This window comes from Anaeromonas frigoriresistens, from assembly GCF_016820655.1.
In the GTDB taxonomy this organism is placed as follows: Bacteria; Bacillota; Clostridia; order Tissierellales; family SIT17; genus Anaeromonas; species Anaeromonas frigoriresistens.
Genome location: NZ_WSFT01000022.1, coordinates 1 through 57671, shown reverse-complemented (window position 1 = coordinate 57671; position 57671 = coordinate 1). Strand labels below are relative to the sequence as shown.

The window sequence follows — 57671 nt, the reverse complement described above, 5'->3', positions numbered from 1 at the left end:
AACAGAAGACCCCTCTTATGTGGATGGGATAGGAAGATCGGTAGATATAAAGAGGGCATCACAAAACTTAATGTCTAAAAAGGATATTATATATTCCAAATTTGAATATTATAGAGAATATGATAAAGAGACTCAAGACTTCTTTATATCACAACTACAGGAAGGAATAAAGAGAGCAAAGTTAGATCAATTTGATGATAGATTATCCCAAGAAAGAACAATTGAAACAATCAATGTAAATAAAATAGAAGATAAACTTTCTTCAAAGGATAAAAGAGATTTAGATAAAATTATAGATAAACTAGGTCCAATAAACGGCCTAAAACTAATGAAAATATTTAACAATGGTATAACCCCTAAAGAACAACAGGATATGCAAGAGCTTCTGAAAGGCAAATTAACCGATGAAGAGATAATATTATTAAATGATATATTAGGTAGATATATGGATAAATAAAAACGGAGACTTTTGCCTCCGTTTTTCTATTTCACCATATTCATGATATCCTGTACTATGTCCTTTTCCATACCTATAAGGTTTGAGTCTACTTCTTCTCTACTTTCTCCATTAGCTGAGAAGTATATTTTAAGCTTTGGTTCTGTACCGGAAGGTCTTAGGACAAACCAACTATCATCTTCTAGGATAAATTTAAGTACATTTGAACTTGGCAAGTCTATTTTTTCTTCTTTACCTTCTTCTATATCAATAGTCTTACTTTCTTTATAGTCATTTACCTTCACTACTTTTTTCCCATTTATATCAACAGGATAAGTTTGTCTATAGGTATCCATTACATTTTTGATTTTTTCTGTACCCTCTATTCCTTCAAGCTTTATAGCATGTAGGGATTCTTTAAAATATCCATATCTATCATATAGATCCATAAGGGCATCATATAAGCTTATACCTCTCTTTTTATAGAAGGCTGCCATTTCTACTATAAGCATAGATGCTACTACTGCATCCTTATCTCTAGCGTAGGTTCCCTTCAAATAGCCAAAGCTTTCTTCATATCCAAATAGGAACTCTTTATCTCCATTCCTTTCAAACTCACCTATTTTCTCACCGATAAATTTAAATCCTGTCAATGTATCAATAGTTTCTAGTCCATGATTTTGGGCTATAACTCTACCTAATTCACTAGTAACTACAGTTTTTATTATTACACCATTTTCTGACAACTTACTATTTGTCATTATATAGTCTAAAAGTAATGCTCCTGTTTGATTACCATTTAAAACTATAAAATCACCATCATTATTCCTTACTACAGCCCCTACTCTATCACAGTCTGGATCTGTACCTAGAAGTAAATCAGCATCAATCTCTTCTCCTATTCCCTTAGCAATCTCAAACACCGCAGGTTCCTCTGGGTTTGGATACTCTACTGTAGAGAAGTTCGGATCTGGCTTCTCCTGAGCATTTACCACATGGATATTCTTATATCCTAGTTCCTTTAGTACCCTTCTAATAGGTATGTTTCCTGTACCATGAAGTGGAGTATATACTACCTTTATTGCCTTATCTATATCATTGCTAACTCTTTCCTTTTTAACCTGGCTAACAAATACATTATCTACTTCTTCTCCTATTATCTCAAGAAGTCCTGCTCTCTTAGCCTCTTTCTCATCCATCATCCCTATATCTTCAAAACTATCTATATCTCTAATACAGGATATTACCTCATTAGCTAAAGAAGGTATTAATTGACATCCATCTTCTCCATATACCTTATATCCATTATATTCTGGAGGATTATGACTTGCAGTTATCACTATACCTCCAGCTGCATGAAGATATCTTACAGCAAAAGATAATTCAGGAGTGGATCTTAAACTATCAAATAAATATGCTTTTATTCCATTATCAGCCAATACTAATGCAGCAGTCTTAGCAAATTCCTCAGATTTATGTCTTGAGTCATATGCAATGACTATACCTTTATCTTTCTTTCCATTATTTATTATGTAATCCCCGAATCCTTGAGTAGCTTTAGATACAGTATATCTATTTATTCTATTAGTTCCAGCCCCTATTTTTCCTCTAAGGCCTCCTGTACCAAACTCTAATTCTTTATAGAATCTATCTTGAATTTCTTCTGTATTTTTTTCTATATTTCTTAATTCTTCTTTAGTATCATCATCGAAGGATCCCTGAATCCAACTTCTATACTTATCCATATATTCCACTTTACTCACCTCTAATAAATATTTTTCAAATGTAGTCTAATACCTTAAATTATATCACAAAAAAAATAAAAAATAAGGGATGATAATCATCCCTTTAATTAGCCGCTCTCTTTTTAACTATATCTTCCCTAATATTCTTAATATTATTATATATTTCTCTTTTCTTACTTGTACTTCTCATCCTTATAATTATAGGAATATCCATTATTTTATCATACATATTAGTCAATACATTTTGAAGAATAAAATAATCTATATCAAAGGTAATATTAATCACTTCTACATAATCTATTATCTTTTGTAATTCTTTTTCAAAGTCCATATCATTTTCAAAAATATACCTATAAAATCTATTTATATCTAGAGACAATCTCACATCAGTCTTATTTATTATATTTATAAGTCTTGTAGAGTCTCCAAATAGACTATAGTCTTCTATTTGAATAACGATATGCGCATCATATCTATGGGATAAATCATTTAAATCATAGATGGTATCAAATATTAAAGATTTATCTATTTCTTGACTAGGGTCAGGAGCAAGATTCACAACTACATGCTCTGTGGGCAGACTTTTAGCCATCCTTAGATTTACTTCTAATATCTCCATAGTGGCATCCCTTAGCCTTTTTATAGGACTTAAGAAAAATACCATATTAGGGTCATTTTGATGAAATACCGGAGAAACATAGCTTATTTTTATCGGATGCTTTTTAGTTAGTCTCAAAAGTGATGCTATATCGCTGGCACCGGAAAACTTACTAGATAGTTGTATCCAGTGTATATTGTTATTTATTATAAAATCCAAATCCATATTATCAACAGAAATACCAAGGTGTCTGTTCATTTGTATCCCCCTTGCACTACTTTCCTAGTATTATAGTATGCGGTTAATAAAAACTTGTCATCTTCTTAAAATATACTTAACTAATCTATATTATATAATGTATTTACCCCTTTTGTATACAATATAATATAAATTTATGTAAACTTTCTTTCAACATAAATCGACAATTATAAAGCTTGGTTATTTTATATTACCATTTCTTAAAAAAATTCATTGTTTAAATTTATATTATTCATCCCATATACATCTTTATTTATGATATTATTTAAATAATGTAATTAAGGCTATAATATAAGTAATATTAACAATTAGGAGGTAACAGAGTTGAAAAAATTGACTATACTTATATCCATATTATCAATTACACTGCTGTTTGGCTGCAAAAGCAAAGATGAAGAAATCAGTGTTAAAGATGATGAACAGCCAATAATAGAATCTAATATAGTAGAAAATGAAGATAATCTAGATAAAATAAACCCTTTATTTGATACATCAGAACTCCAACCTAGTGATAAAGAAATATTTTTTAATGATGAATTGAATAAATTTGAAAACACTATATCAAAGGCCCCCCTAAGAAATGACTCCAGTGGCATCCTTGTCGATTTTCATTCTTCCTATGAGGCCTTAGGATTCGATAGTGAAGTAGTAAGAACTGATGAAGATATAAAAGCTATAGCTTCTGATGGAAATAGAAGTATCTATATAGCCATAAATATTGAGAATAACATTAAATCGATATCAATAAATGGTGAATCTTTAGATGACGATAGTTATAAAATGTATATTTTATCAAATGAAGATGTAGATCCAGACAGAGCTGATCTATTAGTTCCCTTAGATTTCATAGCTAAAAGTATAGACAGCCCGATAGTAGAAGGCAAAACAAAGGGTTCCCTTTTATTAAATGATAAGCTAAGAACTAAAAATGAAGAAGACAAAAAAGATGATAGTAAAACAAAAAGTACTGAAAATATATTTTCAGATCTAGGAGTTAAAATAGGAGACTCTCTAAAACAAGCAGTAAATACATTTGGAAAATATGGTGAATCAGGAGAATATCAAGGATCCACTTATTACTCCTTTGATCATGTAACAGTTTTTGCAGATCCTGACACCAGTGTGATAGAGTCAATAGGTATCTTTGACAATAAATACTCTATAGATGGTATAAAGGTTGGAGATAGCATAGAGAAAGTATACGAAAAAGCAGAAGAAAAGGAATCTTTAGAAGAATTTGAAGGATCTTGGATTGTATTTTACCAAGATTATAAAGGATACAAGGCAGAATTTACTTTAGATTCAGATAAGACCACTATAACTGCGATAACTATATATCAGCAATAATAAAATCCCTCAGATTAATCTGAGGGATTCTTTATTACATTATTTCTTTAACTGTCTTAACAACATTTTCTACATTAAATCCGAATTTCTCCATTAGTTCCGGTCCTGGAGCTGATGCTCCGAAGGTATCTATACCGATAGCCTTACCTTCACTACCTATATATTTCTGCCACCCAAAAGTACTTCCTGCTTCTGCAGAAACTCTCTTAGTGATGTGTGGAGGAAGAACAGATTTCTTGTAGTTATCATCTTGCTGATCAAATAATTCCCAAGATAATATACTTACTACTCTTGCATCTATATTGTCTTTCTTAAGTTCTTTTTTAGCATCTATTAATAATGAAACCTCAGAACCTGTTCCAATAAGTATAACATCAGGAGTCTCTCCCTCTTCCTTATCAATAACATATCCCCCTTGATGAGCTCCTTCTACATTGTCTAATGTAGGTAATCCTTGACGAGTAAGAGCTAATACACTAGGTCCATCAATATTATTTAAAGCTTCAATCCATGCCACTGCTGTTTCTTTAGCATCTGCTGGTCTAAAGACCTTTACATTTGGCATAGCTCTCAATGCAGCTAATTGCTCAATAGGTTGATGTGTAGGCCCATCTTCTCCTAATGCTATACTGTCATGAGTAAGAACATAAACTACTGGTTGGTTCATTAAAGCTGACATTCTTATAGCTGGTCTCATATAGTTTGCAAATATAAGGAATGTAGCACCAAATCCTCTTAATCCACCATGTAGTGATATACCATTAAGTACTGCACCCATACCATGCTCTCTAACTCCAAAGTTAATATTGTTTCCATCTGGAGTGTCTGCTTGGAAATCACCTTTATCCTTCATAGTAGTCTTGTTTGATCCTGCTAAGTCAGCAGATCCACCAAATAGATTATCCATATGCTTAGCTAAAGTGTTTATAACCTTACCACTAGCTGCACGGGTTGCAACCTTAGAATCAAAGCTGAATAATTCTTCATCTTCCATCAATCCTTCTGGCAGCTCCATAGAATGCCATCTATCCCACTTTTGAGCTAACTCAGGATATTTAGTTCTATATTCTTCAAATTTCTTTTCCCATTCTTTTCTCTTTTTATCTTTTTGATCAACTATTTTTTCCATATGAGTATATACATCTTCTGGTACAAAGAATGGTTCATGCTCCCATTTCATTCCTTCTCTGGTAAGTCTGATCTCATCGTCACCTAGTGGAGCACCATGGGCAGCTGATTTACCAGCTTTATTTGGACTACCAAATCCTATTGTAGTAGGTACCATGATAAGACTTGGTTTATCTATGTTTTGTTTAGCCTTTTCTATAGCATCAGTGATGTCTTGGACACCTTCACTATCATCAAGCTTTATTACTTCCCATCCGTAAGCTTCAAATCTTTTTCCTACATCTTCAGTAAAAGTAATCTCAGTAGTACCATCTATAGTAATCTTATTATCATCATATAATACTATAAGCTTACCTAATTTTTGATGTCCTGCTAAAGAGCATGCTTCACTGGCGACACCCTCCATCAAGTCTCCATCTCCAACTATTGAATAAGTATGGTGATCTACTATCTCCATATCTTCAGTATTGAACTCAGCAGCAAGTCTTCTCTCTGCCATAGCCATACCAACAGCATTAGCAATACCTTGACCTAATGGTCCTGTAGTTGTCTCTACTCCTGGAGTATGACCATACTCAGGATGTCCTGGAGTCTTACTTCCCCATTGACGGAAGTTTTTAAGATCTTCCATTGATACATCGTATCCAAATAAATGTAATAGAGAATATTGTAGCATTGATCCATGACCTGCAGATAATACAAATCTATCTCTATCTGGCCATTCAGTATTTTTCCCACTAGCATTTAGATGATTAGCCCATAATGCATAAGCCATTGTTGCAGTACCCATAGGTAAACCCGGGTGACCAGAATTAGCTTTCTGTACAGCATCCACTGACAGAAACCTAATACTGTTAATTACTTTTTGATCCATTGAATTCACAATAAATTCCTCCTTTGATATGTATATAAAATTTTATCTTCTATTCCCTACCCAATTTAACAAACTTCCATATGATATTATAATGTTTATTCTATAATATGTCTAATTAATAATATACCCTATAATATAAAAATTAATAATCCTATGGTATAGAAGGTTTTCTAGACTTTTAATTATATTATATAGTTGAATTATCTAATTCTAATTCTGCACTTACTACCCCATGAATATTTCTTAGTTGATTTAATAACTTTGAACTTAATACAGTCCCAGGGACCTTTATCATGAACTTCATTTTCATAGATATATTCTCACTTTCATCTTCCTCATCATCAGATATTATTCTAATATCTTTTATAGTTATGCTATGTTGTCCTAATAAGACCCCAATCTCTCCTACAAGGCCAGCCCTTTCTATACAATTAATATATAATACCTTATATTTTCTTTTCAGTAGTTTTTGCTCCACATGACCAAGGCTCATCAAGGTAAATAGTACTATAGCTGATGTGATAAGTCCTCCAATATAATATCCATTTCCAATAGCTAACCCAATACCTCCACAAACCCAGAGACTTGCTGCGGTGGTTAGACCTTTTATACTGGTATCAGTCCTCATGATAGTACCGGCTCCTAAAAATCCGATCCCACTAACTACTTGAGCTGCTAATCGTGCAGGCTCTCCCCCGGTACCACTCTCACCCATTCCTTCAAATCCATACATGGATATAAGCATGATTAAAGCTGAACCTAATGTAACCAATACATGGGTCCTAAGTCCAGCGGGTCTATTATTTACTTCCCTTTCCATTCCAATAAAGGCACCTAATATAGCAGACAATACTAATCTTAATGCTACTTCCCCATAACCAATCATATAAGTTTACTCCTTTTTATCAATTATATCTTTTTTCTCACTAAGTTTATTCCCATTATAAGTCATACTTTAACTTTCTATTCATCATATCAATATTGAATTCTTTATATCCTTGCATAATTCCCCAACTCTTCATCTCACTATGATTGGGATGATTTTCATCAGAAATTATTGACAGAAACTCTCTATATCCTGGATATCCCCCTACATCTTCTGGAGGAGCCTCCCCACTTCCTTCTATACAAACTGGATGATTATTATTAAAATCATCTATTACTTCCTCTACTTCAATATAGTGTTCCCACTCATCTCCATAGTCATATATGTATTTAATTCTTTTATATTTATCTATATAATCTGATAAATTCTCATACTTATCTAGCTTTACTGGCATACCTACAGGTACGTCTAACTCATCTTCATCTGAAACTATGTTAATAAGTGGTTCATATCCATCAAAGATTAAAAACTCATAGTTATGATAATCTTCCCATTCAAAAATAGTTTGTAGAATTTTATGAAACTGTCTAAAAGTCATATCTAAAGGCATAATTATTCTTCTTATAGCAGATAATTCTTCTAAATCTAGAGTTACTTTTAGCTTTACAGCCCTAATAGAAAATAGTTCTTTACCCGTTAATTCATTTAAGTTCTTATATAACTCTTCATTAGGAACTATATATTTCTTCTTTTTATCACTAACTATATCTCTACTTAATCTTTTACTTAGGTCTTTTTGATATATTGAATTATTATCTAATAGATCTTCAAAATATTTTGCATTATAACATACTTCATTCAGTCGTCCTACAAATGTTCTTCCACTTGTCTTAGAGTATGATATACCCTTTGACCTCTCAATATATTCCTCAATAACGTCATCTTTGATATATTCATTTTTAAAGGCATCTCTAATAGCCTGTAAAAATATATCATCAAAATTCTTAAAGTCCTTTGCCTTTAGTCCATGTAGTACTATAACATACCTACTTTTATCATTTACAAGAACTACTGTCTTTCTACGATTAAGGGTTAATATATTTCCATGCCATGAGAATATAGGATCATTTTCATTATTTAACTTTGGTTTCACCTTTAATTCATCTAAAAGTTTCTTTGTACATTGGATTAACATTTGTCCATCCTCCTGTCATTAGACTTACAATCATTATATCACTATATATCTAAAATTTTTCTCATAAATATTTATACCAATTCTTTACCCTAGCAGTCGATCTCTTATTCTCACAATTTCTATTAGTTCTAAGATTTTTAGGTTTGTCATCCTGAACAAAGTGAAGGATCTTATATTACTCCCCGACTAGATAAAAAGGGGAATTCCTCTCTCCATTCTTCCAAAGTATTGTATGTCCAATACCTTCCCTCGTGAAAATTATTATTATTCTTTTTATTTAACTCTAACCAATAATTTATCTGTTGAAGAACTAATACTTCATTTAGTCCAAAAATTTTAGCCAAATTTTTATCTACCACCAAAGGATGTCTCTTAAAAAATTTATCCAAAATAAAACCCCCAAATTTTCTTTTTACTATATATATAGAAAGTTTGGGGACAAGTTACTATTATTTATTTAATTTTTTTCATCAAAATAATATTAATAATAATTTATTTTGAACTCACCTAGTCCCATATCTATATTTATTTCATATTTAGATAAGGCATCATCGAAATTCTCAGAGACTAAAACATCTTCATCTTCTTTTATCAAACCTAACTTTTTAATATTGGTAGAATTTAAACCTCCATCTAAATCAATTCTGAGACCAGATTCCTTAGGAATATTTAATACTACCTTTGATACTCCAGAATTTATATCTATACTTCCCACACTAGATTTATCTCCTAAAGTAATTTCAATATTTCCAGCCCCCATATCCAAATCTAATGTCTCTATATCTACTTCTTTTAAATTTAATTCTCCATCTATAGCACCACAATCAATCTCTATTCCCCATGGAATTGATTCATTGATTTCCACATTTAAAAAAGGACTTCCATTCTTCCCAATACTATTTAAGAAATATTTTTTATTATGATTAGAAATATCTATGTATTGTGTGGAATTCTTTCTATTTTTCTTATATTCAAATTTATGACTACTATTAATTGTAGTCATATTCTCACTACTAGAATTGACTTCAAATTTTGTACCACCAATATCAAGATCAAGTTGGCCCTTTTCAATTCCATCATCCATCTTTATTGAATAAGTCTTACTAACAGAGGATCTATCATAACTATCCCCTACTCTATAATCTATTACAAAAACACTATAGACTATTATAATAATTATGAACAATATCCAAACTACTAATTTCACAATTCTATTATTAATAATAATATTAATTCCAATTACCACTAATATCAAAGGCCACAAGTCCATCATTCCAAAAATAAAACTTACAATGTTAAAATTAATTAAATCTAAATTACCTATAATCCAGAGACTACCCAAAGCAATTAATATAAGACCAAAAACCACTCTACTATTTTTCATTTTTAGCCCCCTTATTTTTAAATAGTATAAATCCACCAAGTACTATCAATAATATAGGCAAAAAATATTCTTCATCAAATATCACTAAAAATCTTTTTAAAGTTAAGATGATACCAACTACAATAAGGATTATTCCCATTAGTTTCTTATTATCTTTATTGTTTTTAGGAGTATTATTATAATCTTTATTTTCTATGTATCTTTTATTCCCTCCTACTACTTCATCCTCTCTAGGCAATATAATGGCTGCTATAATATATAGTAATATTCCTGTACCACCTACAAATACTGCCAATGCCCATAATATCCGGACAATAGATGAGTCAACTCCAATATAATCAGCAAGGCCACCACAAACTCCATCAATCACATTATCATCATTTGATTTATATAGCTTATCACTCAATTTATTCACTCCTCCCCTTAAATATATCCTTATATTTCCTATGTTATTATTATATCTTATATTCTATATTAATGTTTTTTTAACCTTTATTTTTTTAATAAAAACTCCCCAATTCCCTTTAAATTTAGAAATTGAAGAGTATTATAATATTACTATTTTAAATATTACGGCAATCGTCAATATACAAAGCAAAGATGTAATTATACTTTTGATTTTTTTACCTTCCTTATAATAGTCTACACTAGCAAAAATTTGAGATATTACAACACAAGTAAGCATATAGGGCATTATAGCTTCACTCCTACTATAACTATCAGTTCTTAATATCATTATTGCTAGTATACCTCCAACTACAATGGCTGCTACTCTAATTATATTACCTATATAAGATAAATACATATTGATTACTCCCACGTCTTTCCTCCTATCTGCAATAAAGATAATCTTTACTTTTTACTACATCCTTATATTACCATATCCTATACCTTATCTTTGTCAAAAATTGTCACAGTGTTTTATATTCTATTAAAAAAGAAGCAAAAGGAACCGTCCCCTCTGCTTCTATAGTTCTGTCATTCAGAGCGTAGCGAAGAATCTTATCTTTTCTATATTTCCTCTCCTTTAATACTGCCAAAAGTTCCTATAAGATATAAAGGGCGAACTTGGATATAATTTGTCTCGTAATTCCTTTCTGAAATGAAAATTAACAGTTTTCCCTGTTTCAATATAGTAAAAGAAAATCCCAATAATTATAGGTGCCATCATAGTAAAGACTAATCCAAATCTATCAAAATCAAAATGGAAATATACCATTTGAACCAAATAGATATGAAGAGAAGCTTTACTTATTATTTTAGCTATATTGATAAATATATTGTCCTTTATATAATTTAAATATTTAAATCCTAGAACTACAATTCCAAAGGCCCAAAATACTGTAGGTAATGATGTAGAATTCCATTTTGTAAATATAAATGGCTTGTACCCATAATAGGTACACATCCAAATATAAGCTCCAGATAATATAGCTAATACTATTAATTCTTTTCCTTTTTTCTTAACCTTCCTTGGGTAGTGATATAGCATTATTCCCATCATTATAAAAGCCAAATATCTAAAAATCAACAATCTATAAATTTTAGTTTCTATTGGTAACATATTTGAATAAATATCAAAGGCTAAATGAATACTAAAAGCCAAGATCATCGTAGATTTTGGATATTTATTAAAGGATATAAATAGTAGAGGAAATATCACCATTAGCTGTAAGAGTATAGGTATATAATAACTCCCTGGTCCCCATCCCCCAGTAGTTACCTTATATAGCAATTTCCCAAAAGATTGAGGATCTATAATTGTATATGCCCCTACCTCTATCGAAATTATTACAGCATAGGGAATTAATACCCTAGTTAATTTTTTCTTTAGATTATCCCATATAAACCATTCACTAAATTTATTAATATCTTTTCTTTTAGCTGAAAGGGAATATGTGAGTCCACTAATAATCATGAAGATAGGTACAGCCATATCTATCCAAAAGGGACCCAGGATTCTATCATTGAACTTCGCTGATATAGCATGGGTAAATATCACCAGTAATATTGAAATAGTCTTTAAATAATCAATAGCAATCAATCTATTTTTTTTCTTGTTTTTTTCATTAATTAGTTCATTTCCAAACATTCTTTATCTACCTTTCTAAAGTTTAGTTAAAATAGAATTCTTCTTTAAATTCTCTATTACCCTCTCAAAAATAAAAATAACACAATGAAAAAAGTACCATCCTTAGTCCTATGATATTAACTTTTGCCATATTAAATTTGAAATAATATAAGATATTGATTCTATTGAAATTGTGATATAACAGTTAGTATAGAGGTATATATAAAGTAATAACAAAATTAAACATTATTAAATTTTGCCACATTCTTAATGAAAAGAGGTGAATTTATGTTAGATGAGAGAAAAAAAGAAATTATAAACATATTGATTGGAAAAAGAGACTTTATAACTATTAATGAGTTATCAACAAAATTAAGTGTAAGTAGTAGAACCACAAGATATGACTTAGATGCAGTTGATATATGGTTAGAATCTACTGGATTTCCGACCTTAATAAGAATTCCAAGAAAGGGTATTAAACTAGATTTTGGAGGGGGTGAACTTAAGGAAATACGAAAGCACTTTACATCTTCAGACTATTACAACTATGTATTATCCCCTGAAGAAAGAATGAATGTAGTATTACTAGAATTATTAAAATCAAGTAAACCACTGACCCTATCTATTCTAGCTGATAAAACCTATGTAAGTACCACTACAATATATAACGATCTAAAAAATGCAGAAGAATGGTTAGAAAAATTTGATATTAAAGTAATCAGCAAAACAGGATATGGATTATATATAAAAGGTAAAGAAGTTAATCAAAGACAGGCTATATCTAAATTACTAAAGTCATTAGCTACTTCATCTGATCCAAATACCCTAGAACAATATATATCAATATTAAAAAAATGGTTCCCTAATCTTGATATTGCTTATGTGAAAGATACTTTATTAGAAGCTCAAGAACTTCTTCAAATCAAATTTAGCTATGAAGGACTTAGTAATCTTATATTTCATATAGTCTTATCCATTGAAAGGATATCCTCCCATCAACCAATATCAATGGAACCTATAAAGCTACAAGAAATGATGGAGAAAGAGGAGTATAAAATAGCTAAAAGAATATCTACAAATATCTCTAGTCACTTCAATATAGAAGTACCAATAGATGAAATGGCTTATATCACCCTACATCTTATAGGGGCCAAACTAAGTACCGTGGAGAATCAAGATGAGTATCTTCAAAAAAACAGACTATTATCATCAGTTATAGATCAAATGATAATAGTTGTAGAAAGAGGACTCAATTTAAAAATCAAAAATCATGAACAATTAAAAAAAGATTTATATATACATCTAAACCCAACACTGAACAGGCTATTATTTAATAAAACTTTGCAGAATCCTCTACTAGATGAAATAAAAACTAAATATAAAGAGATTTTTTTAGCCTCCACTAAGGCCTGTGAAATATTAGAAGAAAATTTTAATGTGAAAATCACAGACCATGAAATAGCCTATATAACAATGCATTTTGGAGCAGCCATAGAAGCTCAATATATTCATAAGGAGAATATTACAAAGGTCTTATTAGTTTGTGCAAGTAGAATAGGTACCTCTAAGCTATTATCAATAAAATTAAAATCATATTTCAGAAATTTTAAAATAGTAGACATACTTTCCCATGAAAATATTGATAATCACAAGAATAATTTAGATTTTGATCTGATTATATCTACTATTCCAATAAAAAATATAGATAAGCCTATAGCATTAGTAAGTCCATTATTAAACCAAAAGGATATAGAGACTCTTTCATCATATCTAAATTACAAAGGAAGTCATAGTAGCTTAAACTATAAGAACCCATCTATCGTGGTAGATTTGATTAATATCATTTCTGAACATTGTGATATAAACAATCTCCCAGGATTACAATCAGATATCACTGGACTATTAAACAATATAAATAAATTTATGGAAGAAAATGATACCTATTTAGATACTTCTTCAGAAATACTTCCTAGAAAATTAATTCAAGTTAATGTAGATGCAAAGGATTGGAAAGATGCCATAGTCAAATCCTCATTACCATTTCTTGATCATGAGTATATCAAGGAAGAATACGTTGATAGCATTATCAAAAGAATTGATAAGTATGGTCCTTATATGGTTATTGCCCCTGGAATAGCAATGCCCCACTCCTCCTCTGAGGAAGGTGCATTAAAGACTGGATTATCTATAACCACATTAAAAAATCCAGTTAAATTTAATCACAAAACTAATGACCCTATCCACACAATAATCATGCTTAGTGCAACCAATAACTATACTCATATAGAAGCCTTGACGGAAGTATTAGAAGTTATATCTGAAAAGTCAAATTTAGAGCTTTTAAAGAATTCTAAAAATTTAGACACAATATATAAATTATTCACAAAGGAGGATGAAAAATGATAGAAAACCTTATTAATATCAATACTATCTCATCCAATGTTAATGCTAGTAATTGGAAAGACGCGGTTAAAAAAGCAGGAAATTTATTATTAGAGGAGGGATTTATTGAAGAAAGATATATCGAAGCTATGATTGATAAAGTAGAAGAATTAGGACCCTATATTGTTATAGCTCCCGGGATAGCAATGCCCCACTCAAGGCCAGAGGATGGTGTAAATAAAACTGGTGTTGCTCTTATCACTCTAGAAGAAGGAATAAATTTTGGACATGAAAAAAATGATCCAGTAAATTTAGTAATAGCTCTGGCTGCTAAGGATAATAAGTCTCATATTAAATCATTGTCAGAATTGATGGAAGTCTTAGGAAATGAAGAACTATTAGAAAAAATCCTAAACAGTAACTCATCAAGAGAAATATATGAATGTGTAAATAATAAATAAAAATATAGAGGAGAGATTGTTATGATTAAAATATTAACAGTATGTGGAGCCGGTGTAGGAAGTAGTATGATGCTTAAGGTATACACCCAACAAATAATAAAGAGCGAGAATCTAGATGCAACAGTGGATGCTACAGATATTGGATCTATTGACCCTAATTCAGCAGATATCATAGTCACTACATCAGATTTTGCTAATGTACTGAGAAATACAACAGCAAAAGTAATAAAGATAGATAATTTAACAGACAAAGAAAGCTTAAGAACTCAATTATTAGAAGCAATTAAATAAATTAATAAAAAATTTTAAGGGGGAAGAAAAAATGAAAGAATTTTTTATGTATCTTATTGCTAATGTTTTAAGTGAACCTGCTTTTTTAATAGGTATAGTAGCACTAATTGGTCTTTTAGTACAAAAGAAAAACTTTAGTGAAGTTGTAGCAGGAACAGTAAAAACTATGGTAGGATTTCTCTTGATCACTACCGGTGCTCAAAGTATGGGTATGACACTATTACCTATCCAACCAATGCTACAAAATATATTTGGAATGGAGGCTAATGTTGCAGATATAAACAATGCTATAGGAGCTAGTATGACAGCATTTGGTGCATCTGCCACATTGATATTTGCCTTTGGATTTTTAGTAAATGTATTATTAGCAAGATTCACCAAGTTTAAATTCATCCATCTTTCAGCCCATGTATCATTTTTCTATGCAGGACTGATAGCAGCCTTATTATCAGTAGGAACTAATCTATCTTCTTTATGGATAACAATAATAGGATCTATCTTATTAGGTCTATATTTAACCCTAAGCTGTGCTTATCTATATCCTTTAATGAAAAACATCCCTGGAGCTGAAGGTTATACAATAGGTCACTCAAGCTCTATAGGCTGTTTTATATCAGCAAAGATTGGTAAATTGGTAGGAAATAAAGATAATAACCTTGAAGATATAAAGCTTCCAAAGTATCTAGGATTCTTAAGAGAAACCACTATAGCCCTAAGTGTTATAATGACTCTAATATTCTTTATAGTATCCCTTATATCCGGACCAAGGTTTGTTATGGAAAATGTAAGTGAAGGTAAAGACATATTCATTTTCTCCATACTAAATGGTTTGAAGTTCGGTCTATGGATAACAGTAATAATCACCGGAGTACGTATGATGCTATCTGAGATAGTACCAGCTTTCCACGGTATATCAGATAAATTAGTACCAAATGCAGTTCCTGGATTAGATATACCATTACTATTCCCAAATCATCCCACATCAGTTATAGTTGGATTTATCACAAGTCTTATAGCAAGTTTAATAGGTATGGCTATATTAGGAGCAATTAAATATCCTGTAATAGTATTCCCAGCATTAATTCCTACATTCTTTACAGGAGCTGTAACAGCTATATTTGGTAACTCTACTGGAGGTAGAAGAGGTGCAATTGTAGGTTCTTTTGTAAACGGACTTATATTGATTTGGGGTCAAGCTCTATTATTACCTTATATAGGAGCTTATGAACCTATTATGAGAGTATTAGCAGAAACAGACTATGCTTTCTATGGTCCAATAGTAGGCTGGATTCTAGGATTGTTCTAAATGAATAATCTAAAAAATATATTAACTAATAAATCAAACCTATTGACTCTATATCTTACACTGGGATATCCTGATTCAGATAAATTCTTTAATGCTTTGGATATCATGGTAATAAACGGAATGGATATACTAGAAATAGGTATACCAGTAGAAAATCCTATATTAGATGGAGCTACAATATCTAATACCCACAGGAAGGTAATCTCCAAAGGTTTAGATAGGCACATCATAATAACATATTTAAAAAAGATAAAATTCCAATATCCTGATCTACCTATAGTTATAATGAGCTATAAAGATGGGATAGATAAATATAATCTGCTAGACATTGATCTATATGATGCTATCCTATGTCCTGATGAAACAATAATCACTGAAAAGAAAGATACTATCCAGATCTACAATGAAGAAATGGATATGAACACAATAAAAGAAACTCTTGATATCACCCAAGGCTTTGCCTATGTGATGTCAGGAGTAGGCAAAACTGGAGGTAAAGGCTCCCTTCCAGAAGGATATATACAAACCATGGAAAACATAAGAAAAGTATCAAACATACCCCTTCAAATAGGCTTCGGCATCCATAGCCCTACACAGATAAAAAAAGTAATTTCAAAAGGAGCAAATGGAGTTATTATCGGAAGTGAAATCATCCGAAAATTAGATGAGGGAATGAGAAGTTTAGAATTATATATGAAGGAAATATCAAAGGCTAGGGGTTAAACCCCTAGCCTTTGGTGTTTTATTCTATCTATACAATTGATGCTATATCATATCTCCTGAAGAACTAATGCTTCATTTAATCCTAAAATAATATCTACTACCAAATTATATATCTTAAAAAATTTATCTATAATAAAATCCCCAAATTTTCTTTTTACCATACATATAAAAAAATACCCTAAATTCTCAATAGGATACTTTTTTATTGTGTTTCTATTTTATATGATAGGGGAATATCAAATAAAGAAATAATTATTCAATAGGTCTTGCTGTTTTAGCTAATATTTCACTTAATTCTTCAATATTCTTTTTACCTTGAGTGCTAAGCCATTTTGCTGCTGCTTCTTCTCCTTCATTTACAAATACGTCTACACTTTCCTTCCAAGTGGCTCTACCACATAATATTCCATTATAATTAGAGCCAGCTTCTCCAGCAAAAGATAAAGTCTTTTGGAATAGCTCTGACGATACTCCTGCACTTAAAAATATAAATGGAATATCTGTTACTTCATTTTGACGTTTAAACCATTCCATGGCATCCTCTTTTGTATGAAGTACTTCTCCATCACTAAAGCCTTCCACATAATTCATATTTACTGGCACCTCTACTTTAAGTACATCTACTCCATATCTTTCATCAGAGAATTCTCTCATAGCCTCTATTACTTTTCCAGGCTTTATCTTAGCATATTCTTTTCCTTTTTTATCTTCTATAGTTTGATCATAGGTTACAATTTCAAAGAAAAATGGAATATCTTCTGATTTACATTCAGAGCCAATTCTTTCTACAAATCTCTTCTTTCTATCATTTATAGAATCTGGTTCAGATACATCATAATATAGTAGGAATTTAATTGCATCTGCTCCCTCTTCCTTCAACTTTCTAACTGACCATTTCTCTAATAAATCTGGGAATCTCCCTGGCTGGGTGGCATCATAACCAGTCTTTTCATAAGCCATAATAAGCCCTGCATTCTTATCCCTTTCATTAGCTCCTTTCCACCCATATTTAGGATCTAATAAAATTGACGAAGTATAAGGAGTTAACTTCTTTGATATATGATATTTAAAAGTACTTAATACTTCATCAATATTTTCAGTATCTGCTTCTCCTAGCATTCTCTTTAAAGAACCCCTTTGGTCAATAGCTAGGGCATTAATTATTCCATTATCATCGGTTAATTTATCTAAGTAATTCTTCTTACCCTCTGTTAGATTACTCATCCATTCTACCTCCTTAGTATAATTCCTTATATACTTCCTCTAATTCTTCTAACGTAGTATTTCCTTCCATAGGCCCTTTCTTAGTAACAGCCTTAGCTCCAGCAATAGTAGCTAATCTTGTAGCCTTTTCTACTTCTATCTCCTGATTTATACAACTAATAAAGGTTCCACCAAAGCAATCTCCAGCTCCGGTAGGGTCAACTTCTTCAACTTTATAAGGAGAAATATCTACAGTTTTGTTATGAGTATAGAGGGTCACCCCTTTACTACCTCTTTTAATTATGACTATCTCTGCATTCTTATTAAATAAATTCTCCACATTACTTTTTTCATCTTTGTTTTCTGTTAAATAATATAGTTCATCTTCTCCCGCTAAAACAATATTTGCTTCATATAATATATTAAGTAAAAGTTCTTTTTTCTCTTTGTCATTAACTATTTCTTTTCTTATATTAGGATCAAAGGAAATTTTGCATCCATACTTCTTAGCTAATCTTCTGCCTTTATTTATAGTTTCTCTAATACCTTCATTATAAATAGCCGAGCCCATTATATGAAAATAACTACAATCCTCAAAATCTTCTTTACTTATATAATTTTTATTGATTCTTCCACAAGCAGCATTTGAAATATGATATATGAAGTCTCTATCTCCATCTTCTTTATAGGTTACAAAAGCTACTCCTGTTGTTTCATCCTCTAGAACTTTAATGTTGGAAACATCTACACCATTACTTTCTAATCTGTTTAAATTCACTTCTCCAAACCCATCCTTGCCTACAGCCGATATTATCTTTGCAGGGCTTCCACTTTTAGCTACTTGATCTATGAAAATAGCTGGAGCTCCACTAGGAAATGGGCCCCTATAATCCCCTGCATGTAGAAATGTCTGACCGATTTCTTTTGCCATAATTTCAACTAATATTTCACCAATAGTTATAACCTTTCCCATATTAAAAACTCCTTTATTTCTCTAATGACTTTCTTTTATTCCTTACATCAATATATACAGCAATTATTATAATAAGACCTTTAACTATTTGTTGATAGAAATACTCTAATCCAATTAGATTCATACCATTATTGATAACACCAATGATTAGTGCTCCAATAAATGTACCGAATATAGTACCATATCCACCAGTTAAGCTTGTACCACCTAAAACAGCAGAAGCTATGGCATCTAATTCATAGGCTTGGGCAGTATTTGGTTGAGCTGAGTATAGTCTAGAAGCCATTAATATACCACTTATAGCAGCAGTTATAGCTGCAATAGCAAAAACAGATACTTGTAGCTTATTTATTTTCACTCCAACATATTTTGCTGCAACCTTATTTCCACCTATCATTTTCAATTGTCTACCATATTTCGTTTTAGCCATTACAATATGGGCAATTATCGCTAATACAATTAATATTACTACCGGTACAGGAATAATATTAAATATCTTTCCATTTCCTATATATAATATAAAATCATTAGTTATACTAATAGGTTTTGCATCCGTAATAGCATATCCGATACCCCTAAATAACTGCATAGTTGCAACCGTTACAATGAAGGTAGGTATCCCAAAATACGCTCCAATAATTCCATTAAATAATCCTGCTAATATACCAGCTAATATAGTTACCAAAATAGCTAAGAAAGGATTAAATCCATTATTTAGCATTACACCCAATACTACACCACTTAAGGCTAGGGTAGAAGCTACCGATAGATCTATTTCTCCTATCATCAGAACAAAGGTCATTCCTAGAGCTAATATTGCAATAATAGATACCTGTAATAATATATTCAATAAATTTGAAGTATTTAAAAAGTATGGACTAGTAAAGGAAAATAGTACTATTAATATGACTAGAGCAATAGTAGTACCTCCATAAGTTTTAAATAATTGATTTCCTGTTATTTTTTTAAGATTCATTTTGATTCTTTACCCCCTTTGTAATGATTCCCATAATTTCTTCCTGGGTAGTTTCTTTTGGATTTAATTCTTCAACTATAGTGTTATTATTAACCACTAATAATCTGTCTGATATATTTAATATCTCTGGTAATTCAGAGGATATTAGAATTATTCCTACACCAGATCTTGCTAATTCTATCATTAATTCATATATTTCATATTTAGAACCTACATCTATTCCTCTTGTGGGCTCATCTAGTATTAATATTTTTGGTTCTATCTCAAACCACTTAGAAAGCACAATTTTCTGTTGATTTCCTCCACTAAGATTATTTACTGTCTGGTAAATATGGGGAGTTTTTATTCTTAAATTTTCAACATGCTTATTTGCGGTATTGATTTCTTCTTTATAGTCTATAAATTTAAATTTATTTAGAATCTTATCAATATTAGCCATTATAATATTCTCTTTTACATCAGTAGATAAAATAAGCCCTTCTCTTTTTCTATCCTCAGTTACAAAGGCTATCTTATTTTCTAAAGCCTTTGAGGGGCTGTTGATATTTACCTTTTCATTATTTATAAACATTTCTCCACTATCTTTTTGTAATATTCCAAATATTCCTTGAGCTATTTCTGTTCTTCCAGCTCCCATTAATCCATATAAACCTACTATTTCTCCTGGTCTTACAAAGAAATTAATATCTCTATAAAAATTCTTTTTATTATAATTTTTAACCTCTAATAATTTTTCATCTGTAACATATTTAAAATCCTTATCTGGATAAATATTATCCATACTTCTTCCAACCATCATTTTGATTAATTCATCAACTGTTACTTCTTCAGTCTTAACTGTATCAATATATACTCCATCCCTAAGGACTGTAACGTGGTCAGTAATTTTAAATAATTCTTCCATTCTATGGGATATATATATTATCGATATATCCTCCTTTAATAATTTATCTATTATTTCAAATAGTTTATCTGTTTCTCTATTACTTAAAGCCGATGTTGGCTCGTCCATTATTAAAATATCTGGAGTAGTAGATAAGGCCTTAGCAATCTCTACCATTTGCTGCTGAGAAATAGACAAATCACTTACAATATCTGTTGGATCTAAGTCCACTCCTAAATTATCTAATAGTTTTTTTGTTTCCTCTATCATTTTTTTATCATTTATTATTCCAAATTTCGTAGGCTCTTCTAAAGCAAATATATTTTCTGCTACAGATAGATTGGGACTTAAACTTAATTCTTGATGAATCATTCCTATACCTAATTCTTTAGCATGGATAGCATCCTTTATATCCACTCTATTACCTTTAAGGAATATCTCTCCCTTATCTGGATGATAAGTACCAGATAAAATTTTCATCAATGTGGACTTCCCAGCTCCATTTTCTCCTAAAAGGGCTAATACTTCTCCCTTTTTAAGTTCTAAATTAACTTTATCGAGGGCCACAACTCCTGGAAATTCTTTTCTAATATTCTTCATTTTTAATATTGTATCCATAAGATTCACTCTCGCTTTTTAAGATTAATTTATTATTAAATTTTCGAGGTAAGACTAGGTCTTACCTCGAATTTAAATTATTGTCCTAAATCTACATTAACATTTCCATCTTCAACAGATGCGTCAACAAATTCTTGTCCTTCTACGAAAAGCCCGGGTGTAATTGGAATTTCTTTTTCTACTTCTTCACCATTTGCTAATTTAATAGCAGTTTGAATTCCTATAGAGCCCATTTCTTCAGGATATTGGACAACTACTGCATCAAAAGCATTATCTTCACTAACTTTATTTCTAGCTTCTTCTAATCCGTCAAATCCAACAACTACTGCATCAGAATCTTTCTCTGACACTGCATTTGTAGCTGCTATTGCCATATCATCACCAAATCCAAATATACCAACTAAATCTGGATTGCTTGTTAGCATATCTTGAGATGCTGTAAGAGCTTCTTCTCTAGTTCTTCCTGGTAATTCTACCACAATATTCATATTAGGATATTTTGCTGCTACTTCTTTAAATCCATCTATTCTATCTCTAACAGACTGTACTTCAGGGTAAGTAATTAATCCTACGTTTCCTTCTTCACCAACTAATTGAGCCATTGCTTCCGCAGCTATCATACCACCAGCATAGTTATCAGTTGCTATATGGGAAGCTACCTCTACATCGTTAGCTTTAACATCTACTGTAACTACTGGAATATTGGCATCATTAGCTTTTCTAATAGCTCCTTGGATACCATCAGAATCCACTGGAGTAAGAACTATAACATCTACTCCTCTATTGATAAAGTCTTCAATATCGGATATTTGTCTATTAAGGTCTTGGTCTGCTATTGCTACAGTTAGATCAACATTTTGATCTTCTGCTTCCTGCTCCATTGCATCTTTAATAGCTACTTGGAATGGATGGGACTGTGTTAATAAAGAAGCACCAATAGTAATTTTTTCTTCACCACTACTTCCTGTGTCTGAAGCATCGTCAGAACACCCTACTGTTACTCCTACTAACATCATTAATATAAGCGCTAAACTTACTATCTTTTTCATAACAAATTTTCTCCCCTTCACTCTTTAATTTAATATTCAATACTTATGACTATAGTATTTCTGCTCTTAATAATTCTTTTATCTTCTACGTACTTCACCTCCTAAAAAATTTTCTTTACAGATGATCCAAGTAATAATCTTGTTTTTAATCTTTGAATGATAGGATGAATAGTAAAATTCCCTTCAATCCTACTTAATAAAAGCTTTGCAGCCTCTTCACCAATTTCATTCATAGGTTGTACTACTGTTGAAATTGATGGAGTTAACATCTGGAATATATCGGTATTGTCATATCCAAAAAAGGATATATCTTCACCAATCTTAATTCCTCTTTCCATAAAGTACTTTATTCCTGTCATAGTAGTTTCATAGTTAGTTGCAAATATGGCTGTTGGTGGATTAGAAAGATTCATTAGATTCTCATAACCTTCTAATCCTCCATTTTTTTCATATTTAGCATATTGTATAAGTTCTTCATCAATAGAGATTTGATAATCATTTAAAGATCTTTTGTATCCGTTTAAACGTTCCCTAGCTGTGTATACGTTTTCCGGACCAGCAATAATACCTATCCTTCTATGACCGTATCTAATTAGTTCTTCCATAGCATGATAAGAACCATTTACATTGTCACAAACAACACCGTCACATTTTACTTCTTCCAATAGACGGTCAATAAGTATTAAAGGAATATCTTCCTCAATAAATTCATTAACATGCTTACTCTCATCAGAAACTGGCATCATAACTATACCATCTACTCTTTTTTCCTTTAGGAATGAAAGCTTCTCCTTTTCAGTCTTCAGTCTATTTCTAGAACTGCAGATAATTATGCTATAATTTTCTCTTTCTAATATATCTTCTACCCCTTCAATAACCTGATTGGCGAAAACATCAGTGATACTAGGTACTATAATTCCTATGGTAAAAGATTTATTAGTCTTTAATCCTCTGGCTATAGGATTTACTCTATAATTTAATTCCTCTATAGCCTTTTCGATTTTTTCCTGATTTTCTGGCTTTACATTATATCCGTTTAAATATCGGGATATTGTACCAACGGAAATTCCAGATACTTGTGCTACATCTTTTATCGTGGACATCTTATCACCATTTCCTTTATTGAATCGTTTCAAGTATGTTAAAATAAAAAATTGAAACGTTTATATTTTAAATATATAATATTCAGATTATTTTGTCAAGCCGGAATATTTAACTTAATATTTATTGATATATTTTTTAAAAAAATATATCAATAGTCTATATCTTATAAACTACTTATTTCAATTTTCTCTGTTAAATCCTTAACTACAACAGGGTCTATAAATCCAGTATTTTTCTCCATTGCATTAGAAATACCACAGGCATTAGCCAACTTTAATACTCCCTCTATATCTAGTCCTTGAGAGAACCCTACAGCAAATCCTGCTACGGAACTATCTCCTGATCCTACGGCATTTACTAATTCTATTTTAGGTATATTCACCTTAAATCTTCCTTCAACTCCTATAAAATACATTCCTTCTGCCCCTAGAGAGATAGCTACATTTTTTGCCCCTAATTCCAATATTTTCTCCGCCGCAGTAATTATATTTTCTTCACTACACATACTAATTCCAGTTATACTTTCTACTTCTTCCTTATTTGGTTTCACTATATAAGGAGATGCTTTTAAATTTTCTATAAAGGCACCTTTACTAGTATCTAAAATAGTCTTTATATTATTCTTATTAGCAATATGTATTAATTCTCCATAGATATTATCCTTTACTCCTAAGGGTATACTACCAGATATAGTTATAATATCAAATTTAGTAATTGCCTTTTTAAACTTTGATAAAAGACTATTTACTTCTTCTTCCTCAATAATAGGACCTTTCTCTAAAATCTCAATATTATCTCCTATCTCATCTATTATATTAAGACAAGTTCTGGTGGTACCCTGTATTTTGGTGAAGTATGACTTCACTTCTAGTTTCTCTAATTCATTTAATATATAGTCCCCTGTACTTCCACCTAAAAAACCAAAGGCCCCTACTTCTTCCCCTAGCATACGAACTACTCTACTAACATTTAATCCCTTTCCTCCTGCACTGGCAGAGTAATTCTTAGTCCTTTTAACTGATCCAATCTCAAACTTATCAATATTGTATCTCCTATCCACCGCTGGATTTAAAGTTACTGTTCCTATCATCTATATCACTCCTTATTTTCAGAAAATATTGTCTTTTATTATATTATAATAATTTAAAATTATCAATTTTAATAACGATTCAATTCCTTCATATCATCCCTGTCAGCTCTCACACTGACAGACTTGTATACTTAAGGACCAACAAGGATAAAGCCGAAACAAAACTCTTCCACAAGCCCTGAGTGGCAATCCATAGTACCGTCACCCTGAACGTAGTGAAGGTAATACCCTTCGACTCCGCTCAGGGTGACAAATTTCAATCTGAGGATCAACAAGTATGATCATACCTATCCTTTTGAAGCCAGCAAATTCTACACTATAAAGGAGAGATTCATTTGAATCCCTCCTTTATATATAAAACTTTATAATTGATCCCAATTAGCTGGATATACTACATACATGAATCTTGAATATTCAGGAGCACTGAACTTTATTGAAGTGTTTTTAGGTATGAATATTATATCTCCTTCTTTTCCTACTATTCTCCTATCATCTATTACTATTTCTAGGGTTCCATCTATTATATAGTCTACTTCATCATACTTTAGTGTCCAGTCAAAGGTGGATTCCTCCATCTCCATTACTCCACATCCTATTCTAGGACTTTCTTCAAGGGTCAATATATCCTTTAAGTATACTTTATCCCCTTCTTTTCCTGTATCAAACTTTTCAGGTTTTACTGTATTTGTCTTTATGACTGCTACTCCACTTTCATCAATCTTTTTTATAAATTTACTTTCTTTTTCTTTAAATTGTTTCATCAAAACCTTCTGAATTATTTCTGCTACTAATTCTTCATCTATATTATTCATTACTCTCAACCTTTGCTTTTTTACCAAGAGTTTTATTTGCAATAACCATCGCTACCATAACTGCTGTTATACCTGCAACTAGTTTTCCAACTACCATTGGGAATATCATTTCTTTTGCAACCCCTGCTGTAAATCCAAGGTGGTCACCAAATACGAAGGCTGCACTTACTGCAAAAGCTACGTTTAGTATTTTACCTCTATCATCCATATCCTTCATTAAACCAAACATTGGTATATTATTTGCTAAAGTAGCTACCATACCTGCTGCAGCCACATCTCCCATACCTAAAACTTTACCCATTCTAAGTAAAGGCTTCTTAAATACTTTAGTAATAAAATGTACCATTGGGAATGCTCCTGCAAGCATCAATGCTATAGAACCAACTATCTCTATTCCATCCCAAACTGGTGCCATTCCTGGTATTATAACTATACCTGTAAGAGTCTCAACTATTATAGCTGCTGTACCAGCAGTTATAACTATAACTACACCTTTACCAAATACAGTGAATCCCTTTATCATCTTGTTTGGTATTTTCCACAGACCTAGTGCTATAAGTACAGATACTATAATTATAGGAAGTAGATTACTAAATATCATAGATAATTCAAAGCCTGCTACGATTCCACCCACTAAACAACCTATAGGAATAGTTATTATACCTGCTAATATACCTGTTGCTAAAAATTTATGATCTTTCTTATCAATTATACCTAGAGCTACTGGTATAGTAAATACTATTGTAGGTCCCATCATTGCTCCAAGGATAAGTCCTGCAAATAGTCCTGCCTCTGGACTTTGAGCCATCTCTATAGCTAGGGGATATCCACCCATATCATTAGCTAGAAGAGTTGTAGCAAACATAGCTGGATCTGCACCTAATGCGCTATATATAGGTGTTATAATTGGAGTAAGTATCTTAGCTAGTACTGGAGCTAAGGATACAACCCCTACCATTGCTATAGCTAAAGAACCCATTGCCATAAATCCTTCATCAAACTTCTCGCCCAATCCAAATCTATTGCCGAATATCTTATCTAATGCACCCAGTACCATAAAACCTACCATTATATATACAATAATCTCGTTAATACTCATTAAAATTCCCCCTCTTACAATATATTTAGAAGCCCTCTACTTCCCTTATTCAATTCTTGTCTTCGGTAAGATATGCTCTACTTCATCATGGGGTCTAGGTATAACATGTACAGAGACTAACTCTCCAATTCTTTCTGCAGCTGCTGCCCCTGCATCAGTAGCAGCCTTCACAGCTCCTACATCTCCTCTAACCATTACGGTAACAAAACCACCTCCAATATGTTCTTTTCCTACTAATGTAACATTTGCTGCTTTTATCATAGCATCGGCTGCTTCTATAGAACCTACTAATCCTTTTGTTTCTACCATTCCTAATGCATTTTTTATAGCCATAAATTATTCCTCCTTTATTTTTTGTTACTTATAATAACTTTTCAAATAATTCTTTTCTAGGGGATGGAATAACAACTTTACTTATAAGCATTCCATTATCCTTACCCCTCATAGAGCCTGCTTCAACAGCCTCATTCACTGCACTTACGTCTCCACTTAATGTAACAAAGGACTTTCCTCCTATGGCAAAACCTAATCTTATTTCAATAAGGTTTACTTGTGCAGCCTTTGCTGCTGAATCTGCAGCTACTATTGCTGTGGCTATACTAAAAAACTCCATAACTCCTATTGCATTCACTTCTCCTACCTGGGTAACTCCATTTATAGCATTAATTAATTGAGGATGGACACTAGGTAGGACTAATTCATCAACTATATACTGTTTCCCCACATCTCTTCCTGCATCAACAGCAGATTTCACTGCTCCTACATCTCCTGATATAAGTACTATATATTTTCCTGGACAAATGGAATTTGAAAGTATCAAGTTCACTTCTGCCGCCTTAAGCATAGCATCAGCTGACTCTATCCCTTTAGCTATACTATTTAATTCTATAAGCCCTATGGTTCTTATCATGAAATCACCCCATTATCTTCCTTTAAAATAACTATTTTATCCGACACCTCTATTACCTTTCCATCTATAGTGGCATGTATATTTGCACCCATATCATTTCTTTCTATTTGCCCTATCAGCTGATCTTTAGCTACATTATCTCCAACCGATACTATAGCCTTGGCAGGCTTACCTATATGTTGACTTAAAGGTATGCTAACTTTTTTAGGAAGAAGTTCCTTAACATCATCTAATTTTTGATCATAGTATTTAAGTATATCTAGTCTTGCCATTAATCTTGTTGTAGGAATCTTTCTATATTCAATCATCTCTCTACTTTCAATATCCTTACTTCCCTTTTCTGGTCTTATACCTCCCTTTCGTAATTCCCCTTTTATATAGGTATTTACCAGTCTCGGGGAAAGCCCCATGGGGCATGAATAAAGCTCACATATTCCACATTCACAACAGATTAAAGCTTCCTTCATTATTTCTGCATCATGCTCTGACATACCTATATTTCTCATTATTTTATGGGGTCTTAATTTATGACCTATAAGATATCTATGACATAAATCTGTACAGTATCTACATTGAATACATGCGGATCTAGTCTCATTTATTATAGTTTTAAGGGGTTTTCTCTTCCTTTCAACTATATAGTGATCCTTAGGTAATACTATCAATGAACCATCGGTCTTTTTAATATAGTTTTCATCGGATTCATCATCATCTATGATAGTGCCCATCATAGGACCACCTATTATAATGGCATAATCCTTTATAGTACTACCTCCTGCAGCCTCGATACACTCTTTTATAGAAATCCCCACTGGTACCTTGATCATTATAGGATTCTTTACTTCTCCTACTACAGTTATATATTTTTCAGTTACTGGTTTATCCTTCATTGCATCATGAATATTTACTAATGTACCAACATTTGATACCACTGCTCCAACATCTAAAGGAATTCCAGCCTCAGGAATTGATCTACCGGTCACTTCATATACCATCATCTGTTCATCCCCTGCAGGATAATAATTATCTAAATAGAATAATTGGACTTTTGAATTTAGCCTTTCAATTGCATCCTTTAAAATACCTATTTCTTTGTTATATTTCTTCTTAATAGCTATGATAAGGTGTTTAGCTCCTATATGTTTACTTACTTCTTCTATAGCCTTTATCATTTCTTCACTTTTAGTAGCCATTAGATATTTATCCGTATTTAATAAAGGTTCACATTCAGCTGCATTTATAATAAAGTATTCTACTTGGCAATTTAACTTTATATGGGTTGGAAAGCCTGCACCCCCTGCTCCTACCACTCCAGCCTCATATATTTTCTGTAGTAAATCCATAACTTACCACCTCTTTTCCTTAATCCTGTATATCCACCACATCTATTATTCCAACAATTGTTGCATCAATAGGAATATCTCCTCTATCTAAAGCTTTTCTAGCGGAACTACCTTTAACTACCAGTACTGTTTCTCCTATTCCTGCTCCAACAGTATCAGTGGCAACCAAAGTAGGAAGATCTCTTTCTGAGGAATAGTCTAAAGGTTTTACAACTAAAAGTTTCAGTCCATTTAGCGCTTCATCTTTTCTTGTGGCCCATACATTTCCTACTACTTTTCCTACTATCATAAATGCCTTCCTCCCTACTCCTTTAATTTACTTAAAATATTGATTCTATTAGCTCTTATATAGTCCTTTGCTAAAGGAGTTATTTTGGTATTCTTATTTATAACAACGTCCTTATATCCCTTTTGATAAATGTCTTTTATGACAGCTTCAGTAATTATCTTTTCGTCGAGAGTATACTCTTCTATCCCTTTAACAACTTCCTTAGATATTGGTTTATCTTCTTGATTTCCATCTATTAAATTGTTGATATCATTTTTACTTATAAAATCTATTCCAAAAGATTTAAGCTTAGTTTCATAAGATTTCATCATATTATAAAAGGGTACATTAGAAGTATCTTTATATTTATAATATTGAACTCCCTCTCTTAATACATAAATCCTCTTACCTTGAAAAATGCAATCTATCACAGCCGAGGACACCCTATCTGTAGGTAAACCTATTGCAATATTAACAATATCTTTATTGGTCATACTTCCTAAAAAAATATATTTATAGGAAGTAATATCTATATTTCCTTCTATCTCTTCTAAATGATCTATATGAAAATAGTCCTTATTTATATATGAAATATCCTCTGTAGAAAAGGATATAGCTAAAACTTTATCTCTTTCTATTCTTTCCTTTTTGCTCACTTCAGTCCTTTTCATGACTTCCTGCATTATATACTCAATCAATTTCTCAGTATCCATTGAATCGATATTCAACATATTCACATCCTTTATAACTTACAATTCATAGCTATACCTAAAGGCGTTACTAAAAATGGATTCTTAGGTTTTATGGTTCTTATCTTCGTCTCACTTTCCATGACTCCCTCCAACCCCTCTAAACAACTGGTACCTCCTACAAGGTATATCTCCTTCACATCATAGTTCTGGATATGATTTTTTACAATAGTCCCCATCTTTTGAATGACTGGGATTACCACAGGAAATACCTCTTTTTGCTTATCTCTGGCTGTCTTTAACTCTTCTGCTTCTTCAAATTTTATTTTATAGCTTCCTGCTATTACTAAAGTTAAATGGGTTCCCCCTGTGGCTTCATCGGCAACATATACTACTTCATTATCCTCTATTATAGATAGCCCTGTAGTTCCCCCTCCTATATCAACGATGACTCCATTATCTATATTCAATACTGCATTTGCTGCTGTAGGTTCATCTAGTATATTTGTTACTTCCATCCCTGCTCCCTGTACTACATACATATGAGTTTTACTATCATTTTTGCCTGTTCCTGGTGGCACAGCTATAGCTGCTTTGGTAAGCTCAACTTCAATCTTATCTTCTATCCTTTTCTTTAGTTTTCTTACTATATTCATAGCACCTATATAGTCTACCACCAGTCCATCCTTTACAACTTGAGCAAATTCCATATCACATGCCACAGGGTTTTTATCCTCATCTAAAACTACCAGCACGATATATGCTGTTCCTAAGTCTACTCCTACTAATAATTTATCTCCCTCTTTAATTTTCTTAGGTTTATTAATAGTCTCTTCTAATTCAGTAATTAAGGCATCTGACTTTGTAAAGTCTATCATTTTATTTCCCCTTTTCTGTCAATATTTGTCCCTTTACACCATTTTTAAAATTACAGGCATTGGCTTCATCAAAATCTATATGCATATTTAATCTATAATCTTTATTTACTCTTACTAATACATCTTCAAATATAACTGGCCTATCACTAAATACCTTCACGGATACTATCTGTTTATCCTCTAGACCAAATCTCTCAGCATCCTTTGGTGGCATATGGATGTGCCTCTTTGCTACTATAGCTCCTTCTTTTATCTCTATCATGTTTTTATTAGCTGATATAAATATAGAAGAACTTCCCTTTATATTTCCTGATTCTCTAACTGGAGCATCTACTCCTAAAGATATTGCATCGGTTCTAGAGATTTCTACCTGAGTATTTTTTCTTTCTGGTCCTAGTACCGCAACGTTCTTAAACATTCCCTTAGGTCCTATTATGGCAACCCTTTCTTGACTTAGGAATTGCCCTGGCTGAGATAATTCTCTTTTAGGGGTTAGTCTATAGCCTTTTCCAAAGAGTCCTTCTACCTCATTCTTGGAAAGATGTACATGTCTTGCTGAGGCTTCAATTGGGAGATATTCTTCCTTTTCAGATTGATCTGATAGGTTTTTGATCACCTTATCTACAATATTCCTTATCATTATGTCATCCATAGGCTCACCTCCTACTGATTATAGTATCCAGCCAAATATCTACACATCATTACATATACTGCACTACTCAATCTATTAAGGGCCTTTATTATATCCGGCCTTCCTAAATGAATTGAACTTATCTCTGCTTCTCTTACATTACTTCTAATATAGTTCAACCCTATTACTTCTTCTCCCATTTTGTATTCCGGTAATATATGATCTACTCCAATATGTTTCTTTGGATTATGGGACATTTCTCTAATTTCTTCTTCCCTTAGACCAAAGAGGGTTATATTTTCTATCTTCTCATTTACCACTTCTGATCTAAGTATATTTCTAACATATTGAAGTACCTCTTGAAGCTCCTTTACAAGCTTTTTAGATTTGTTTTTATCTGCAATTACTTGAACCTCTAAAATTTTTGATTCAAGACTATCAATTTTACCTCTAAAGACTATATTACAATGATCTTTAAAAACTAATTCATTTCCATACAATTGAGTCATATTCTCTGGTTTATTTTCAAAGTATCCTCCAGTATCCTTGGATATATATTTAGGTTTGAATATATTTTCTTCTCTTTTTTCTTCATTTTTAGGATCTGACTTAACCTTGATATCCTTAACCTTATCTTCAAATATAAGTTCAATATTCTTTTCATTTAAATATTCCCTAGCTGAAGGAGTAACTATGACATTGGAATTGACAACAATCTTATCTGTATTTTCCTTTTTTAGTATCATTCTAAGCTCAGATTCAGTCAAAACTTTCATTAATTATCACACCCTTTTTTAGGTCTATGCCTGGCCTCTTAAGACCAGGCAATCACCTATAATGACTATTCTTCAAATTTAGGCAATATCAATTCTACTTCATTATGAGGTCTTGGTATTACATGTACAGATACTAACTCTCCAATTCTTCCTGCTGCAGCTGCACCAGCATCAGTTGCTGCCTTAACAGCCCCTACATCTCCTCTAACCATTACACTTACAAGGCCTCCACCTACATGAACTTTACCAATAAGGGTTACATTTGCAGCCTTTACCATAGCATCTGCTGCCTCAATAGATCCTACCAATCCTTTTGTTTCTATCATTCCCAACGCATTTGCATTAGCCATTTTCATATTCCTCCTTTAATTTAATAAATCTAATTATATTTTTTAAGCTCAGTCATAACAATTTTTGTTATTCTTTCAATGTCCATATCATTAAACGATGATTTACTTTTAATAGATTGATCTTTATACTCATTACCTATATCTTCTACTTCCTTCACCCCATAAGCCATTCTCCTAATATTTATAAGATTAAGTGGACTTACATTATCTGATGTTGCACTACCTCCTACAGCACCGCAGCCTAATGTTAATGATGGGGCTAGGTTAGTACTTGCACCTATGGCTCCTTGGGATGATGGTGTATTTACTAAGATTCTTGACACTGGTTTTTTTAATGCAAATTCTCTTATTATATCCTCATTTCTTGAGTGGATAACTAGAGAATGACCCAAGCCACCATAATTCAATAGTTCAATACACTTTTCACAGGCCTTTTCCCAATCCTCTTCAGAGTATAGAGCCAAGATAGGTGAAAGTTTTTCCCTAGAAAATGGATATTTCTTTCCTACATTTTTCTGCTCAGCAATCAATATCTTTGTATCCCTAGGGACCTTTATACCTGCCATTTCTGCTATTTTTATTGCAGATCTCCCTGCAATAGAAGAATTAAATCTACCACTTTCATCCTGTATAGTCCTTCCTACTTTATCTACTTCATCTCCAGTTAGGAAGTACACTCTCTGTTTAACCAGTTCTGTCTTTACTTGCTTCTTTATACAATCTTCTGTTACTATTGCCTGTTCCGATGCACATATAGTCCCATTATCAAAGGTCTTACTTTCTACTATTCGCTTCACTGCTAAAGGTATATCTGCACTTCTTTCAATGAAAGCGGGGACATTTCCCGGGCCTACTCCTAATGCTGGAGTTCCTGAACTATATGCTTCCTTCACCATAGCTGATCCCCCGGTGGCTAATATCAATGCTATATCTTTATGTCTCATAAGGGCAGCTGTACCTTCCATAGTTGGAATAGTCATGGAGTTTAATATCCCTTCAGGAGCTCCAGCCATTTTTGCCTCTTGTTGAAGTACCCTTACAACCTCACTGATACAATTAGTGGCAGCGGGATGAGGACTAAACACTATAGAGTTCCCAGATTTAACTGCTATCAATGCCTTATATATAGCTGTTGATGTAGGATTTGTAGAGGGGATTAACCCAGCTATTACTCCCACAGGGGTTGCTATTTCTAATATTTTATTCTCTTTATCCTCATCTATTATTCCTATGGTTTTCATATCTTTGATATATTCATATACTGCTTTACTAGCAAATTTATTTTTTATTATTTTATCTTCGTATACACCAAATCCAGTCTCTGAAGCTGCCATCTTAGCTAATCTATCAGATTCTTTATATGCAACATCAGCCATAGCTTTGACTATTTTATCTATTTCTTCTTGACTCTTCTTACTTAGGATATGTTGAGCTTCTTTAGCCTTCTCAACTAATATCCTTACTTCTTGTATTGATTTTAAATCTTTATCCTTAATCACCACCTATTTCACCCTTTCATAAAATTTTAGTATGGCTTCAATAAGTTCTTTTTTTCTAGCAGATCTAATTTCACTTCTATCTATGGGGAAAGAGGCTTCATATTTATCATCTAATTCTCTAGCTAATGTTCTTAAATCAACAGTTTTAATATCCTTTAGTTCCTCAGTAGTTTTAAATGATGAATCTGATCCTTCTTCCTTTTTTACTTCTTCTTTTACTTCTTGCTTTTCCTTTTTAGGCTCTGGATCAGGATTTGGTAGTATTTTTTCCACATCATTACTGGGTCTAGGAATTACATGGGTAGATATTAAATTCCCTACTTTTACTACTGCAGCCTCTGCTGCATCTATTGATGCTTTTACTGCTGCCACATCTCCCCGTATATGGATGGTTACTAATCCACCCCTTACGAACTCACAGCCCACTAATTCTACATTGGCTGCCTTTACACATACATCTGCAGCCTCTATTGCTCCAACATATCCATATGTTTCTATCATTCCTAGGGCTTGATTTTTCATAATTTTCACCACGACTTCTTAATTAATATTTATCTGGATTATCTGCAACAAATTTTACAGCTTCAGCAAAAGCATCACATGCTGCCTTACATGCTGATTGACTCCCTGTCAATAATCCTCCACCAAAGTTTGTTTCTGATGGTGGGCCATAAAATTGTACCATCTTAACATCTGCAGATTTTAATGCAGCATCTAATGCATACATTGCCTCAATAGGTGGTGCTATCAAATATGCAATAGCTTCTCCTTCGTCTATTCCTGAGGATTTAGATAAATATGTTCCAGTTCTTGATATACAATGAGCAAAATATGCTATAGAGTCATCTTCATTTGCACTATAGAAACATGCATTATTTTCAATAAAGTCAATAGCTGCATCTAATCCACTTCTTACTTCTGCAGGATTTGGTCCTGCTAATATACCTATAAATTCACCAGCTAATTTAGTAGAAGCATTTGCAGCTCCGGCATAGAAGGACTTAGCATAAACTACCTCCACATCAGCTTTTTTTGTAGCCTCATCTAATGCTGTATAAGAAACATCATCTATATCTGATGTTATTAATCCTATACTTCTATGGTGTGATCCTAGCTCTAATGCATCTGCCAAATCTCGGTCAACATTTGGTATCAATTTAACACTTAATACTTGGGCACGAATTGGATCGTTTCTCATTAAAAATCCCTCCTATTTTTATAACTCAAGATCTAGGCCGCTGGCCTTTTGATCTAACATTTCTTTTATAACGTGGGCTATATGAGCCCCTGCCTCTACAGCTGCTGTTCCACCCTGATGTATATTAGAAACCACTGTTCTTCTTGCCTCCGGCATTCCTACTGTTGATTTATATGCAATATATGCACTCATGCTTTCTCCAGTTGCAAGACCAGGTCTCTCTCCTACCAAAAGACAAGTAACATCTGCCTTTGTAACTTCTGATACTACATCCATTGAAGGTACTCTACCAAATTTAATAAAGAATGGTGTACCAGTGTTTACTCCATATCCTTCTAGTCCTTGATTTATTACGGGTAATATATCCTTTATATTAGCTTCAATAGCTGTGGAGCTTAGCCCATCCGCCACTACTATCTGAACTTGAGGATTTAACTTGCATTTATCCTTTATTTTTTTAATCTCTTCATCATCAAATTTTCTTCCTAAGTCTGGTCTTGTCAAATATTCATCTTTATCTCTACACTTAGTCTTCACTGTGAAAAGATTCATCTCTTCTAATATCTCTTCTGAAACATTTGTAAAAACAGCATCCATAGCTACTGCATGGTCTGCCCTAAATCTAAGTAGAGTCTCAGTCTTATATCTTGGTCCAGCTCTCCATACTCCAACCCTTGCCGGGGTTTTTGCCTTCATACTCAAATACTCTTCTGGATTTTCTGGATTTGGAACCAATAGTTGCTTTTTCAAATCTATAGTGGTTATATCCGGTAATTCACTATTATCTGTATTGTCTATATCTGTGCATTCCTGTACTACCTGCTCAATCATATCTTTAGAAGATTTTCCTCCCAATTCTGCTATAACCTGCTCTACTATTTCTCTTAATTCTTTTTCAGATACCATTTACTTCACCTCTCCATTTTTTAGAAATATTGAAGGATTTTCCCCCTATTTAAGAAATATAGATGCATCACCTGCTCTATCTGTTAATTTTCCATTCTGTGTTATTCCCATCTTTTCTAACCATTCATCAAATTCTTTTATTGGTCTTAGATTTAATAGCTCTCTTAATGCTGGAGTCTCATGGTATCCAGTACATTGATAATTAAGCATTACATCATCCCCTGCTGGTATTCCCATGAAATAGTTACATCCTGCAGTACTAAGTAATACAGCTAAGTTCTCTACATCATTTTGATCAGCCTTCATATGGTTTGTATAACAAGCATCAACTCCCATTGGGATGCCGGTCAACTTACCCATGAAATGATCTTCTAGTCCTGCCCTTATAACCTGTTGACTATCATATAAAAATTCTGGTCCTATAAAACCAACAACAGTATTAACTAAAAATGGACTATATCTTTTTGCAAATCCATAACATCTAGCCTCTAATGTCACCTGGTCTACTCCATGATGGGCATCAGAAGATAACTCAGATCCTTGGCCTGTTTCAAAATACATTACATTAGGTCCTGTAGCTGTTCCCTCTTTTAAGACTAATTCCCTTGCCTCATCTAACATTGCAGCGGTTATGCCAAAGGCTTCATTTCCTTTTTGAGATCCTGCTATACTTTGGAATATACAGTCTGAAGGAGCACCATTTTTGATAGCTTTCATTTGAGTAGTCACATGGGCCAATACACATGCTTGAGTTGGTATATTCCATTTATTTTTAAGATCTGCAAAAGCATTTAATACATTAGTCACACTATTAACTGTGTCATCTACTGGATTTAGCCCTATAACTGCATCTCCACATCCATAGGATAATCCTTCCATAGCAGATATCAATATTCCATCAATATCATCTGTAGGGTGATTTGGTTGAACTCTAGCTGACAATGTCCCCGGTAGGCCTATGGTAGTATTACAATGGGCAGTTATTCTAATCTTGCTAGCCCCATACATAAGGTCAAGATTTGACATTAATTTTGCAACAGCTGCTATCATCTCACTGGTAAGGCCTCTACTAATCCTTTTAATATCGCTTTCCTTAGTTTTATGATCAAGTATCCATTCCCTAAATTCTCCTACTGTCCAGTTCTGAATCTCTCCATATATCTTTTCATTTACTGCATCTTGGATTATTCTAGTTACTTCATCTTCTTCATATGGAATAACTGGATTTTCCCTTAAGTCTTTCAGGGTAAGGTTACTAAGTACTTCCTTTGCTGCTACCATCTCTGTCACAGATTTAGCAGCTATCCCTGCTAATTTATCTCCAGATTTTTCTTCGTTAGCCTTAGCTAACACTTCTTTAACTGAGTTGAACTGATATACTTCGCCAAATAATTTAGTCTTTAATCTCATATACTTTCACCTCTTATTTTTATAATTAATATTGAAATATTAATATCCAAAAGCTAATGTCTTGATAACTATAGGTACCACCCTCCCATTGGCCAAAGGTTTACCTATGTCTATAAAGTCTCCATTCTCCACCCTCACACTGTCTATGCATACTACATCCTTTTTATATCCCAAATATCTATGAATTGTTTGACCTAAAGCCTTTGCAATATCATTTTCTACTACAACTATCAATGGAATATTCAAATTCAATATCTCCTTCATACCAGCAATAATACTTTCAGCCATAGCTTGAAGCTCTTTGAAACTTAGATTTTTCACCCCCTTTAATGACAATGCCACTTGCTGGTTTCCATTATCTAAGTTAAACCACTCCACCTTTTCTTTAATTCTTTGGCTTAAACTTTGATAATTGAGCTTCTCATCCTCCTCTGAAAGCTTTAGAATTGGGATATTCTTTAAAGGAAATATATCCTTTGTAAAAGTAATAGTGCTTCCACTTATATCTGTAGTATGACTTCCTGCTCCTACCACTGTGGCCCTTATAGTTTCAGGGGGTTTATATATGCTAAATTTCTCAAAGAGGATACTATCCTTTATGCTCTTTCCAAGAATAATTCCTATATCTCCATATTGAAAATTATTGCTATAGGAGTCTTCTTCATATGTACAATCTGCTACCCCGCCTGAAAATGATATATACTCTATGTTGTAATTTCTTTTAAGATCCTTTGTAGTCAAAAGAAGATTCAAATCCTCTGTTGCCTCTTTAACTCCCAATACTTCCTCTAATATTTCTGACATTCTATTAGTTATTGCTTTTATATCATTAATCCTTATTTCCTTATTTACTTCTAGAGAAATTCTCATCTTCTCAGCTAGCTTCTTTATCTTTTCAGATATATACTCTAATCTCATGGTCTTTGGATTGATCTTTATCAGTCTACCCCCTATATCCAAACAGGTGGTATCTATTATCTCTCCATCCTTAAACACCGATATATTTGTAGTTCCTCCACCTATATCTAGATTTGCTACTATACTTCTCTTAGTTTTAGATAAAAGATCTGCTCCTGCACCTTTTCCTGCAATTATTGACTCAAGATCTGGCCCAGCTGTGGCAACTACAAAATCTCCTGCTAATCCACTAAGCTTATTTAAAACCATGCTAGCATTTTCTTTTCTAGCGGTCTCCCCAGTTATTATCACAGCTCCAGTATCTACATCTTCTGGTTGAATCCTTGCTCTTTTATATTCCTTTTCTATTATTTTTCTCACTGACTCTCCATCAATCTCTATGGCAGATCTTAGTGGAGTAAAATAGATTTCACTTTTATATATCACTTTTTTATCTACTATTCTTATTTTAGGTATGGAAAAGGCTGAGGCTGTATTTTCTATAGTTAAATTACTAAATACCAATTGCGTAGTTGAAGTCCCAATGTCTATCCCTACACTTAATATTTTTTCCTTCAAAATCATCCCTCCCCATAAAATGATAAAAAGGGACCTAGAGAGTATGAAATCATACTCCCTAGGCCCCTTCGCCTTTTCTAAAAACACGTCATTGTGTTTTTTTATTCATTTTTAAAATCAAATATTATCTTAGTTCCACTTTCTGTTGAATCTATATTTAAGTGACCATGTAGCTTATCCTTTACAATACTTCTAACTATATTAAGTCCTAAACTACTAGTCTTTGTATCTTTCACATCAAATCCTTTTCCATTATCAATTATGGATATACTAGAATACACACTACCCTTTTGAATCCAAACATCTATAAATCCTTCACCTTTTTCATCAAAGGCATGTTCTAGAGAATTATGTAATAGCTCATTTACCACTAATGCTATAGAGGTAGCTTTATCTGAGTCTATAGTCAAACTATCTCCCTCTATACTTATCTTTATATCTTTCATGCCGGGTAATCCGTAATTTATTGTATTTTTCTTTATTTTTGTTATTATAGTCTTTAGATCCACATCATCCACGCCATTTTGTGCTAAAATCTCATGGGTTACAGCTATACTAAGAATTCTATTTATACTTTCATTAAAAGATTTATTTACTAATTCATTATTTATTCTTCTAGATTGAAGACTTAGAAGACTTGCTATTGTTTGCAAATTATTCTTTACTCTATGATGGATTTCCCTTATTGCTACAGACTTTAAGATAAGTTCCTTTTCTTTTTCTCTTACTTCGGTTATGTCTTTTATTAACATAGTCACCCCTACAATTTTATTATCTTGTTTCATTGCTGCATATTTTATTTGCAATGTTAGTTTTCCTACTGTTATCTCTGACACTTTTAAATCAGACTCATCTATGAGTTTACTAAAGGAACTTCCATCTAAAACTAGATTATCAAAATCCATCCCTATTATATTATCCCTATATCCTAACTCCTTATAGAGTTCTATTGCCCTTGGATTACTATATGTAGCAATTCCTTGCTGATCAAACATCACTATGGCATCATTTATATGATAAGTTACGGTATACTCACTATCTGTAAAGTTAAGCAAGGTCTCTGTAAGCTGCTCTGCTGTTTCTGCTAAAAACTCCATCTTCTTATCTTGTTTCACATCCTTCGTTATATCCTGTTCCATTATTAAAACCCCAATAACATTTCCAGCATCATTATTTATAGGGACTACATTCTGTCTTACTGTTTTATTCTCCTGGGTTATAGCCTTTAAATCCCTTGTGGCCATGCCTATTTCTAGTGTTCTAAGGGCTGCCGGTTCATTCTTTCTAAAGGCCAACTCCCCAACCACAGAATATTCATACATTGATGTACAGGTGGTGGGCTTAGCTTCTGCTACTACTATGGCTGCATTAGGATCATTAGTCACACAGTCTATAAACACATCAGCCCTTACCAAATCTGCTATTATAGGAAGTATCTCTGACATTTTCTCAAGCTTCTTTATATCTGACTCACTAAGCTCAGTGTACTTTTTACATAGACTTCTAAGCATATTCATCTCTCCAAAATATATTATGTATTTTATTAATTATTCATTATAATTGCAGAGGCAATGTTCTTCATTGGATAACGTTTGTCCATGCTAAGCTTTCTAATCATATTATAGGCCTCTTCTTCAGATATATTTTCTTTTTTCATGAGGATACCTTTAGCCTTTTCAATTATCTTTCTATATTCTAACTGGCTTTCTATATTTTTAGCATCATTCTTTATCTTTTCTAATTCTTCCCCCCTAGATATGGCAACCTCTATAGTAGGTATAAGGTTCTTCTTACCTATAGGCTTTACAATGTATGCCATCACTCCAGATTCTTTTGCTTGATCTATAAACTCCATACCGCTGTATGCTGTTAATACCACTATACATTTAGCTAGACCTTCATTAGTTATAACTTTAGATGCCTTTATCCCATCTAAGATAGGCATCTTCACATCCATGATCACTAAATCTGGCTTAAACTTTCTACATAATTCCACAGCATCAAATCCATCAGAAGCTTCCCCTACAACATTGTAGTTCTCTTCTTTGAGAATCTCACTGATATCCATCCTAGTAATAGGATCATCGTCGGCTACTACTATTCTGTATCTCATCTTATTTCCTCCTTAACAAATCAAAATATTAACTTGTATTATGTATATTAGTTATGAGGACAAATTATAATATAAAATTTATTTTAAGTAATCTTTAAACTGATCTATCCCTACTTTTTCAACTGCACTTACCTTAAATATTTCTTTTACTCCTGCTAATTTAAGACATGCTGTAGCATATTCTAGGTCTTTTGACTCCTTATCTATTTTTGTGATTATCCCAATAACAGGCTTAGCAAATATCGATGCAAAACTTGGTGGAAAGGAACATTTTTTACTGGATGAATCTTGCACCAATCCTATCACATCACAGTCATAGGAAGACACAATTAATGCATTATAGTACCTTCTATTCTCAAGGTACTCTCCTGGAGTATCTATGACATTTTCATAGTATTCCATCGTTTGAGTCTTCTTATATTCCATATCAATTTCCTTTAATGATTGAACAAAAGTAGTCTTACCACACCCTATTTCTCCGATTAATATAACCTTCTTCACTTTATATCTCCTTAGGATTGAGTTATTTTAGTAGGGGTAAATGCTAACACATTACTTAATAAATATATTATTTCTTTAAGAGCTGATTTCACACTGGATACATCTCCAGTAATAACCAAGGAACCACTAAATCTATCTATAAATCCTATCTTTACATCTGCAGCTTTAGTGGCTGCATCTGCTGCTATAATAGCTGCTTCACTAGGTGTTATTGTAAGGATTCCTATTGCATCACTATATTCATCAGTTAATCCTAACTTCATATATATACTCTTATCAGGATTTGCAATAAGATGGGCTAATGTCACCTGTTTTCCAGGCACAAACTCTTGAATAATTCTTTTCTTATCAAGCTCTTCCATACACAATCATTCCTTATATAGATTATTCTAAATATAAATCCCCCTAAAAACACAGAAAGGTTTGCCACAAAACATAATAATATGTTTAGAGCAAGCCTCTTCGCTTCGATCATTGTACTCCATTGTACAATACTATTCTTTTTTTAAATTATACCATGTACAAAACTCAAAATCAATAGTATTGTTTGAATTTTTAGAATATTTATCAATAACCTTTGTCCTTCCGAGCACAGTGAAGAATCTTATCTTTTCTCCCTGTCATTGTAACAAGGATTAAAACATGTAATATACTTAAAAACAAGGATGCAATATGGCATCCTTGTCATTTAAAAGTCTCTTTAATATGTTATACCTAAAGCTTCTTCTGCTGTAATATATGGTCTTTGTTGCTTTTTCCCTGTCTCTTCTGAGATTAATTTTCCATAATAGAAAGATAATCCTCTTCTAAGATACTTATTCCCCATTAGTGCTTTCTCCACTCCTCTATTTGCTATTTGGAGCAAATAAGGTAGAGTTGTGCTGCTTAGGGACTGGGTTGCTGTTTGTGAAAAAGCTGAGGTGATATTATCTACACAATAGTGTATTATACCATCCACTTCATATATTGGATCATCATGGGTGGTCACTCTACAGGTCTCTATAGCTCCCCCTTCATCACAGGCTACATCTACTATCAATGAGCCTTCCTTCATCAACCCTAGCATATCTCTAGTTATAAGATGATCTCTCTTCCATCTTGCCCATCTTATACAATTGATTACTACATCGGATCTCTTTAAACACATCTCTATATTATTTTTATTAGAATATAAAAACTCTACATTAAGAGGTAATATACTTTTTGCTCTTTCCATTTTTTCTATATCAATATCCAGTACAGTGACCCTATTTCCAAGGGAAGAAGCTAGCTCTGCTGCTCCTAGTCCTGAATTCCCAGCCCCTATTATAGTTATCTCAGGAGTTTTAATCCCTTCTATCCTTGATAAAAAGATACCTCTACCTCCTTGAATCTTTTGAGAGAAATTCAATGCAGCTAAAAATCCTCCTTTACCTGCTAATACACTCATTGGTTTTAATAAAGGAAATTCCCCATCTTCATTAGTAATATCCTCATAAGAAATCCCAATAATTTTCTTTTCTAGCATAGCATCTGTTTGTTTTCTATATACATTGGAATGTATATATGCAAATATTATTTGACCTTCACTTAAATACTCAAACTCCTCTGGAAACACTTCCCTTACCTTATATATTAGTTCAGAACCCTCATATACCTGTCTAGCAGAATCTACTATCCTTGCCCCTTGTTCTTCATATTCTCTATCCTGAAATCCACTACCTAATCCAGCACCCTTTTGGATTAAAACCTCGTGACCATTATTAATTATTTCCTTTACCCCATTTGGATCACATGCTACTCTATATTCGTTAGGTTTAATTTCTTTTGGTATTCCTATTATCATAGATATTCCCCCCGATATTTAATTAACTATAGTATTATATATTCATTACTAGTCCTATTAATTCATACAATCTAAAGAGTAAGTACAAACTGTATATTTTTTTATTGTAATAATCCCATCATAAAAACAACTACCAAAGCACTTGGTAGTTGTTTACTATATATTTTGTTAATCTTCTTCACTATTACCCGACGATGACTCATCAGTAGGTTGTCCATTAAGAGTTTGTACCTTGTAACATATAAGTTGTTGTATTAGATTTATAATTTGTAAAGTTTTATATCATTCAAGATTTCATACTATTTCATCATGAAGATTTCCCTTAGTATATTTGTAATTTCTATGAAATCAATATCTTCTGCATAGGAATACTTCTCTTTATATGATTTCCATATTGTATTAAGCTCTTTACTTTCCTCTATATCCCTAAGATACTTTTCATTATTCTCTATATATACCAACGTATTTCTCTCTTCAGCTTTTTTTCGTATTGCATTACGTAAGTTTTCCATATCAATATCATTTCTTCGAAGTGTAAGAAGAATGTATACATCATAATAATCTCTTGCTCGTGTGTTTGCTACATTTCGTGCTAAAATTGATTCAATCTTTTCTGCTAAGATTGTATTCAAATTATATGCCTTTATTGAAATATCCCGTTCTTCAAACATGAGCTTAAACGAATACTCAACTTCTTTAGGGATAATCAAGTCTCCTGTAGTAATATCTATCTTCATGTTCACTCTGATCGTGAAGAAATGGGCTTCTATGGAAACTCTAAAATCATCATAGTCACTTACATCATGGATACTTTTAATATTTTTAAGTTTAAAAGTTACACTATCTTCAAGTTCAATCGAAAGTATCTCACTTAATATCTCTTCTATAGCTTCTTTATTAACAGGAATACCCTTTATAGTTGTATCCATGTCCATGGTACTTCTCATATCTATGCCAACCATGGCTGCAATCAGGAAACCACCTTTTAGAATAAAGTTATCTTTATACTGCGAAACAGAAATCCTTTCAAGAAGCCTTTCCATCATAAAATTCTGTAGCACGGTATTTGCTATTAGATTATTTTCCTTAGCCATATTATTAATCCAGTCTTTTAATTGTCTAGGACTACTTATTTTCACGTTAACACCTCCATGTATCTTCGAACCAAATCTCTGATATTAAAAATTTCGGCATACTTAAGTAGTTTTGCATAATCTGCCCCAGGAATTTTAAAATATCGTTTGACTGCTTCCATTACTAAATCATTATCTAAATAATCTTTCTTTTTAAGGCAATCACAGATGGTTCTTTCTTTATCATATACATGGACTTGGTTTCCAAAAGGTGTCAACATAGTCATTTCACCAATTGAATGAAGTTTTTCTGCAATATAAAAAAATTTATACTTTTCTTTATCTTTAATAAATCTTGTATTGTATCCTGAAGGGATCGTTAGCATCATCTGAAAAGGTGTCCTATCAGCTAAATCGTGAAAATAAAGCGCAGTTTCGTGTGAAAAGATTCCTTTCTTACATCTGTATTGAGTTAAAAGATAATCATCTTCCATCTGATTTGGATCCATATATACTCCATGTTCTACTCTTTCAATTTCCCCTAACTGTTGCATACGTTGCAATGTTTTATTGTTTATACCTGCTGCTGCAGCTTCCTTAGATGTAATAAAACCATTATTATTTTGAATTAGTTCCATCACAAGTTCCTTTTTAGTCATAAGCTCACCTCCTAGCTCCACTGATGTCTTTTATATTCGTATATATATTATCATATACTAACTAAAAAGACAACGCTAATAATAGTAAAATTATCCAGAAGATAATTTAATATCTTTTATCATTTGTACTAAATATAATTTTTATATTTAACACAAAATACAAACCTTAAAATCCGTCTTTTTAATTCGTATTTATCTCTTGATTTACTCACTAAAAAGACTTGTGGAGCTATGAAGAGATATTTTATCATAGATAAATTTGATTTCTCTTGTTACTCCTATTATCATAGATTTTTCCCTTATATTTAATTAACTATAGTTTTATATATATATATCATTATTCCTCACTATCATCCACCGATGACTCATCGGTAGTTTGTCCATTAAGAATTTGTACCTTAGAGTTTTTTTCATCAGATGTAATCTCTTCTTCGGGTGTAACTTCATCTTCTATTGGGATTTCTTCAATTTCCTTTGTATCCCCCCTAGACTCTTCACTAGGCTCTTCATCCTTTTCCTCATCCGTATTAGTAGTCTCTTTTTTATTCTCATTCTATTCATTTATATCTTCTTTCTCATGAAATTTCTTCTTATATTCTACTATGCATTTACTCATATTATCATCGGTATTATTTATCTTGCCACTAGCTTTTTTACTAATAGTTTTTTCTGCTTGTATTTGACTATTTAAAACTTCAGTTTTTTCTCTTAATTTATTAGCATTTGTTTTGTTTATGGATACTCCTGCTATAATAACCCACTGGCAATCACTAATAGTACCCCATTAAGTATAGTTATTTCCCCTATCTCATCCCTTACCTCTGTAAATATTTCTGTATATATACATTTCTATATTATAGACAGATTTCCTTTAATTTAACATATTTATATTTATGTATTAAAAGTAGAGACCTATAGGTCCCTACTTTTCCTTATATACTTCTTTATGCAATTTTTATGGACTTATTCTGTTTTCTAATCTTTAATATGGCATTTCTTATATCATCAAACTTAACTAATAGTTCCTCCTTATAACATCCACAAACATGAGAAAACATAGCATATTGGCTATTCATTCTTTTATCTGTCCATCCTGAATGAGCATCGGCTTCTTCTAATATTCTTTCATAATTATCTATAGCTGCTAAAAAAACATCTGTTATTTCTATTAATTTTCTATTATCTTTAATACAATACTCTAGTGCCCTATCAATAACGACTGTCTTATCATTATTTTTTCTTATACCTATTTCAGAATAACTATATGCTTCCTTCTCATATTTTGACAAGTGATCTATATCTTCGTAATAATCTCTCTCTAACATTAATGCAATAAAGTTAGGATTAGCACCTTCCTCAATAAGTATATTCCTTATACTCTTTGAATTTCTCATTATCTTACTAAAGAAGATATTATAACTTGAAGGGTTATCACATTTATAAGCAAATTCTTCTACTTCAAGTAAGGTTCTTCTTGTTTCTTCCGATAAGGCAATATCATATAACTTTAAATACCATTCTAAATCTGCAATTACTATATGAGGTCTTATTCTCATAATTTATTCTTCCTCCTTTATTTTAACCTTTATCTATAGCTTGTCCATTTAATTATTCTTTATACAATTTATTACTTATTATTTTGAAAAACTACATAGTAATAGATCTAAATATAATAAAAATAGGTTCATAAAGCACCTCACTGCTAAGTACTTTTGAACCCATTAAATCAATATCTTCTAATATATATTTCTTTTCATAATCTATTATTAACTAATCTCTTACTATCTCAAAAGATGGTATTAAATCACTATGATATTGATATCCTATCATTCTATCATGTCTTAATATTCCTAGGAGTATATATGGAGCTATTCCAATATTATGAGAGTAGTTTATTATTTCATTTTTATCTTTATAATTATTAATAAACTCCTCATATTGTTTTTCAGGAATTAAAAATTACTTACTATACTTTCATTTCTCTTCTTTAATTTTAATTACAAACTTTCTATTTATTTTAGAAGCTATATATGAAAATTTTATTCGGACCTTTATCTATCTCCTGTAAATTAGCTTATTATATACAGTAGCTATACTATTAAACCTTCCAGTGCCTAGTAATATACTATCCATCATTACTGCTAACATTACAAATACGTAGAATACGAATGGGGTTGCATCTAGAAAATCAGCTGTTCTATATGGATTTATACCATGTTTCATAAAAAACAGCTCTTTTTTTCATCCCAATCTTGATTATTAATCCTAATGGGATTAGTAGAAGCCACCACCATAATTGATTTATTGGTTTTGCCACTATACCATAATAACTGAAATGATCTGTGATGAATTCTAAGTATCCCTTATCAGTGACTGCTGCATTCATTGATTCTACGTCTCCATAATCTGATATATATACTATATCTATATTTTCTTTATCTATATATTTTTCAGGTATTTTTATCTTCACTTTCACTTTTCCATCTGGTTGAATCTTAATATTATTTTTCATTAAGCTTATGTCATATAATTCAACTAACTCTTTGTCTTTCATATTTTCTTTAACTGTTTCTCTTAATTTATCTAATTCTTTTTGTACTTTCTCATCATGTTCAACAACCTCTGTATATCTTAACACCTGGTCTACTACTAGATATATACCTTCATCAAAGGATGTTCCCTCAATTCCTTCTACTGATATTTCTGTTTCATCATCTACTAATAATATCTTTTTAACTTCACTTACTTCATCTTCTAGTCTTTCTCTAAGTCTATCTACTCTGAATGATTTTTGATTGTCTCTTAAGTTATTATGTATGTCTATTGTATTATTAACCCTTGGATCATATGTCCTTATTATTACATCTTCAATGTCAGTAATAACTTCTACTGGAGACTCAAATTCCTCTACTTCTATTTTATCTTCTAGGTCATTACTTTGATTCCCAACTCTTTCCTCCACAGAGTATGGCAAGCTACCTTCATTATCTCCTATAGCTTCTTTTGCTTCTTCTAAATCTACTTTATTTGATGTCTTGATATCCTCAAAAATATAAGGTGGAACATCTATTATTATGCTTGTATCTTCATTAGTAGTATCCTCATCTTTAGCTACTGGTTTTGGTTTCCATTTAGCATATAATATGATATCTGATGTTCCTATAGTTAAACTATCCTCCGCCATATGATCAGTTCCATTTCCATCCGCTGATGTATTCCATCCTGCAAATCTATAGCCTGTTTTTTCTAAACTTCCTTTATTATCTGCAACTGTTACTGTATTTCCTTCTTCATAGCTACTGAGATTTATTGGTATAACTCCTGATGTGTTTCCATTACCATCATATGTTAAAGTGAATTTTTGTAATGCCCTTATCATTGTTATAGTGTATATTTTTTCAGTTCCATCCTCGGCTATTACTTTTATATCTATTGTATTTTGACCTTCATTTAATGATATTGCCTCTGAAGCACTGCCAGTTGTTACAGGTATTCCATCAACTGTCAGTATAGCCTTCCCATCTGCTGCTTTTGGTGTAACTTTGATACTTGATACTGAGTTTGATACACTTGCTGTATATTCTGTTGTACTACTATCAAATACTGGTGATAATGTTTCTTCACCTAGTATTAAATCACTTAAGTCTGCATTACTAGATTGGTTAGCAACTGCCACTAATATCATAAATTTTCCAATCATATAAGGTTTATCACTTAAACCTAAGGTATCAACCACTTGATTGCTTTCAATATCAATAACACTCATATTAGAATCTCCATAATTAACTGTGTAGGCGTGATTTCCATCCATTGAAACGCCTGCGATATAAGGGTTTCGTCCAACATCGATATTACCCACTATCTTATTGTCTGAATTTCTGATAATCAAAAGTTTGTTCTTAGTTACAAGTGGCACATAAATCTGACTTCCATCTGGCGAAATCTCCACTGAATAAGCCATCCCCATTATATCAATCTTTTTTTCTACCTTTTTAGTATCCAAGTCAATAACACCTATATTTTTATTAAATACATTAGGAACATATATTTTTGTACCATCTGGATTGACAGTAATTCCATATGCTGATCCAAATGAATCGTATTCTATTGTCTCTGTTTTTAATTTATCAGTTATCGTGTCTATGATACTTATTTTATTTGATTCTTTTTTTACAAAATAAATATCTGATCCCACATTTACAAGTGCCATTGGTCGCCCTATAGTCCTTATGCTTTTAGTTACTTCAAGACTACTGGTATTAATAACAGAAATACTATAATCATAGTTTGCTACATATGCCTTACTTCCATCGTGGTTATATGCAATCTCAGCTGGAGATTGACCAACATTGATTGTTTTTATTACTTTACCTTCGGTAGTATCTATAACAGACACTGAGTTACTATCTTTATTACTTACAAATACTTGTTTGCCATTTGGATTGATTTCTGAAGTAGTTGGTTTACTTCCTACTCTAATTTTACCTTTTTCTACAGTACCCGTATTCAAATCTACCACATCTACTACCCCAGTAGTATAACTTGTAATATAGGCTTTACTAAATGATATATTGTCATTTCCTTCGTATATTACATTATATGTCGGTGCAGCATTTGCCTTGTTTAGCTGTATAGTAGAGATAATAATTGTGAATATTAAAAGCAGTTATAATGACCTATTAAAAGCATTTCTTTTCATCTCATTCTTCCACTCACACGAGTTTAAAATAGTATCCCTGCTAATCTTTCTATCATATACCTAGTATTAATATTCCTTTAAAAATTTGATTCTCTACTGAAGTCTCTTATCCCTTCCTATTAATAGAAATTTTTAACATTATATTTTTACAGAAGATTAGTTAATTTTATAAATTGTAGTTTATACTTACTCTATATAATTACACATAAAAGAAATATAAACATACCTTATAAGGTATGCTTATATCTCTTTTATAAATTTGATATTATATCAGCAGTTCGTCTGGCTCCATTACAATCAACTAGCTTTTTTATTTTATTTGATATATTCTCTCTATCACTATAACCTACTAATTGTTTTAGTGTATTCTGTAAGGATTCTTTATCAAACTCATTAAACCATCCTAAGCTTTTTATATATTCTTCCTTTTCCATCTTTTTAACTAAGGATTCTTGATTTTCTGCATATATAAATGTAATGGCAGGAGTTCCAGTGGCACATAACTCATATATAGTGCTTCCTCCTGATGATATAGCAATATCTGACTTTAACATTATCTCAGACATACTAGGTGGGTTTTTATGAAATATAATATTTTCATTCAAATGGTAGCGTTCTTCAAGTTCACATATTAGTTCTCTATCAAACCCATTACCAATCACTACATTATATTTTATCTTTTTTAAATCTAGATTTAATGAATCTAGTATTTTTAATGTTACACCATAAGGATCAGATCCTCCTGTAGTTATCATGATTTCTTTTATATCTTTATTAATAACTTTTTTGGGAAGGTTTTTAAATTCATCCCTTATTAAAGTATATTTAGCTCCAAGTAATAGCAATTCTTTTTCATAGTATCTTTCATAGTTCATATCAGTAGCAGTAATATTCCCATTTATTATGATATCTACTGGATAAGAAAATTTATTAATATCATCAATATATATTAAGGTATCTACTTCTTTTTTCAAATCTAAAAAGCACTCTTTAGTCACATTGTAACTATCTACTATTAAAGCACTTATATTCTTTTCTTTTATTATAGAAGATAATTGTTCAACTTCATTGATTAATTCAGACTTATTTCCATAATGAAACCCTTCAATTTTCTCCTCGTTATCTTCTTGTAATTTAATATATTTAAACCCTTCTATTTCTATCTTTTTTATGCCATCTTCAAATTTACTTAAAAAATAAACATTATCTCCATTTTGTCTTAACTCTTTAGCCAAAGATAAGCATCTAACTAAATGCCCCATACCTACAGATTTTCCACCATCAACTCTTATTCCTATATTTTTCATGTTATTGAACCTTTCTAATCAACTCAAAGGCTTCAACATATTCTTTTCCTACTACTGTGCCCCATCTAGCTGCTATTAGCTTTAATGCTTTCAAAGATCTAGGATGAGGATATTCTCCTAACTCTGTTTTATAGCATGCCATTGCATTAAGTTTTTCTTCAAGTGTTTCTTTTATATCAATAAATACATTTGGTTTAAACATATTATCTCCATATTGAAAATTCCACTCTGTAGATGATGGGGTTTCGAAGCAATATATTTCTTTAACACTATACTCTCCTACTGGTCTAGATGCAGTTATCACTGCCTCAAATGTTTTTTTATGATCAATATTTAGATCTCCATAGTGATGAGTATAGATTATATCTGAATTTAGAATTGTAATATATTTTTCAACTTCTTTAATAATATCAAGTAAATCTACTGAATCAAATCTATTATCAGGAAAATTAGAGAAATATACACTTCTAAATCCTATTATCTTTGCTGAATCTAAAGTATCCTTATGTAGACTTTCTAAAACTTGTTCATCAGTATCATCTCTCTTATTTCCTCTAGAAGTCATTCCTTCCCCTAAAATCAAACAATCAACAATATCTCCTTGATCAATTCTTTTTCGTATAGTACCACCTAAGCCTAATATTTCATCATCTGGGTGAGCAGCTACCACTAGTATTTTACTCATTTTCATTCACCTCTACTATTTCTACATCTGCTATTATTTTATTGTTTTTTAAAGATGCCCTACTAAACTCTAATCTATAATTTCCAAACTCTATAAATGCATTTGGATATCCCTCTGCATCTAACATTCTAATATAATCATATATTTTCTCTAAATCAAAGCTAGTATCTAATTCACTATCTTTAGGAGTTCTCCTCTTAAAACTAACTACATCTCCCTGTTGTTTAATAGGTTCTATTTTTCTATCTATGATTTGTGGAATCATTTTTTCAAATACAATATTAGAAGCTCTAATAAATATTTCTTCGGCAGTCCCATTGAGATTTAAGTCTTCCTTTAAATAAATATCTCCTGTATCAATACCTCCATCTACCTTTATAGCAGATATTTTCGTATCCTTTATACCTCTAGACATTAGATTTTGCAATGGACTACCCCCTCTTCCAAAGGGTAGATCAGTCATATGAAATACAATACAATTAAAGTTGGAATATATATCCTTTGGTATCATCCAAGACCAATGTGGAAAAAAAATATAGTCTGGATTAATATCTCTTATATTTTCATAAGTTAATTCATTTTTATCAGTAATAATAAATACATCTATATTTTTATTCTCTTTTTTTAATTGAATAGATTTTTTTATATTCCATGGTTTTACGGTTACAATAAGTACTTTCATACTAAATCACCATATCCCAATTAAGCGGTGTTCCTCTTTCTATATCTCTATTAGCTCTTTTTCCAACTACATCGTCATAATATTTAGGCTTAATTCCATAGCCTGGTCTAATTATTCTCATATTTTCTTCAGTAAATTTGTCTCCTTTTTTCATATCCTTAACTACAAATATAGACCTTCTAAATCCTCTACTTACATGTTCTCTTTCCGATACCTCAAAGTCAACTTTACCTATGGCTTTTTCAACTATTCGAATATCTTGTACCATTTTTTTAAATTCATGGGGTTCCATAGAAAAAGATGAATCAGGATTTTCAATTTCTCTACTTATACAAAAATGCTTCTCTACTATTTTAGCTCCTAATGCAACTGCAGTCACTGCTCCTAATGACCCTAATGTATGATCTGATAATCCCGCAATTACTCCAAAATTACTTTTTAAATACTCTATAGTTTTTAAATTCATATCTTTAGGAACTGCTGGATAGGCACTAGAACATTTAAGAAGGCATATTTCATTATTCTCTTCTTTTCTTATGGCATTTACTGCATCTTCAATTTCTTCTAATGTTCCCATTCCTGTGGACATAATGATTGGTTTTCCCTTTGAAGCTATATATCTAATAAGTGGAATATCAACCAATTCAAAAGAGGCAATTTTATAAAACTTTACATTTAATTCTTCTAAAAAATCTACGGCAGTTTTATCAAAGGGGGTAGAAAGAAAATCTAAACCTATACTTTCAGCCTCTTCTTTAAGTCTAGCCTGCCATTCCCATGGTGTATATGCTTTCTCGTATAATTTGTATAGGTTTTCTCCTTCCCATGTTCCCTTTTTTATTTTGAAATACTCTTTATCACAGTCGATTGTCATAGTATCAGCTGTATATGTTTGTATTTTGATACAGTCTGCACCAGCTTCTTTTGCAGCATGTATAATCTCTATAGCTCTATCTATGTCGCCAGCATGATTTGCTGACATTTCTGCTATTATATATGATGGATATCCATCACCTATAAACCTATCATTTATTTTTATCCTTTTATTCATAAATATCCTCCTAATTATCCTTAGTAAGATTAATATAATATTCAATAGTATCATTTTTCGTATTTCTGGTATATCCCGAATTCTTGAAAGCCTTTTGTGATGCAGTATTCTTTATTTTTACTTTTCCTACTAACATCTTAACAACTTTATCTTTAGTCACAAACTTCTCTACTATTTTTTTTAATATTGTAGTACCATAGCCTTTACCCCTATACTCTTTATCTATACTATAATCTATAAATCCTATGTCATCTTCTATATCTATTCTTATTTGTCCTATTGCAATTTCTTCAATATAAGCTATGTAGATATAAGTATTAGGAGAATTGATTTTATTTTCAAACCACTTTTTATGCTCACCGTAGTCAATTTGCTCTGTATTAAAAGCATGTTCTCTAACTAACTCATCATTAGCCCACTCATATAGTAATTCACAATGCCGTTTATTTACAAGCTTTAATTCTACATTCACCCTTTTCAACACCTTTATTTAATCTTCTTTTGCTCTATATCTTTATTTATATTTATTAACTCTTTATTTTCTTTCATCAATCTAACTATATCTTCTAAATAAAAGTCATGTCTATCATTATATAAATACTTATATATTTCTTTTATCAACTCAAAGTCTTCCTCAGTATCTAATGTCCATCTATATTTAGAATAGTTTATATCGTTCATATAAAAATATTTTTTATATTTATCATTTTCATATATATATGGGGTTACATGCTCTCTCTGATATTTTTCTTGAGCATTATTATAAGCTTCTTCTAAACATTTAAATGTAAAAACTTCTGTATCTAATCCTCTAGGATAAGTTCTCTTACTTAAATCTGCTCCTCCATTTGTCACTATGTCATAGTCATTATCTTTATAAAATTTAATGATTTCATCCACAATTTTAGGATCAATCAATGGACAATCAGAAGTGATCCTCACAATTATATCACCGTTATTTTCTTTAGCTGCATGATAATATCTACTCAGTACATCTTCTTCACTACCTCTAAATACTTTAATCCCTAGTCTATTAACTTCCTTAACAATATCATCATCATTAGGACTTTCAGTGGTAGCTATAATTATCTGATCAATTTCCTTGGATTGTTTTATCCTTAATATATCATGTTCTAATACACTCTTCCCACAGATATCTAATAGTACCTTACCTGGGAGTCTACTAGATCCCATTCTAGCTTGTATAATAGCAATAACTTTACTCATAATACCCCTACTTCCTATAGTAGTCTAATACTTTTTCTAAGGCCATAATTACATCATCTAAATCTTCATTCTTCATAGAAGGATGTAAGGGCAGTGTAATGATCCCTTCATACACCCTTTCAGCTACAGGACATAATCCCTTCTCATATCCTAACTTTTTATAGTATGGATGCAAGTGTACCGGTATATAGTGGACATTGACACCTATGTTCTCTGCCTTTAAAGCTTCAAAAATTTCTTTTCTATCCCCATTAAATTTCTCAAGCTCTAATTGGATAACATATAAATGCCAGCTGGAATTAGAATCTTTAGATTCATAGGGAGTAATAACTCCATCCATTTTAGATAGTTTATCATTATATATATTCACTAGCTCTCGTCTTCTATGGATAAAGTCATCTAGTTTATTAAGTTGACTAATCCCTAAGGCACATTGAAAATCTGTAATCCTATAATTAAACCCTAAGTCTAATTGTTCATAGTACCAAGAACCTTGATTATTATCTGTCATTAAATCACTATCTCTAGTGATACCATGGGTCCTAAATAGGATCAACTTTTCATATAAATCCTTATCATTAGTAGTAATAACCCCACCTTCTCCTGTAGTAATATGCTTTACAGGATGAAAACTAAACTCTGTCATATCTGCAATACTACCTACTTTTTTATCTTTATATTCAGTTCCAATAGCATGGGCACTATCCTCTATAACTATTAGATTATATTTTTTAGCTAATTCCATGATTTTATCTAAATCTACTGCTTGTCCTGTATAATCCACAGGAATTATAGCCTTTGTCTTATCAGTTATTTTTCTCTCTATATCTTCCACATCGATATTGTAAGTCTTAGGATCTATATCAGCAAAAACCGGGGTACCACCTAAATATAGTACACAGTTAGCTGATGCTGCAAATGTAAGAGGTGTAGTTATCACTTCATCCCCTTCTCCTATGCCGGCTGCATAACAAGCTGCATGTAATGCAGCAGTACCATTAGATAATGCTACTGCATATTTAGCTCCTACATATTTAGCAATTTTTTCTTCAAATTCTTTGACTTTTGGTCCCGTTGTTAGATAGTCGCTTTTTAAAGTATCTACTATTACTTTTATATCTTCTTCATCTATATTTTGCCTTCCATAGGGCAAATAATCTTTCCTTATAGGAGTCCCACCTAATATAGCCAGTTTGTCCATTTCTTCACCTACTCTATAAGTAATATTTATTTAGTAACTGCTGCTTCAAGTAATGCAGCATCTTTAATAGGAATGAATCCTAATTCATTCATTGCTACTCTTAAGTCTTCTATACTTAACCACTCTTTATTATTTCCTGAATTATACTCAAATCCTTCTTCTATCAATCTTCCTCCTGGAGTAAAGTGTTTTTTAAAGTTCCACCATTCAAAGTGAGGGTATATTATATAGTGTTTTTCATATTCATATGTGTTTCTAGAATCATCTCTAGTTATCATAACTTCGTGAAGTTTCTCTCCCTCTCTAATACCTACTTCCTTCATAGATCCTTCTGGAAGCATGGCTTTCGCTAGATCAGTTATTTTGAATGAAGGTATTTTAGATATATATGTCTCTCCACCCTTTGACTCTTCTAAAGCTTTGAAAACTAGCTCTACACCTTCATCTAATGTTATCCAGAACCTTGTCATCCTGTAATCAGTAACAGGAAGTTCATTTACTCCTTGCTCTATTAAATCTTTAAAAAATGGTATTACCGAGCCTCTACTACCAGCTACATTCCCATACCTAACCACTGAAAATACAGTAGGCTTATCTCCAGAATAAGCATTAGCTGATATGAATAACTTATCTGATACTAGCTTAGTCCCTCCATATAGATTTATAGGATTTACAGCTTTATCAGTAGATAGGGCTACCACTTTCTTTACACCTCTATCTATAGCAGCATCAATAATATTCTGGGCTCCATGAATATTAGTCTTTATAGCCTCAAAAGGATTATATTCACAAGCAGGTACCTGCTTCATCGCTGCTGCATGGATAACATAGTCTACCCCATCAAAGGCTCTATATAGTCTATCCTTATCTCTAACATCTCCGATAAAGAATCTAAGTTTATCTAATTTATCTTTAAACTGCTGTCTAACTAATCCTTGCTTGTATTCATCCCTTGAATATATAATTATCTTTTTTGGATCATACTTCTCTAAAATCATCTCAATGAACTTTTTACCAAAAGATCCTGTTCCCCCAGTAACTAATATTGTTTTATTATTTAACAAATTCATTTCCTCCTCGGTAACTTTTCGTTTGTCTACTACAATAAAAATAATCTAACTTAATTATATAATACTTTCTATATTATTAATCGACAGAATTAAAGGTTTTCTTGAGTAAAATGACAAATTTCATAAAAGTGACAAAAAAGATAGAGACACTAAGTCTCTCTGCTATTAAATAACTGAAATCATTAATATTAGCTTCTACAGACAAACATACAAATAAAAAAATAAGGCAAATAGGTGGACACCTCTTTACCTGAATAAATACTTAATTATATCTAATTTACTGCACCTTTAGGTCCTTTTCCAATCTTTCCAATGGACTCATTATGTCTTATGCCCATACTGGACACCCAATCGAGTAGGAGGTAATTAATTATTTTAATTACCGTCCTCTCACACCACCGTACGTACCGTT

The 57671-nt window shown here is 31.9% G+C and carries 58 protein-coding genes and 1 pseudogene (1 of these 59 running past the window's edge); 7 read left to right on the top strand and 52 right to left on the bottom strand.

What is annotated here, in order from left to right:
* On the top strand, window positions 1-457 hold the 3' portion of the coding sequence (locus GOQ27_RS05370; RefSeq protein WP_203365806.1) for a hypothetical protein. Its footprint begins 284 nt before the window's first position; the window shows 457 of its 741 coding nt (coding positions 285-741); the start codon falls outside the window, past its left edge; it ends in the stop codon at window positions 455-457.
* Between the two features lie 26 nt (window positions 458-483).
* Here the strand turns inward: GOQ27_RS05370 and GOQ27_RS05365 are convergent, their stop codons facing one another.
* Together GOQ27_RS05365 and GOQ27_RS05360 are read right to left on the bottom strand one after the other, a co-directional pair.
* Window positions 484-2181, bottom strand: coding sequence for a phospho-sugar mutase (locus GOQ27_RS05365; protein WP_203365812.1), 1698 nt, complete (start codon window positions 2179-2181; stop codon window positions 484-486).
* A gap of 103 nt (window positions 2182-2284) precedes the next feature.
* Window positions 2285-3037: a hypothetical protein gene (locus GOQ27_RS05360; protein ID WP_203365805.1), complete on the bottom strand. Its 753-nt coding sequence runs from the start codon at window positions 3035-3037 to the stop codon at window positions 2285-2287.
* 324 nt (window positions 3038-3361) lie between these two features.
* Here GOQ27_RS05360 and GOQ27_RS05355 point away from each other — a divergent pair, with 324 nt between their 5' ends.
* Window positions 3362-4384 carry a hypothetical protein gene (locus GOQ27_RS05355; protein ID WP_203365804.1) on the top strand — a complete coding sequence of 341 codons (1023 nt, stop codon included), beginning with the start codon at window positions 3362-3364 and terminating at the stop codon, window positions 4382-4384.
* 34 nt (window positions 4385-4418) lie between these two features.
* Here GOQ27_RS05355 and tkt read toward each other — a convergent pair whose 3' ends face one another.
* From tkt to GOQ27_RS05315, 8 genes are all read right to left on the bottom strand, one after another.
* A complete protein-coding gene (gene tkt, locus GOQ27_RS05350) occupies window positions 4419-6386 on the bottom strand; it encodes a transketolase (RefSeq protein ID WP_203365811.1) in 1968 nt (655 codons plus the stop codon).
* A 187-nt stretch (window positions 6387-6573) separates the two neighbouring features.
* Window positions 6574-7272 (bottom strand): MgtC/SapB family protein, encoded by a 699-nt coding sequence (locus GOQ27_RS05345; protein WP_203365803.1) that lies wholly within the window; start codon window positions 7270-7272, stop codon window positions 6574-6576.
* A 55-nt stretch (window positions 7273-7327) separates the two neighbouring features.
* The gene (locus GOQ27_RS05340) at window positions 7328-8407 is read right to left on the bottom strand and encodes a plasmid pRiA4b ORF-3 family protein (protein WP_203365802.1); all 1080 of its coding nucleotides are present in this window, start codon (window positions 8405-8407) and stop codon (window positions 7328-7330) included.
* Window positions 8408-8577: 170 nt separating this feature from the next.
* Entirely contained in the window at window positions 8578-8796 is a 219-nt protein-coding gene (locus GOQ27_RS05335; RefSeq protein ID WP_203365801.1) for a hypothetical protein, read from the bottom strand.
* A gap of 92 nt (window positions 8797-8888) precedes the next feature.
* A complete protein-coding gene (locus GOQ27_RS05330; protein WP_203365800.1) occupies window positions 8889-9791 on the bottom strand; it encodes a LiaI-LiaF-like domain-containing protein in 903 nt (300 codons plus the stop codon).
* A complete protein-coding gene (locus GOQ27_RS05325) occupies window positions 9781-10197 on the bottom strand; it encodes a PspC domain-containing protein (RefSeq protein ID WP_203365799.1) in 417 nt (138 codons plus the stop codon). The genes GOQ27_RS05330 and GOQ27_RS05325 overlap by 11 nt, the downstream gene beginning before the upstream one ends.
* Window positions 10198-10338: 141 nt before the next feature.
* Window positions 10339-10611 carry a hypothetical protein gene (locus GOQ27_RS05320; protein WP_203365798.1) on the bottom strand — a complete coding sequence of 91 codons (273 nt, stop codon included), beginning with the start codon at window positions 10609-10611 and terminating at the stop codon, window positions 10339-10341.
* Between the two features lie 207 nt (window positions 10612-10818).
* Complete coding sequence (locus tag GOQ27_RS05315) at window positions 10819-11883, bottom strand: acyltransferase (protein ID WP_203365797.1); 1065 nt, start codon at window positions 11881-11883, stop codon at window positions 10819-10821.
* A gap of 267 nt (window positions 11884-12150) precedes the next feature.
* On the opposite strand from GOQ27_RS05315, the gene GOQ27_RS05310 reads away from it, so the two are divergent.
* The 5 genes from GOQ27_RS05310 to trpA are packed head-to-tail and all read left to right on the top strand — an operon-like array spanning window position 12151 to window position 17025.
* Window positions 12151-14265 (top strand): BglG family transcription antiterminator, encoded by a 2115-nt coding sequence (locus GOQ27_RS05310; protein ID WP_203365796.1) that lies wholly within the window; start codon window positions 12151-12153, stop codon window positions 14263-14265.
* Window positions 14262-14705 (top strand): PTS sugar transporter subunit IIA, encoded by a 444-nt coding sequence (locus GOQ27_RS05305; RefSeq protein WP_203365795.1) that lies wholly within the window; start codon window positions 14262-14264, stop codon window positions 14703-14705. The genes GOQ27_RS05310 and GOQ27_RS05305 overlap by 4 nt, the downstream gene beginning before the upstream one ends.
* Window positions 14706-14726: 21 nt before the next feature.
* A complete protein-coding gene (locus GOQ27_RS05300; protein WP_203365794.1) occupies window positions 14727-14996 on the top strand; it encodes a PTS sugar transporter subunit IIB in 270 nt (89 codons plus the stop codon).
* 31 nt (window positions 14997-15027) lie between these two features.
* Entirely contained in the window at window positions 15028-16302 is a 1275-nt protein-coding gene (gene ulaA, locus GOQ27_RS05295; protein ID WP_252187754.1) for a PTS ascorbate transporter subunit IIC, read from the top strand.
* On the top strand, window positions 16303-17025 hold the full coding sequence (gene trpA, locus GOQ27_RS05290) for a tryptophan synthase subunit alpha (protein ID WP_203365793.1): 723 nt from the start codon (window positions 16303-16305) through the stop codon (window positions 17023-17025).
* A 252-nt stretch (window positions 17026-17277) separates the two neighbouring features.
* On the opposite strand, the gene lacD is transcribed toward trpA, so the two are convergent.
* The 42 genes and pseudogenes from lacD to pseB form a co-directional block, all read right to left on the bottom strand.
* On the bottom strand, window positions 17278-18249 hold the full coding sequence (gene lacD, locus GOQ27_RS05285; RefSeq protein ID WP_203365792.1) for a tagatose-bisphosphate aldolase: 972 nt from the start codon (window positions 18247-18249) through the stop codon (window positions 17278-17280).
* Between the two features lie 13 nt (window positions 18250-18262).
* On the bottom strand, window positions 18263-19201 hold the full coding sequence (locus GOQ27_RS05280; RefSeq protein WP_203365791.1) for a carbohydrate kinase family protein: 939 nt from the start codon (window positions 19199-19201) through the stop codon (window positions 18263-18265).
* 13 nt (window positions 19202-19214) lie between these two features.
* Window positions 19215-20177, bottom strand: coding sequence for an ABC transporter permease (locus GOQ27_RS05275; RefSeq protein WP_203365790.1), 963 nt, complete (start codon window positions 20175-20177; stop codon window positions 19215-19217).
* A complete protein-coding gene (locus GOQ27_RS05270) occupies window positions 20167-21678 on the bottom strand; it encodes a sugar ABC transporter ATP-binding protein (protein WP_203365789.1) in 1512 nt (503 codons plus the stop codon). The genes GOQ27_RS05275 and GOQ27_RS05270 overlap by 11 nt, the downstream gene beginning before the upstream one ends.
* Before the next feature lie 77 nt (window positions 21679-21755).
* A complete protein-coding gene (locus GOQ27_RS05265) occupies window positions 21756-22727 on the bottom strand; it encodes a substrate-binding domain-containing protein (RefSeq protein WP_203365788.1) in 972 nt (323 codons plus the stop codon).
* 101 nt (window positions 22728-22828) lie between these two features.
* Window positions 22829-23863, bottom strand: a complete 1035-nt coding sequence (locus GOQ27_RS05260) for a LacI family DNA-binding transcriptional regulator (RefSeq protein WP_252187753.1) — start codon at window positions 23861-23863, stop codon at window positions 22829-22831.
* Window positions 23864-23994: 131 nt separating this feature from the next.
* Window positions 23995-24921, bottom strand: a complete 927-nt coding sequence (gene pfkB / locus GOQ27_RS05255) for a 1-phosphofructokinase (RefSeq protein WP_203365787.1) — start codon at window positions 24919-24921, stop codon at window positions 23995-23997.
* Window positions 24922-25283: 362 nt separating this feature from the next.
* On the bottom strand, window positions 25284-25733 hold the full coding sequence (locus GOQ27_RS05250; RefSeq protein ID WP_203365786.1) for a cupin domain-containing protein: 450 nt from the start codon (window positions 25731-25733) through the stop codon (window positions 25284-25286).
* Window positions 25726-26832, bottom strand: a complete 1107-nt coding sequence (gene eutH, locus GOQ27_RS05245) for an ethanolamine utilization protein EutH (RefSeq protein ID WP_203365785.1) — start codon at window positions 26830-26832, stop codon at window positions 25726-25728. The genes GOQ27_RS05250 and eutH overlap by 8 nt, the downstream gene beginning before the upstream one ends.
* A 45-nt stretch (window positions 26833-26877) precedes the next feature.
* Window positions 26878-27165 carry an ethanolamine utilization microcompartment protein EutM gene (eutM, locus tag GOQ27_RS05240; protein WP_203365784.1) on the bottom strand — a complete coding sequence of 96 codons (288 nt, stop codon included), beginning with the start codon at window positions 27163-27165 and terminating at the stop codon, window positions 26878-26880.
* Between the two features lie 28 nt (window positions 27166-27193).
* Window positions 27194-27742: a BMC domain-containing protein gene (locus tag GOQ27_RS05235; protein ID WP_203365783.1), complete on the bottom strand. Its 549-nt coding sequence runs from the start codon at window positions 27740-27742 to the stop codon at window positions 27194-27196.
* Window positions 27739-29085: a 4Fe-4S dicluster domain-containing protein gene (locus GOQ27_RS05230; protein WP_203365782.1), complete on the bottom strand. Its 1347-nt coding sequence runs from the start codon at window positions 29083-29085 to the stop codon at window positions 27739-27741. The genes GOQ27_RS05235 and GOQ27_RS05230 overlap by 4 nt, the downstream gene beginning before the upstream one ends.
* Window positions 29086-29104: 19 nt before the next feature.
* A complete protein-coding gene (locus tag GOQ27_RS05225) occupies window positions 29105-29374 on the bottom strand; it encodes a EutN/CcmL family microcompartment protein (protein ID WP_203365781.1) in 270 nt (89 codons plus the stop codon).
* Between the two features lie 14 nt (window positions 29375-29388).
* Entirely contained in the window at window positions 29389-30084 is a 696-nt protein-coding gene (locus GOQ27_RS05220) for a hypothetical protein (protein ID WP_203365780.1), read from the bottom strand.
* An 11-nt stretch (window positions 30085-30095) separates the two neighbouring features.
* Window positions 30096-30920: an ethanolamine utilization protein EutJ gene (eutJ, locus tag GOQ27_RS05215; RefSeq protein ID WP_203365779.1), complete on the bottom strand. Its 825-nt coding sequence runs from the start codon at window positions 30918-30920 to the stop codon at window positions 30096-30098.
* 1 nt (window position 30921) lies between these two features.
* On the bottom strand, window positions 30922-31572 hold the full coding sequence (pduL, locus tag GOQ27_RS05210; RefSeq protein WP_213018401.1) for a phosphate propanoyltransferase: 651 nt from the start codon (window positions 31570-31572) through the stop codon (window positions 30922-30924).
* A gap of 11 nt (window positions 31573-31583) precedes the next feature.
* Window positions 31584-32327: a cobalamin adenosyltransferase gene (locus tag GOQ27_RS05205; protein ID WP_203365778.1), complete on the bottom strand. Its 744-nt coding sequence runs from the start codon at window positions 32325-32327 to the stop codon at window positions 31584-31586.
* Window positions 32328-32392: 65 nt separating this feature from the next.
* The gene (locus GOQ27_RS05200) at window positions 32393-32677 is read right to left on the bottom strand and encodes a BMC domain-containing protein (RefSeq protein ID WP_203365777.1); all 285 of its coding nucleotides are present in this window, start codon (window positions 32675-32677) and stop codon (window positions 32393-32395) included.
* Window positions 32678-32706: 29 nt separating this feature from the next.
* On the bottom strand, window positions 32707-34176 hold the full coding sequence (locus GOQ27_RS05195) for an acetaldehyde dehydrogenase (acetylating) (RefSeq protein ID WP_350445881.1): 1470 nt from the start codon (window positions 34174-34176) through the stop codon (window positions 32707-32709).
* 255 nt (window positions 34177-34431) lie between these two features.
* Window positions 34432-34698, bottom strand: a pseudogene (locus GOQ27_RS17600) (BMC domain-containing protein); the annotation flags it as partial.
* Between the two features lie 22 nt (window positions 34699-34720).
* Window positions 34721-35374, bottom strand: a complete 654-nt coding sequence (eutL, locus tag GOQ27_RS05185; protein WP_203365774.1) for an ethanolamine utilization microcompartment protein EutL — start codon at window positions 35372-35374, stop codon at window positions 34721-34723.
* Window positions 35375-35392: 18 nt separating this feature from the next.
* The gene (eutC, locus tag GOQ27_RS05180) at window positions 35393-36280 is read right to left on the bottom strand and encodes an ethanolamine ammonia-lyase subunit EutC (protein WP_203365773.1); all 888 of its coding nucleotides are present in this window, start codon (window positions 36278-36280) and stop codon (window positions 35393-35395) included.
* Between the two features lie 45 nt (window positions 36281-36325).
* Window positions 36326-37690, bottom strand: a complete 1365-nt coding sequence (locus tag GOQ27_RS05175) for an ethanolamine ammonia-lyase subunit EutB (protein WP_203365772.1) — start codon at window positions 37688-37690, stop codon at window positions 36326-36328.
* 39 nt (window positions 37691-37729) lie between these two features.
* Window positions 37730-39166 carry an ethanolamine ammonia-lyase reactivating factor EutA gene (eutA, locus tag GOQ27_RS05170; RefSeq protein ID WP_203365771.1) on the bottom strand — a complete coding sequence of 479 codons (1437 nt, stop codon included), beginning with the start codon at window positions 39164-39166 and terminating at the stop codon, window positions 37730-37732.
* A 101-nt stretch (window positions 39167-39267) separates the two neighbouring features.
* The gene (locus GOQ27_RS05165) at window positions 39268-40677 is read right to left on the bottom strand and encodes a sensor histidine kinase (RefSeq protein ID WP_203365770.1); all 1410 of its coding nucleotides are present in this window, start codon (window positions 40675-40677) and stop codon (window positions 39268-39270) included.
* A gap of 32 nt (window positions 40678-40709) precedes the next feature.
* Window positions 40710-41279: an ANTAR domain-containing response regulator gene (locus GOQ27_RS05160; RefSeq protein WP_203365769.1), complete on the bottom strand. Its 570-nt coding sequence runs from the start codon at window positions 41277-41279 to the stop codon at window positions 40710-40712.
* A 78-nt stretch (window positions 41280-41357) separates the two neighbouring features.
* Window positions 41358-41780, bottom strand: coding sequence for a EutP/PduV family microcompartment system protein (locus GOQ27_RS05155; RefSeq protein WP_203365768.1), 423 nt, complete (start codon window positions 41778-41780; stop codon window positions 41358-41360).
* Window positions 41781-41791: 11 nt separating this feature from the next.
* Window positions 41792-42142 (bottom strand): ethanolamine utilization microcompartment protein EutS, encoded by a 351-nt coding sequence (gene eutS / locus GOQ27_RS05150; protein ID WP_203365767.1) that lies wholly within the window; start codon window positions 42140-42142, stop codon window positions 41792-41794.
* 338 nt (window positions 42143-42480) lie between these two features.
* Window positions 42481-43605 carry an alanine dehydrogenase gene (locus GOQ27_RS05145; protein ID WP_203365766.1) on the bottom strand — a complete coding sequence of 375 codons (1125 nt, stop codon included), beginning with the start codon at window positions 43603-43605 and terminating at the stop codon, window positions 42481-42483.
* 299 nt (window positions 43606-43904) lie between these two features.
* Entirely contained in the window at window positions 43905-44744 is an 840-nt protein-coding gene (locus GOQ27_RS05140; protein ID WP_203365765.1) for a nucleotidyl transferase AbiEii/AbiGii toxin family protein, read from the bottom strand.
* Window positions 44741-45316, bottom strand: a complete 576-nt coding sequence (locus GOQ27_RS05135; protein WP_203365764.1) for a type IV toxin-antitoxin system AbiEi family antitoxin domain-containing protein — start codon at window positions 45314-45316, stop codon at window positions 44741-44743. Before GOQ27_RS05135 ends, GOQ27_RS05140 begins: the two co-directional genes overlap by 4 nt.
* Window positions 45317-46281: 965 nt before the next feature.
* Window positions 46282-46893, bottom strand: a complete 612-nt coding sequence (locus GOQ27_RS05130; protein ID WP_203365763.1) for a hypothetical protein — start codon at window positions 46891-46893, stop codon at window positions 46282-46284.
* Between the two features lie 499 nt (window positions 46894-47392).
* Entirely contained in the window at window positions 47393-47560 is a 168-nt protein-coding gene (locus tag GOQ27_RS05125; RefSeq protein ID WP_203365762.1) for a hypothetical protein, read from the bottom strand.
* Window positions 47535-49856: a cadherin-like beta sandwich domain-containing protein gene (locus GOQ27_RS05120; RefSeq protein WP_203365761.1), complete on the bottom strand. Its 2322-nt coding sequence runs from the start codon at window positions 49854-49856 to the stop codon at window positions 47535-47537. The genes GOQ27_RS05125 and GOQ27_RS05120 overlap by 26 nt, the downstream gene beginning before the upstream one ends.
* Before the next feature lie 431 nt (window positions 49857-50287).
* Entirely contained in the window at window positions 50288-51343 is a 1056-nt protein-coding gene (pseG, locus tag GOQ27_RS05115; RefSeq protein ID WP_203365760.1) for a UDP-2,4-diacetamido-2,4,6-trideoxy-beta-L-altropyranose hydrolase, read from the bottom strand.
* A gap of 1 nt (window position 51344) precedes the next feature.
* Window positions 51345-52028 carry a PIG-L deacetylase family protein gene (locus GOQ27_RS05110; RefSeq protein WP_203365759.1) on the bottom strand — a complete coding sequence of 228 codons (684 nt, stop codon included), beginning with the start codon at window positions 52026-52028 and terminating at the stop codon, window positions 51345-51347.
* The gene (locus GOQ27_RS05105; protein ID WP_203365758.1) at window positions 52021-52710 is read right to left on the bottom strand and encodes a formyl transferase; all 690 of its coding nucleotides are present in this window, start codon (window positions 52708-52710) and stop codon (window positions 52021-52023) included. Before GOQ27_RS05105 ends, GOQ27_RS05110 begins: the two co-directional genes overlap by 8 nt.
* A gap of 1 nt (window position 52711) precedes the next feature.
* A complete protein-coding gene (gene pseI, locus GOQ27_RS05100) occupies window positions 52712-53761 on the bottom strand; it encodes a pseudaminic acid synthase (protein WP_203365757.1) in 1050 nt (349 codons plus the stop codon).
* 10 nt (window positions 53762-53771) lie between these two features.
* Complete coding sequence (locus GOQ27_RS05095) at window positions 53772-54233, bottom strand: GNAT family N-acetyltransferase (RefSeq protein ID WP_203365756.1); 462 nt, start codon at window positions 54231-54233, stop codon at window positions 53772-53774.
* Between the two features lie 14 nt (window positions 54234-54247).
* Window positions 54248-54988, bottom strand: a complete 741-nt coding sequence (locus GOQ27_RS05090) for a cytidylyltransferase domain-containing protein (RefSeq protein ID WP_203365755.1) — start codon at window positions 54986-54988, stop codon at window positions 54248-54250.
* 7 nt (window positions 54989-54995) lie between these two features.
* Window positions 54996-56189 carry a UDP-4-amino-4,6-dideoxy-N-acetyl-beta-L-altrosamine transaminase gene (pseC, locus tag GOQ27_RS05085; RefSeq protein ID WP_203365754.1) on the bottom strand — a complete coding sequence of 398 codons (1194 nt, stop codon included), beginning with the start codon at window positions 56187-56189 and terminating at the stop codon, window positions 54996-54998.
* Window positions 56190-56215: 26 nt separating this feature from the next.
* The gene (gene pseB, locus GOQ27_RS05080) at window positions 56216-57253 is read right to left on the bottom strand and encodes a UDP-N-acetylglucosamine 4,6-dehydratase (inverting) (RefSeq protein WP_203365753.1); all 1038 of its coding nucleotides are present in this window, start codon (window positions 57251-57253) and stop codon (window positions 56216-56218) included.
* Between the last annotated feature and the right edge of the window lie 418 nt (window positions 57254-57671).

What these genes read in the sequence shown, in the direction of transcription:
- GOQ27_RS05365 (WP_203365812.1), bottom strand. Translation starts at nt 2,181, where the DNA reads ATGGATAAGTATAGAAGTTGGATTCAGGGATCCTTCGATGATGATACT.
- GOQ27_RS05175 (WP_203365772.1), bottom strand. Translation starts at nt 37,690, where the DNA reads ATGAGATTAAAGACTAAATTATTTGGCGAAGTATATCAGTTCAACTCA.
- GOQ27_RS05110 (WP_203365759.1), bottom strand. Translation starts at nt 52,028, where the DNA reads ATGAGTAAAATACTAGTGGTAGCTGCTCACCCAGATGATGAAATATTA.
- pseI (WP_203365757.1), bottom strand. Translation starts at nt 53,761, where the DNA reads ATGAATAAAAGGATAAAAATAAATGATAGGTTTATAGGTGATGGATAT.
- GOQ27_RS05125 (WP_203365762.1), bottom strand. Translation starts at nt 47,560, where the DNA reads ATGAAACATGGTATAAATCCATATAGAACAGCTGATTTTCTAGATGCA.
- GOQ27_RS05105 (WP_203365758.1), bottom strand. Translation starts at nt 52,710, where the DNA reads ATGAAAGTACTTATTGTAACCGTAAAACCATGGAATATAAAAAAATCT.
- GOQ27_RS05300 (WP_203365794.1), top strand. Translation starts at nt 14,727, where the DNA reads ATGATTAAAATATTAACAGTATGTGGAGCCGGTGTAGGAAGTAGTATG.
- GOQ27_RS05360 (WP_203365805.1), bottom strand. Translation starts at nt 3,037, where the DNA reads ATGAACAGACACCTTGGTATTTCTGTTGATAATATGGATTTGGATTTT.
- GOQ27_RS05145 (WP_203365766.1), bottom strand. Translation starts at nt 43,605, where the DNA reads ATGATAATAGGAATACCAAAAGAAATTAAACCTAACGAATATAGAGTA.
- GOQ27_RS05280 (WP_203365791.1), bottom strand. Translation starts at nt 19,201, where the DNA reads ATGGGAAAGGTTATAACTATTGGTGAAATATTAGTTGAAATTATGGCA.
- GOQ27_RS05345 (WP_203365803.1), bottom strand. Translation starts at nt 7,272, where the DNA reads ATGATTGGTTATGGGGAAGTAGCATTAAGATTAGTATTGTCTGCTATA.
- eutS (WP_203365767.1), bottom strand. Translation starts at nt 42,142, where the DNA reads ATGGAAGAGCTTGATAAGAAAAGAATTATTCAAGAGTTTGTGCCTGGA.
- GOQ27_RS05310 (WP_203365796.1), top strand. Translation starts at nt 12,151, where the DNA reads ATGTTAGATGAGAGAAAAAAAGAAATTATAAACATATTGATTGGAAAA.
- pseC (WP_203365754.1), bottom strand. Translation starts at nt 56,189, where the DNA reads ATGGACAAACTGGCTATATTAGGTGGGACTCCTATAAGGAAAGATTAT.
- GOQ27_RS05250 (WP_203365786.1), bottom strand. Translation starts at nt 25,733, where the DNA reads ATGAATAATATAGATGAAGAATTAGTAGCAGAAATAATTCAGAAGGTT.
- GOQ27_RS05200 (WP_203365777.1), bottom strand. Translation starts at nt 32,677, where the DNA reads ATGGCTAATGCAAATGCGTTGGGAATGATAGAAACAAAAGGATTGGTA.
- trpA (WP_203365793.1), top strand. Translation starts at nt 16,303, where the DNA reads ATGAATAATCTAAAAAATATATTAACTAATAAATCAAACCTATTGACT.
- GOQ27_RS05225 (WP_203365781.1), bottom strand. Translation starts at nt 29,374, where the DNA reads ATGATAGTAGGAAAAGTAGTAGGAAATGTATGGGCCACAAGAAAAGAT.
- GOQ27_RS05315 (WP_203365797.1), bottom strand. Translation starts at nt 11,883, where the DNA reads ATGTTTGGAAATGAACTAATTAATGAAAAAAACAAGAAAAAAAATAGA.
- GOQ27_RS05340 (WP_203365802.1), bottom strand. Translation starts at nt 8,407, where the DNA reads ATGTTAATCCAATGTACAAAGAAACTTTTAGATGAATTAAAGGTGAAA.
- eutL (WP_203365774.1), bottom strand. Translation starts at nt 35,374, where the DNA reads ATGAGAAACGATCCAATTCGTGCCCAAGTATTAAGTGTTAAATTGATA.
- GOQ27_RS05130 (WP_203365763.1), bottom strand. Translation starts at nt 46,893, where the DNA reads ATGAGAATAAGACCTCATATAGTAATTGCAGATTTAGAATGGTATTTA.
- GOQ27_RS05135 (WP_203365764.1), bottom strand. Translation starts at nt 45,316, where the DNA reads ATGGAACTAATTCAAAATAATAATGGTTTTATTACATCTAAGGAAGCT.
- eutC (WP_203365773.1), bottom strand. Translation starts at nt 36,280, where the DNA reads ATGGTATCTGAAAAAGAATTAAGAGAAATAGTAGAGCAGGTTATAGCA.
- GOQ27_RS05165 (WP_203365770.1), bottom strand. Translation starts at nt 40,677, where the DNA reads ATGCTTAGAAGTCTATGTAAAAAGTACACTGAGCTTAGTGAGTCAGAT.
- GOQ27_RS05270 (WP_203365789.1), bottom strand. Translation starts at nt 21,678, where the DNA reads ATGGATACAATATTAAAAATGAAGAATATTAGAAAAGAATTTCCAGGA.
- ulaA (WP_252187754.1), top strand. Translation starts at nt 15,028, where the DNA reads ATGAAAGAATTTTTTATGTATCTTATTGCTAATGTTTTAAGTGAACCT.
- GOQ27_RS05230 (WP_203365782.1), bottom strand. Translation starts at nt 29,085, where the DNA reads ATGGATTTACTACAGAAAATATATGAGGCTGGAGTGGTAGGAGCAGGG.
- lacD (WP_203365792.1), bottom strand. Translation starts at nt 18,249, where the DNA reads ATGAGTAATCTAACAGAGGGTAAGAAGAATTACTTAGATAAATTAACC.
- GOQ27_RS05090 (WP_203365755.1), bottom strand. Translation starts at nt 54,988, where the DNA reads ATGAGTAAAGTTATTGCTATTATACAAGCTAGAATGGGATCTAGTAGA.
- GOQ27_RS05265 (WP_203365788.1), bottom strand. Translation starts at nt 22,727, where the DNA reads ATGAAAAAGATAGTAAGTTTAGCGCTTATATTAATGATGTTAGTAGGA.
- pfkB (WP_203365787.1), bottom strand. Translation starts at nt 24,921, where the DNA reads ATGATAGGAACAGTAACTTTAAATCCAGCGGTGGATAGGAGATACAAT.
- eutJ (WP_203365779.1), bottom strand. Translation starts at nt 30,920, where the DNA reads ATGATAGACTTTACAAAGTCAGATGCCTTAATTACTGAATTAGAAGAG.
- GOQ27_RS05160 (WP_203365769.1), bottom strand. Translation starts at nt 41,279, where the DNA reads ATGAGATACAGAATAGTAGTAGCCGACGATGATCCTATTACTAGGATG.
- eutH (WP_203365785.1), bottom strand. Translation starts at nt 26,832, where the DNA reads ATGAGTATTAACGAGATTATTGTATATATAATGGTAGGTTTTATGGTA.
- GOQ27_RS05275 (WP_203365790.1), bottom strand. Translation starts at nt 20,177, where the DNA reads ATGAATCTTAAAAAAATAACAGGAAATCAATTATTTAAAACTTATGGA.
- eutM (WP_203365784.1), bottom strand. Translation starts at nt 27,165, where the DNA reads ATGGCTATAAAAAATGCATTAGGAATGGTAGAAACAAAAGGATTAGTA.
- pseG (WP_203365760.1), bottom strand. Translation starts at nt 51,343, where the DNA reads ATGAAAAATATAGGAATAAGAGTTGATGGTGGAAAATCTGTAGGTATG.
- GOQ27_RS05205 (WP_203365778.1), bottom strand. Translation starts at nt 32,327, where the DNA reads ATGAAAGTTTTGACTGAATCTGAGCTTAGAATGATACTAAAAAAGGAA.
- GOQ27_RS05330 (WP_203365800.1), bottom strand. Translation starts at nt 9,791, where the DNA reads ATGAAAAATAGTAGAGTGGTTTTTGGTCTTATATTAATTGCTTTGGGT.
- GOQ27_RS05220 (WP_203365780.1), bottom strand. Translation starts at nt 30,084, where the DNA reads ATGTTGAATATCGATTCAATGGATACTGAGAAATTGATTGAGTATATA.
- GOQ27_RS05305 (WP_203365795.1), top strand. Translation starts at nt 14,262, where the DNA reads ATGATAGAAAACCTTATTAATATCAATACTATCTCATCCAATGTTAAT.
- tkt (WP_203365811.1), bottom strand. Translation starts at nt 6,386, where the DNA reads ATGGATCAAAAAGTAATTAACAGTATTAGGTTTCTGTCAGTGGATGCT.
- pduL (WP_213018401.1), bottom strand. Translation starts at nt 31,572, where the DNA reads ATGGATGACATAATGATAAGGAATATTGTAGATAAGGTGATCAAAAAC.
- GOQ27_RS05235 (WP_203365783.1), bottom strand. Translation starts at nt 27,742, where the DNA reads ATGATAAGAACCATAGGGCTTATAGAATTAAATAGTATAGCTAAAGGG.